This is a genomic window from Mycobacterium sp. GA-1199, assembly GCF_001500045.1.
In the GTDB taxonomy this organism is placed as follows: Bacteria; Actinomycetota; Actinomycetes; order Mycobacteriales; family Mycobacteriaceae; genus Mycobacterium.
Genome location: NZ_LQIX01000004.1, coordinates 57,672 through 114,797, shown reverse-complemented (window position 1 = coordinate 114,797; position 57,126 = coordinate 57,672). Strand labels below are relative to the sequence as shown.

At 67.8% G+C, this 57,126-nt stretch carries 56 protein-coding genes and 1 pseudogene (2 of these 57 running past the window's edge); 26 read left to right on the top strand and 31 right to left on the bottom strand.

Translation table 11 applies throughout. The features are described 5' to 3' along the window. From AU198_RS05000 to AU198_RS04960, 9 genes are all read right to left on the bottom strand, one after another. Positions 1-1,201, bottom strand: the 5' portion of a protein-coding gene (locus AU198_RS05000; RefSeq protein ID WP_064346393.1) for a substrate-binding domain-containing protein. The gene continues 833 nt to the left of window position 1, outside the view; the window shows 1,201 of its 2,034 coding nt (coding positions 1-1,201); it begins with the start codon at positions 1,199-1,201; the stop codon falls past the left edge of the window. Positions 1,202-1,238: 37 nt separating this feature from the next. Next, positions 1,239-3,446: a malate synthase G gene (locus AU198_RS04995; protein ID WP_064346425.1), complete on the bottom strand. Its 2,208-nt coding sequence runs from the start codon at positions 3,444-3,446 to the stop codon at positions 1,239-1,241. Between the two features lie 65 nt (positions 3,447-3,511). Next, the gene (locus AU198_RS04990; protein WP_082690870.1) at positions 3,512-4,408 is read right to left on the bottom strand and encodes a 3-methyladenine DNA glycosylase; all 897 of its coding nucleotides are present in this window, start codon (positions 4,406-4,408) and stop codon (positions 3,512-3,514) included. After that, entirely contained in the window at positions 4,401-5,453 is a 1,053-nt protein-coding gene (locus tag AU198_RS04985) for a hemolysin family protein (RefSeq protein ID WP_064346392.1), read from the bottom strand. The genes AU198_RS04990 and AU198_RS04985 overlap by 8 nt, the downstream gene beginning before the upstream one ends. Beyond that, a complete protein-coding gene (locus AU198_RS04980; RefSeq protein WP_064346391.1) occupies positions 5,446-6,816 on the bottom strand; it encodes a hemolysin family protein in 1,371 nt (456 codons plus the stop codon). The genes AU198_RS04985 and AU198_RS04980 overlap by 8 nt, the downstream gene beginning before the upstream one ends. Before the next feature lie 196 nt (positions 6,817-7,012). Then, positions 7,013-8,449 (bottom strand): GuaB1 family IMP dehydrogenase-related protein, encoded by a 1,437-nt coding sequence (locus AU198_RS04975; protein ID WP_064346390.1) that lies wholly within the window; start codon positions 8,447-8,449, stop codon positions 7,013-7,015. Between the two features lie 87 nt (positions 8,450-8,536). Next, complete coding sequence (gene gnd / locus AU198_RS04970) at positions 8,537-10,000, bottom strand: NADP-dependent phosphogluconate dehydrogenase (RefSeq protein ID WP_064346389.1); 1,464 nt, start codon at positions 9,998-10,000, stop codon at positions 8,537-8,539. Between the two features lie 56 nt (positions 10,001-10,056). After that, the gene (locus tag AU198_RS04965; RefSeq protein WP_064346388.1) at positions 10,057-10,998 is read right to left on the bottom strand and encodes a M56 family metallopeptidase; all 942 of its coding nucleotides are present in this window, start codon (positions 10,996-10,998) and stop codon (positions 10,057-10,059) included. 14 nt (positions 10,999-11,012) lie between these two features. After that, positions 11,013-11,429, bottom strand: coding sequence for a BlaI/MecI/CopY family transcriptional regulator (locus AU198_RS04960; protein ID WP_064346387.1), 417 nt, complete (start codon positions 11,427-11,429; stop codon positions 11,013-11,015). Positions 11,430-11,647: 218 nt separating this feature from the next. Between AU198_RS04960 and AU198_RS04955 the strand changes: the two genes are divergently transcribed. Then, positions 11,648-12,424, top strand: coding sequence for a hypothetical protein (locus AU198_RS04955; RefSeq protein WP_064346386.1), 777 nt, complete (start codon positions 11,648-11,650; stop codon positions 12,422-12,424). Between the two features lie 152 nt (positions 12,425-12,576). Here AU198_RS04955 and AU198_RS04950 read toward each other — a convergent pair whose 3' ends face one another. Next, positions 12,577-12,969: a rhodanese-like domain-containing protein gene (locus AU198_RS04950; RefSeq protein WP_064346385.1), complete on the bottom strand. Its 393-nt coding sequence runs from the start codon at positions 12,967-12,969 to the stop codon at positions 12,577-12,579. A 63-nt stretch (positions 12,970-13,032) separates the two neighbouring features. Here AU198_RS04950 and AU198_RS04945 point away from each other — a divergent pair, with 63 nt between their 5' ends. From AU198_RS04945 to AU198_RS04915, 7 genes are read left to right on the top strand one after another with little or no spacing between them, the layout of a single operon-like run. Then, positions 13,033-13,437, top strand: coding sequence for a PaaI family thioesterase (locus tag AU198_RS04945; protein ID WP_064346384.1), 405 nt, complete (start codon positions 13,033-13,035; stop codon positions 13,435-13,437). Between the two features lie 50 nt (positions 13,438-13,487). Continuing rightward, the gene (locus AU198_RS04940; protein ID WP_064346383.1) at positions 13,488-13,790 is read left to right on the top strand and encodes an urease subunit gamma; all 303 of its coding nucleotides are present in this window, start codon (positions 13,488-13,490) and stop codon (positions 13,788-13,790) included. Positions 13,791-13,798: 8 nt separating this feature from the next. Continuing rightward, complete coding sequence (locus AU198_RS04935; RefSeq protein ID WP_064346423.1) at positions 13,799-14,113, top strand: urease subunit beta; 315 nt, start codon at positions 13,799-13,801, stop codon at positions 14,111-14,113. A 28-nt stretch (positions 14,114-14,141) separates the two neighbouring features. Next, a complete protein-coding gene (locus tag AU198_RS04930; protein WP_064346382.1) occupies positions 14,142-15,875 on the top strand; it encodes an urease subunit alpha in 1,734 nt (577 codons plus the stop codon). Positions 15,876-15,880: 5 nt separating this feature from the next. Continuing rightward, a complete protein-coding gene (locus AU198_RS04925) occupies positions 15,881-16,516 on the top strand; it encodes an urease accessory protein UreF (RefSeq protein WP_064346381.1) in 636 nt (211 codons plus the stop codon). A 16-nt stretch (positions 16,517-16,532) separates the two neighbouring features. Then, positions 16,533-17,207, top strand: a complete 675-nt coding sequence (gene ureG / locus AU198_RS04920) for an urease accessory protein UreG (protein WP_064346380.1) — start codon at positions 16,533-16,535, stop codon at positions 17,205-17,207. Next, a complete protein-coding gene (locus tag AU198_RS04915; protein WP_064346379.1) occupies positions 17,207-17,833 on the top strand; it encodes an urease accessory protein UreD in 627 nt (208 codons plus the stop codon). Before ureG ends, AU198_RS04915 begins: the two co-directional genes overlap by 1 nt. On the opposite strand, the gene AU198_RS04910 is transcribed toward AU198_RS04915, so the two are convergent. From AU198_RS04910 to AU198_RS04900, 3 genes are all read right to left on the bottom strand, one after another. Beyond that, positions 17,830-19,203, bottom strand: a complete 1,374-nt coding sequence (locus AU198_RS04910) for an NAD(P)/FAD-dependent oxidoreductase (RefSeq protein ID WP_064346378.1) — start codon at positions 19,201-19,203, stop codon at positions 17,830-17,832. The two genes, AU198_RS04915 and AU198_RS04910, sit on opposite strands and share 4 nt — an antisense overlap. A 112-nt stretch (positions 19,204-19,315) precedes the next feature. Next, entirely contained in the window at positions 19,316-20,245 is a 930-nt protein-coding gene (locus AU198_RS04905; protein ID WP_064346377.1) for an LLM class F420-dependent oxidoreductase, read from the bottom strand. A gap of 65 nt (positions 20,246-20,310) precedes the next feature. Further along, positions 20,311-20,982 carry an SDR family oxidoreductase gene (locus tag AU198_RS04900; protein WP_064346376.1) on the bottom strand — a complete coding sequence of 224 codons (672 nt, stop codon included), beginning with the start codon at positions 20,980-20,982 and terminating at the stop codon, positions 20,311-20,313. A 137-nt stretch (positions 20,983-21,119) separates the two neighbouring features. Here AU198_RS04900 and AU198_RS04895 point away from each other — a divergent pair, with 137 nt between their 5' ends. The 4 genes and pseudogenes from AU198_RS04895 (at position 21,120) to AU198_RS04885 (ending at position 24,288) form a co-directional block, all read left to right on the top strand. Next, the gene (locus AU198_RS04895) at positions 21,120-21,923 is read left to right on the top strand and encodes an ABC transporter permease (RefSeq protein ID WP_064346375.1); all 804 of its coding nucleotides are present in this window, start codon (positions 21,120-21,122) and stop codon (positions 21,921-21,923) included. Continuing rightward, positions 21,920-22,369 (top strand): annotated as a pseudogene (locus tag AU198_RS26990) (ATP-binding cassette domain-containing protein); the annotation flags it as partial. The gene AU198_RS04895 and the pseudogene AU198_RS26990, both read left to right, overlap by 4 nt. Positions 22,370-22,408: 39 nt before the next feature. Then, positions 22,409-22,972 (top strand): TOBE domain-containing protein, encoded by a 564-nt coding sequence (locus AU198_RS26985; RefSeq protein WP_502689267.1) that lies wholly within the window; start codon positions 22,409-22,411, stop codon positions 22,970-22,972. A gap of 209 nt (positions 22,973-23,181) precedes the next feature. Then, positions 23,182-24,288, top strand: a complete 1,107-nt coding sequence (locus AU198_RS04885) for an APA family fibronectin-binding glycoprotein (protein WP_064346374.1) — start codon at positions 23,182-23,184, stop codon at positions 24,286-24,288. Positions 24,289-24,363: 75 nt separating this feature from the next. On the opposite strand, the gene AU198_RS04880 is transcribed toward AU198_RS04885, so the two are convergent. After that, positions 24,364-24,609 carry a CDGP domain-containing protein gene (locus AU198_RS04880; protein WP_064346373.1) on the bottom strand — a complete coding sequence of 82 codons (246 nt, stop codon included), beginning with the start codon at positions 24,607-24,609 and terminating at the stop codon, positions 24,364-24,366. A 272-nt stretch (positions 24,610-24,881) separates the two neighbouring features. Here AU198_RS04880 and AU198_RS04875 point away from each other — a divergent pair, with 272 nt between their 5' ends. Then, entirely contained in the window at positions 24,882-25,898 is a 1,017-nt protein-coding gene (locus AU198_RS04875) for a zinc-binding alcohol dehydrogenase family protein (RefSeq protein WP_064346421.1), read from the top strand. On the opposite strand, the gene AU198_RS04870 is transcribed toward AU198_RS04875, so the two are convergent. Continuing rightward, complete coding sequence (locus AU198_RS04870; RefSeq protein WP_156431490.1) at positions 25,895-26,368, bottom strand: hypothetical protein; 474 nt, start codon at positions 26,366-26,368, stop codon at positions 25,895-25,897. The two genes, AU198_RS04875 and AU198_RS04870, sit on opposite strands and share 4 nt — an antisense overlap. A 106-nt stretch (positions 26,369-26,474) precedes the next feature. On the opposite strand from AU198_RS04870, the gene AU198_RS04865 reads away from it, so the two are divergent. Further along, positions 26,475-27,053 (top strand): CGNR zinc finger domain-containing protein, encoded by a 579-nt coding sequence (locus tag AU198_RS04865; RefSeq protein WP_064346372.1) that lies wholly within the window; start codon positions 26,475-26,477, stop codon positions 27,051-27,053. Positions 27,054-27,055: 2 nt separating this feature from the next. On the opposite strand, the gene AU198_RS04860 is transcribed toward AU198_RS04865, so the two are convergent. Together AU198_RS04860 and AU198_RS04855 are read right to left on the bottom strand one after the other, a co-directional pair. Further along, positions 27,056-27,817, bottom strand: a complete 762-nt coding sequence (locus AU198_RS04860; protein WP_064346371.1) for a CPBP family intramembrane glutamic endopeptidase — start codon at positions 27,815-27,817, stop codon at positions 27,056-27,058. Positions 27,818-27,828: 11 nt separating this feature from the next. Beyond that, entirely contained in the window at positions 27,829-30,306 is a 2,478-nt protein-coding gene (locus AU198_RS04855) for a phosphoketolase family protein (protein WP_064346370.1), read from the bottom strand. An 82-nt stretch (positions 30,307-30,388) separates the two neighbouring features. On the opposite strand from AU198_RS04855, the gene AU198_RS04850 reads away from it, so the two are divergent. From AU198_RS04850 to AU198_RS04840, 3 genes are read left to right on the top strand one after another with little or no spacing between them, the layout of a single operon-like run. Then, positions 30,389-31,264 carry a TIGR03619 family F420-dependent LLM class oxidoreductase gene (locus tag AU198_RS04850; protein ID WP_064346419.1) on the top strand — a complete coding sequence of 292 codons (876 nt, stop codon included), beginning with the start codon at positions 30,389-30,391 and terminating at the stop codon, positions 31,262-31,264. After that, positions 31,261-33,564: a CoA transferase gene (locus AU198_RS04845; RefSeq protein WP_064346369.1), complete on the top strand. Its 2,304-nt coding sequence runs from the start codon at positions 31,261-31,263 to the stop codon at positions 33,562-33,564. Before AU198_RS04850 ends, AU198_RS04845 begins: the two co-directional genes overlap by 4 nt. Further along, on the top strand, positions 33,564-35,033 hold the full coding sequence (locus AU198_RS04840; RefSeq protein ID WP_064346368.1) for an acetyl-CoA acetyltransferase: 1,470 nt from the start codon (positions 33,564-33,566) through the stop codon (positions 35,031-35,033). Before AU198_RS04845 ends, AU198_RS04840 begins: the two co-directional genes overlap by 1 nt. A 23-nt stretch (positions 35,034-35,056) precedes the next feature. Here the strand turns inward: AU198_RS04840 and AU198_RS04835 are convergent, their stop codons facing one another. The 8 genes from AU198_RS04835 to AU198_RS04800 all read right to left on the bottom strand — a co-directional run bounded on the left by AU198_RS04835 (position 35,057) and on the right by AU198_RS04800 (position 43,246). Continuing rightward, positions 35,057-35,854: an SDR family NAD(P)-dependent oxidoreductase gene (locus AU198_RS04835; protein WP_064346367.1), complete on the bottom strand. Its 798-nt coding sequence runs from the start codon at positions 35,852-35,854 to the stop codon at positions 35,057-35,059. Between the two features lie 18 nt (positions 35,855-35,872). Beyond that, on the bottom strand, positions 35,873-36,439 hold the full coding sequence (locus tag AU198_RS04830) for a hypothetical protein (RefSeq protein WP_231744571.1): 567 nt from the start codon (positions 36,437-36,439) through the stop codon (positions 35,873-35,875). A 73-nt stretch (positions 36,440-36,512) separates the two neighbouring features. Further along, a complete protein-coding gene (locus AU198_RS04825) occupies positions 36,513-37,241 on the bottom strand; it encodes a DUF72 domain-containing protein (RefSeq protein WP_064346365.1) in 729 nt (242 codons plus the stop codon). A 4-nt stretch (positions 37,242-37,245) separates the two neighbouring features. Then, the gene (locus AU198_RS04820) at positions 37,246-37,893 is read right to left on the bottom strand and encodes a hypothetical protein (RefSeq protein WP_064346364.1); all 648 of its coding nucleotides are present in this window, start codon (positions 37,891-37,893) and stop codon (positions 37,246-37,248) included. Then, positions 37,874-38,245 (bottom strand): TfoX/Sxy family protein, encoded by a 372-nt coding sequence (locus AU198_RS04815; protein WP_064346418.1) that lies wholly within the window; start codon positions 38,243-38,245, stop codon positions 37,874-37,876. Before AU198_RS04815 ends, AU198_RS04820 begins: the two co-directional genes overlap by 20 nt. A 66-nt stretch (positions 38,246-38,311) precedes the next feature. Continuing rightward, the gene (lon, locus tag AU198_RS04810; RefSeq protein ID WP_064346363.1) at positions 38,312-40,633 is read right to left on the bottom strand and encodes an endopeptidase La; all 2,322 of its coding nucleotides are present in this window, start codon (positions 40,631-40,633) and stop codon (positions 38,312-38,314) included. Positions 40,634-40,792: 159 nt separating this feature from the next. Beyond that, a complete protein-coding gene (locus AU198_RS04805) occupies positions 40,793-41,797 on the bottom strand; it encodes an esterase family protein (protein ID WP_064346362.1) in 1,005 nt (334 codons plus the stop codon). 183 nt (positions 41,798-41,980) lie between these two features. After that, the gene (locus AU198_RS04800; protein ID WP_064346417.1) at positions 41,981-43,246 is read right to left on the bottom strand and encodes an alpha-hydroxy acid oxidase; all 1,266 of its coding nucleotides are present in this window, start codon (positions 43,244-43,246) and stop codon (positions 41,981-41,983) included. A 76-nt stretch (positions 43,247-43,322) separates the two neighbouring features. Here AU198_RS04800 and AU198_RS04795 point away from each other — a divergent pair, with 76 nt between their 5' ends. Then, a complete protein-coding gene (locus AU198_RS04795) occupies positions 43,323-43,784 on the top strand; it encodes a DUF1810 domain-containing protein (protein ID WP_064346361.1) in 462 nt (153 codons plus the stop codon). Here AU198_RS04795 and AU198_RS04790 read toward each other — a convergent pair. From AU198_RS04790 to AU198_RS04780, 3 genes are read right to left on the bottom strand one after another with little or no spacing between them, the layout of a single operon-like run. After that, entirely contained in the window at positions 43,768-45,072 is a 1,305-nt protein-coding gene (locus AU198_RS04790; RefSeq protein WP_064346360.1) for an alpha-amylase family protein, read from the bottom strand. The genes AU198_RS04795 and AU198_RS04790 overlap by 17 nt on opposite strands. Continuing rightward, positions 45,069-45,548, bottom strand: coding sequence for a nucleoside deaminase (locus AU198_RS04785; protein ID WP_064346359.1), 480 nt, complete (start codon positions 45,546-45,548; stop codon positions 45,069-45,071). The genes AU198_RS04790 and AU198_RS04785 overlap by 4 nt, the downstream gene beginning before the upstream one ends. A gap of 17 nt (positions 45,549-45,565) precedes the next feature. Next, positions 45,566-47,248: a tetratricopeptide repeat protein gene (locus AU198_RS04780; protein ID WP_064346416.1), complete on the bottom strand. Its 1,683-nt coding sequence runs from the start codon at positions 47,246-47,248 to the stop codon at positions 45,566-45,568. A 187-nt stretch (positions 47,249-47,435) separates the two neighbouring features. On the opposite strand from AU198_RS04780, the gene AU198_RS04775 reads away from it, so the two are divergent. Continuing rightward, a complete protein-coding gene (locus AU198_RS04775) occupies positions 47,436-48,062 on the top strand; it encodes a PaaI family thioesterase (protein WP_064346358.1) in 627 nt (208 codons plus the stop codon). On the opposite strand, the gene AU198_RS04770 is transcribed toward AU198_RS04775, so the two are convergent. After that, positions 48,034-49,980, bottom strand: coding sequence for an FUSC family protein (locus tag AU198_RS04770; protein ID WP_156431493.1), 1,947 nt, complete (start codon positions 49,978-49,980; stop codon positions 48,034-48,036). The two genes, AU198_RS04775 and AU198_RS04770, sit on opposite strands and share 29 nt — an antisense overlap. Positions 49,981-50,412: 432 nt before the next feature. Here AU198_RS04770 and AU198_RS04765 point away from each other — a divergent pair, with 432 nt between their 5' ends. The 5 genes from AU198_RS04765 to AU198_RS04745 all read left to right on the top strand — a co-directional run bounded on the left by AU198_RS04765 (position 50,413) and on the right by AU198_RS04745 (position 53,937). After that, a complete protein-coding gene (locus tag AU198_RS04765) occupies positions 50,413-51,249 on the top strand; it encodes an SH3-like domain-containing protein (RefSeq protein ID WP_064346414.1) in 837 nt (278 codons plus the stop codon). Then, positions 51,246-51,953, top strand: a complete 708-nt coding sequence (gene scnC / locus AU198_RS04760; protein ID WP_064346357.1) for a thiocyanate hydrolase subunit gamma — start codon at positions 51,246-51,248, stop codon at positions 51,951-51,953. The genes AU198_RS04765 and scnC overlap by 4 nt, the downstream gene beginning before the upstream one ends. Continuing rightward, a complete protein-coding gene (locus AU198_RS04755; protein WP_064346356.1) occupies positions 51,950-52,318 on the top strand; it encodes a hypothetical protein in 369 nt (122 codons plus the stop codon). The genes scnC and AU198_RS04755 overlap by 4 nt, the downstream gene beginning before the upstream one ends. Before the next feature lie 26 nt (positions 52,319-52,344). Next, entirely contained in the window at positions 52,345-53,070 is a 726-nt protein-coding gene (locus tag AU198_RS04750; protein WP_064346355.1) for an EthD domain-containing protein, read from the top strand. Positions 53,071-53,169: 99 nt separating this feature from the next. Beyond that, positions 53,170-53,937 carry an enoyl-CoA hydratase/isomerase family protein gene (locus tag AU198_RS04745; protein ID WP_064346354.1) on the top strand — a complete coding sequence of 256 codons (768 nt, stop codon included), beginning with the start codon at positions 53,170-53,172 and terminating at the stop codon, positions 53,935-53,937. 7 nt (positions 53,938-53,944) lie between these two features. On the opposite strand, the gene AU198_RS04740 is transcribed toward AU198_RS04745, so the two are convergent. Both AU198_RS04740 and AU198_RS04735 read right to left on the bottom strand, forming a co-directional pair. Further along, positions 53,945-54,142, bottom strand: coding sequence for a (2Fe-2S)-binding protein (locus AU198_RS04740; RefSeq protein ID WP_064346353.1), 198 nt, complete (start codon positions 54,140-54,142; stop codon positions 53,945-53,947). A gap of 9 nt (positions 54,143-54,151) precedes the next feature. Then, a complete protein-coding gene (locus tag AU198_RS04735; protein ID WP_064346352.1) occupies positions 54,152-54,784 on the bottom strand; it encodes a hypothetical protein in 633 nt (210 codons plus the stop codon). A 241-nt stretch (positions 54,785-55,025) separates the two neighbouring features. Here AU198_RS04735 and bfr point away from each other — a divergent pair, with 241 nt between their 5' ends. Continuing rightward, a complete protein-coding gene (bfr, locus tag AU198_RS04730) occupies positions 55,026-55,511 on the top strand; it encodes a bacterioferritin (RefSeq protein WP_064346351.1) in 486 nt (161 codons plus the stop codon). A gap of 188 nt (positions 55,512-55,699) precedes the next feature. Beyond that, positions 55,700-57,126, top strand: the 5' portion of a protein-coding gene (locus tag AU198_RS04725; RefSeq protein WP_064346350.1) for an MDR family MFS transporter. The gene runs 625 nt beyond the window's last position; the window shows 1,427 of its 2,052 coding nt (coding positions 1-1,427); it begins with the start codon at positions 55,700-55,702; its stop codon lies beyond the right edge, outside the window.

The following is a 57,126-nucleotide window of genomic DNA, read 5'->3' as shown; positions in this document are numbered from 1 at the left end:
TCGGCGCGGGGCCGGGCGGCAGCCATCCCGAGACCACACCGGCGGCATTCTGTAGACCGGTGCTGCGCTGATACAGCTGCTGTTCGGTGATCGCGACGGCATGCACGGGGGCCGCCGCCGGATCGGATGCATTGACCAACGCGTCGAACGCGGTAGAGGTCTTCTTGTCCGGCAGCTGCGGCTGGCCCGCCACCACCGTGTTCACCGCGCGGGTGCCGTCACTGGCCGGCGCGCCGGCCGGTACCGACGCGGCCGCAATCGCCTCCGCGGCCAGGTACGACGCATCGCTGTCGCCGCTCAGCGGCAGCACCAGCCGCAACGAGCCCCAACCGGGCAGATTCAGCCCGTCCAATGACGAGGGGTTGCTCTGCAGGGCCGGCAGGGTCGACCAGTTCTGTTGCGCCAGAGCGTTCTTCAACTCTGGTCGAACGGCCAGCACCACCGGTGACGTAGCCAGCGAGCGGCTGTCGATGATGGTTTGCGCTCCCGACGAGGCCTCGAGCCGGGCCGCCGACACCGAGCTGCCCGGAACCCACAGGGCGGGCCGATCGCCCAACCCCTGGGGCCAGGCCTCGGTGAAGCCGTTGACCACCTGGTCCGACTCGGCGGGTTTGACGCCGATCTTCACGCATTTGTCGGCCACCGGGGCAGCGGTCTCGTTGTACCGGTTGGCCAGCGACTGGATCGGCTCGGCGATGTTAGGGTCGGCCACCACCGCGACCGACAGCTCACCGTCGACGCACCGCGCGGCGGCTTGATCGGTGCGGTCGGACAACGCGTCACCGAAGAACCGCCACAGGATGACCGCGCCGACGAGCACCACGACCGCGACCAGGGCAGCGATGACTCCGACGCTGACGCCGCGCCTGCCCGGGGTCAGCGCTCGATGGCTACCCGTCCACTCGCCGCCCTCCCACTCGCCGCTGTGCTGCGGACCCGAGCGCGGCGGAGGAGCCGACCCACCGCTTCCGTGATCCGCGTAGTCGGCCTCGTGATCCGAGTAGCGCGGGCCTTCGGGACCATCCGCATAGCCGGAACGGTCGATATCGCCGTACTCGGAGCCGTAGCCCGCGTCCTGAGTTCCGGGCCCCGGTTCCGGACGGTCGCCGAGGTAGCCGAAGCGTTCGGTCTGCGACTCGTCGTGACGGTCGCCGAAATCGCCTGCCGAATCTTTGGGATCCGGTTTACTGTGCCTGCCCACTTCCGCCCTCTACTTGCGACGCCGACCGGTCACCGGATCACGCACCGCCGTGTGCGGCCTTGTATTCGCGGCGGCGCCGATGCAGGATCGGCTCGGTGTAGCCGTTCGGCTGTTCGGCTCCCGAGAGGATCAACTCCTGCGCGGCCTGGAACGCGATGTTGTGGTCCGGATCCGTTGCCATCGGCTTGAATTCGGGATCCTGCTCGTTCTGCTTGTCGACAATCGCGGCCATCCGCTTGAGGCTGGCCACCACATCGTCGGGTGTGATGACGCCGTGACGCAGCCAGTTCGCCAGCAGTTGGCTCGAAATGCGCAGCGTCGCACGGTCTTCCATCAGCGCAATGTTGTGGATGTCGGGCACCTTCGAGCAGCCGACACCAGCGTCGATCCAGCGCACCACGTACCCGAGGATCGACTGGCAGTTGTTGTCGACCTCTTCGCGGATCTCCTCGGGCGCCCACGCGAGCTCCTTGGCCAGCGGAACCGCCAGCAGCTGCTCGACGCTGGTGCGCTTTTCACCTTCGAGATCCTTGTGCACCGCGTACACATCGACCTCGTGGTAGTGCATGGCATGCAGCGTCGCCGCGGTCGGCGACGGCACCCACGCGGTGGTGGCACCGGCCTTGGGCTGGCCGATCTTCTGCTCGACCATGTCGGCCATCAAGTCGGTCATCGCCCACATGCCCTTGCCGATCTGGGCCTTGCCGGAGAAACCGGTGGCCAGACCGATGTCGACGTTCTGGTCCTCGTAGGCCTGGATCCACTGGGTGCTCTTCATCGCGCCCTTGCGGATCATCGGGCCGGCCTCCATCGAGGTGTGGATCTCGTCGCCGGTGCGGTCGAGGAAACCGGTGTTGATGAACACCACCCGGTCGGCGGCGGCCTTGACGCAGGCCTTCAGGTTGACAGTGGTGCGGCGCTCCTCGTCCATGATGCCGACCTTGAGGGTGTTGGCGGGCAACCCGAGCACATCCTCGACGCGGCTGAACAACTCGACCGTGTAGGCCACCTCGTCGGGGCCGTGCATCTTGGGCTTGACGATGTACACCGAACCGGTGCGGCTGTTGACCAAAGGACCGTTACCGTCGCCCGACTTGAGGCCGTGGATCGCGATGAGGCTGGTGAACAGCGCGTCCTGGATGCCCTCGAACACTTCGGCCTCTTCGCCGTTGCCGTCTGTCCTGACGATCGCATCGTTGGTCATCAGGTGGCCGACGTTGCGCACGAACAGCAGGCTGCGGCCGGGCAGGGTCAGCTCGCCTTCGCCGTCCGGGGTGGTGTAGGTGCGGTCCTCGTTGAGCTTGCGGGTGAAGGTCTCACCGCCCTTGGTCACCTCTTCGGTGAGGTCACCGCGGTTGAGGCCCAGCCAGTTCCGGTACCCGAGCACCTTGTCCTCGGCGTCGACGGCAGCGACCGAGTCCTCGAAGTCCATGATCGTGGTGACCGCGGATTCCAGGACGACGTCCTTGATGCCCGCGGCGTCGGTCGAACCGACGGGCGACTGCGGGTCGACGAGGATTTCGACATGTAATCCGTTGTTGCGCATCAGCACCGACCATTGCGGCGAGCCGAGCTCTCCGGTGTAACCGACGAACTGCTCGGGCGCGGCCAGCCCGACCGAGTTGCCGTCGCCGAGGTCGACGAGGAGCTGACGGTCGTCGATGCGTAGGCCGGTCGCCTCACTCCAGGAGCCGGACGCCAACGGTGCGGCGCCGTCGAGGAATCGGCGGGCGTAGGCGATGACCTTGTCGCCGCGAACCTTGTTGTAACTGCCGCCCTTCTCGGCGCCGTCGTCCTCGGAGATCACGTCGGTGCCGTAGAGCGCGTCGTAGAGTGAGCCCCAGCGGGCGTTCGCGGCGTTCAGCGCGAAGCGGGCGTTGAGGATCGGCACCACCAGCTGAGGTCCGGCGGTCGTGGTGATCTCGTCGTCGACGCCGGCAGTGGTGATCGTGAAGTCGTCGGGCTCGGGGAGCAGGTACCCGATCTCGGTGAGGAACGTCTTGTACGCGTCGTGGTCGAGCGGCTCGATGACCCGCTGCCGGTGCCACTTGTCGATGCGGGCCTGCAGGTCGTCGCGCCTGGCCAGCAGTTCTTCGTTCTTGGGCGTCAGATCGGCGACGACCTTGTCCACCCCGGACCAAAAGGTGTCGGGGTCGATGTCGGTGCCGGGCAACGCCTCGTTGTTGATGAAGTCGTACAGCACCCGGGCCACGCGCAGGTTCCCCACCGTCACGCGATCGGTCATCATTCCTCCTAGAACTGTCGTCCCAGCTTACCCAGCGGTAACCCGGCTTTTCCGCAACCGGCTGGTCAGCCGTCCCGGACAGCCGCGGTCAGGAGCCGTTCGCACTGATCGGCGAGGGCGGCCCGCAGCGGCGCCGCCCGCTCCGCGATGGTCTGCTGGATCCGCACGTATTCGGCGCGACCGGCCGGTGTCTCGATCGCGATCGGCTCGAATCCGTATTCGCGGAGATCATAGGGGCTGGCCCGCATGTCGAGTTCGCGGGCTTCGGCGGCCAGCTCGAGGCAGTCCATCACGAACTCGGAGTCGACGAGCGGGCCGAGCTTGAAAGACCACTTGTACAGATCCATCGCGGCGTGCAAACAGCCAGGTTGTTCCGTGGCGACCTGGCTCTGCCGGGTCAGCTGTTGGACGTTACGCGCGACGGCGGGTTCGGTGAAAAAGCGGAATGCGTCGAAGTGACTGCAGCGCAAAGGCATCGACTCGACGACCGCGTCGGTGCCCGCGGCGCCGAGCCGTAGCGGTACCCGGTCGTGGCGCACGGTCGGCGACCGGTAGACCATCGCCCACTCGTGCAGCCCGAAACAGTTCAGTCGGGCCGGGCGCGCCGCTGTCGCCCGCAACAGGCGGCCGACGAACCGGACGGTGTCGATGCGCGCCGACAGGTACTCGCGGCTCACCACCACACCGTCGGAGTCAGCGGCGTACCCCGTTCGGCCCAGGAAGCGCCGCGCGCCGCCGCCGGCCAGGGCGACCCCGAAGCCGGGGTGCCACACCCGCAGCCTGCCGGGTCGAAGGCTGTAGTAGGTGAACAGGAAGTCCCAGACCGGGTGGTTCTCACCACACCGGGCCCGGCGACGATGCGGTGAGCAGAACGCATCGACGCGGCGCTGATGCGCCCGCTCACGGGCGCTCCAGTCCGACTCGCCGAGCACGAGCACTGTGCGCACGGCGACGTCAGACACGGTGGGTCCCGTCGCGCACGGTGCCCACCAGGTCTTCGACGAGGTCCTCGAGCGCCACCATCGCTTCCACACTGCCGTCGGGTGCAGTCACCAGCGCCAGGTGGCTGTTGGTGCGCCGCAGCCGCGACAACGCGTCGGGCAACGGCAGCGACGCCGGCACCACCGGCAGTGGGCGCACCATCGAGAGGTCCAGCACGGCGTCGGGGTCGTTGACGAACGCCAGCACGTCCTTGATGTGCAGATAACCCAGGTAGGTCCCGGACGCGTCGGTGATGGGGAAGCGGGAGTAGCCCGTCTCGGCCAGCGCGTCTTCGACGGCACCCACCGTGGGTCCCGCCCCTTCGCGGGCCACGGACACCGTTCTGATGTCGCGCAGCGGGAATGCGACGTCCTTGACCGCGCGGTCACGGATCTGCAGGGCGCGGGTGAGCCTGCTGTGTTCCTCGGGATCGAGCAGCCCCTCGGACAGCGATTCGGCGATCATCTCCGACAACTCCACCGTCGATACCGTGACGTCGAGTTCGTCCTTGGGCTCCACCCGGAACATCCGCAGGACGATGTTGGCGCACCAGTTGTAGAACGCGATCAGGGGCCGCGCCATGCGGATCCACACCAGATAGGTCGGTATCAGCAACATGGCCGCCGACTCCGGGCCGGCGATCGCGATGTTCTTCGGCACCATCTCGCCGAGCAACACGTGCAGGATGACCACGATGGCCAGTGCGACGACGAAGGACACCGAGTGCAGCACAGCATCGGGTACGCCCACGGCGTCGAACGGCTTCTCCAGCAGATGCGCGACCGCGGGTTCACCGACGCGACCGAGCAGGATCGAGCAGATCGTGATGCCCAGCTGAGCGCCCGCGAGCATCAGCGAAAGGTGTTCACCGGCGCGGATCACGGTGACGGCGCTCTTCTTGCCCTGTTCGGCCAACGCCTCCAGTCGGTCGCGTCGCGCGGAGATCAACGCGAACTCCGACGCGACGAAGAACGCGTTGACGGCCAGCAGCAGCACCGTCAGCAGCACACCGAAGAGGTCACCCATCGGCGTTTCTCCCGTCGGACTCGCCGCTGCGGCCCAGTTCGGTCAGCTCCAGCAGGTCGATGCGGCGGCCGTCCATCCGCAGCACAGTGGCCAGCCAGCGGTTCGGGTTCTCGATCGGACCATCGGGGTCGAACGCTTCAAGCTCGACCGACTCACCCTCGTCGGGGATGTGGCCCAGCTTCTCGAGGACCAGGCCGCCGATCGTCTCGTAGTCACCCTCGGGGGCGCGGAACGCCGTGGCGCCTGCGACCTCGTCGATGCGCAGCAGGCCCGATATCTGCCAGCCGCGGCCCGCGGGCACCACGTCGGGCGCCTCGTCGTCGTGCTCATCGCGGACGTCGCCGACGATCTCCTCGATCAGGTCCTCCACCGTGACCATGCCCGCGGTCCCGCCGTATTCGTCGACCACCAGCGCGGTCTGCAGCCCGTTGGCGCGGATCTGGGTCATCACGGTGTCGCCGTCCAGGGTCGAGGGCACCTTGGCGACCGGTAGCGCCAGCGTGGCCAGCCGGGTGGTGGCGCGTTCGTCGGTCGGCACCTCGAAAACCTGCTTGACGTGCGCAATCCCGATCGTCTCGTCGAGGTCTCCGCGGACGATGGGGAACCGTGAGTATCCCGTCCTGATCGCGGCGGTGACCAACTCGGCGACCGTCGCGTCGGCGTCGAGGGCCTCGATCTTCTGCCTGGGTGTCATGAGCTCCTCGGCGGAGCGATCCCCGAACCGCAGCGACCGGTCGACCAACACCGCGGTGACGGGGTCCAGTGCGCCGCTGCGGGCCGAACTGCGCACCAGCGACACCAGTTCCTGTGGGGAGCGCGCCGAGCGCAGTTCCTCGGCGGGCTCGATGCCGAGGCGGCGCAGGATCATGTTGGCCGTTCCGTTGGTCAGCCGTATCAGCGGCGTGAACAGCGCGGAGAACAACAGCTGCGGTCCGGCCGACCAGCGCGCCGTCGGCACGGGCCGCGCGACGGCGAGGTTCTTCGGCACCAGCTCGCCGAACACCATAGAGATCGAGGTGGCGATCGCGATCGCCAGAACCAGCGCCAATCCGCCGGTGTAGCTCGGGGGTATTCCGATCGCGTCCAGGCCGGGGTGGATCAACCGCGCGACGACGGGTTCGGCCAGGTAGCCGGTCGCCAGCGTGGTGATCGAGATGCCCACCTGGGCGCCGGACAGCTGGAACGACAGCGTGCGGTGCGCCCGTTGGACCATCTTGTCGCGCCGGTGGCCGCTGCGTGCGTTGGCATCGACGGTGCTGCGCTCGAGCGCGGTCAGCGAGAACTCGGCGGCGACGAACACTGCGGTGCCCGCCGTCAGCAACACGATTGCCAGCAGCGACAGCAACGTCGAGGCGACGCTCATCGGGGTGTCCCCGCGCAGGTGCCGGGCCTGTTGCCCGGCCGTCTAGAGGAAGGCTCGGCGTCGGGAGGCTCGGGCCGCTCGGCCCGGTAGGCACCCTCCGTGACCCGGGCCTCGACGGGTGCCTGCGGCACGGGATCCCTTTCGCGTAGAGGACTGAAGGAGACCCATGGTAACGGGTGATCTTGCGGGGGAGGGATCACCAGCCCGTGGGCAGCGGGTGCCCCTCGGCGAAGCCCGCCGCCGACTGCACGCCGAGCACCACCTTCTCGTGCAGTTCGGCCAGACTCGCGGCGCCGACGTAGGTGCAGGTGCTGCGCAGACCGGACGTGATGTGGTCGAGCAGGTCCTCGACGCCTCCGCGGGACGGGTCCAGACCCATTCGCGACGTCGAAATGCCCTCTTCGAACAGCGCCTTGCGGGCCCGGTCGAACGACCCGTCACCGGCAGTGCGGGCGGCCACCGCGCGTTTGGACGCCATTCCGTAGCTCTCCTTGAACGGCCGGTTGTCACGATCGCGCATCAGGTCGCCGGGGGACTCATAGGTGCCCGCGAACCACGAGCCGATCATCACGTTGGACGCGCCCGCGGCCAATGCCAGTGCGACATCCCGCGGATGCCGGATGCCGCCGTCCGCCCACACGCGAGCGCCCAATTGCCTTGCCGCGGCAGCACATTCAACAACCGCGGAAAACTGGGGCCGCCCCACGCCTGTCATCATGCGCGTGGTACACATCGCGCCCGGTCCGACACCCACCTTCACGATCGTTGCGCCTGCGCTGAGCAGATCCCTGGTGCCCTCGGCGGAAACCACGTTGCCCGCGGCCAGCGGCAGCCCGAGGTCCAGCGACGAGACCGCCTTGATCGCGTCGAGCATCTTCACCTGGTGTCCGTGGGCGGTGTCGATCACCAGCAGGTCCACACCGACCTCGGCCAGGCTGCGCGCCTTGGCGCCGACGTCGCCGTTGATCCCGACCGCGGCCGCGATCCGTAGCCGGCCCCGGTCGTCGACCGCGGGTGTGTAGATGCCCGCCCGGACCGCGCCGGTCCGCGTCAGCACGCCTGCCAGCGTCCCGTCGCTCTCGGTGAGCACCGCCACGTCGACCGGCGCGTGCTCGAGCAGGTCGAACACCTTGCGGGGCTCGGTGCCCACCGGCGCGGTGACGAAGTCCGAGACGGCGACGTCCCGCACGCGGGTGAACCGGTCGACGCCCTCGCAGTTCGCCTCGGTGACCAGGCCGATCGGCCTGCCCTCGAAGACGACGACCGCGGCGCCGTGGGCCCGTTTGTGGATCAGGGCGGTCGCATCCGAGACCGAGTCGTCGGGGGAGAGCACCACGGGGGTGTCGACGACCAGATCGCGGCTCTTGACGAAATCGACGGTCTGTTTCACCGCCGAGATCGGCAGATCCTGCGGCAGCACGACGATGCCGCCGCGGCGGGCCACGGTCTCGGCCATCCTGCGGCCGGCGACGGCGGTCATGTTCGCGACCACGACGGGGATCGTGGTGCCCGAGCCGTCGGCGGTCGACAGGTCGACGTCCATCCGTGATTGGACATCGGAGCGTCCCGGGACGATGAAGACGTCGTTGTAGGTCAGGTCATATGCGGGTTTGTGCCCGTCGAGAAATCGCATGTCGGCTCAAGTCTAGTTGTCGCCGAGACCGCACAGAGGTAGCGATTGAGCCCGATATCGCGATCTGTGCGCAGTTTCGGGGAGGTCTCAGGCCTCGACTTCGCTGAGGTCCCCGCTCCACAACGTGTGGAATCGTTTGGCTGGGTCGGTGTCGATCCGCCCGTAGGTGTGCGCGCCGAAATAGTCACGCAGCCCCTGGGTGAGCGCGGCCGGCAGGCGCTCCTGACGCAACCCGTCGTAGTAGGACAGCGCCGAGGAGAAGCCGGGAATCGGAATGCCGAGTTCGGTGGCCTTGACAACGACGCGCCGCCAGCTGTCGATGGCGGTCTCGATCGCGTCGCGGAAGTAGGGGTCGACGATCAGCGTCGGCAGGTCGGGGTTGTTGTCGAAGGCGTCGGTGATCCGGTTGAGGAATTTGGCCCGGATGATGCAGCCGCCGCGCCAGATCCTGGCCATGTCGCCGGGGGTGATGTTCCAGTCGTACTCGGCGCTGCCGGCCTGGATCTGGTTGAAGCCCTGCGCGTAGGCGATGATCTTCGACGCGTACAGCGCCTGCCGGATGTCTTCGATGAATCGTGCTGCGTCGGCGGGCTTTTCGCCGAGTTCACCGGAGGCCAGGCCGGTCGTGGCCTTGCGCTGGGTCACCGATCCGGACAGTGCGCGGGCGAACACGGCCTCGGCGATCCCGGTCACCGGGACGCCGAGATCGAGCGCCGATTTCACCGTCCAGCGTCCGGTGCCCTTCTGCTCGGCCTCGTCGAGGATGACGTCGACGAGCGGTTTACCGGTCTTGGCGTCGGTCTGGCGTAACACCTTCGCGGTGATCTCGACCAGGAAGCTGTCCAGGTCGCCGGAGTTCCATTCGTCGAAGACGTCGGCGATCTCGCCCGCTGACTTGCCCAGCCCGTCGCGCAGCAGCTGGTAGGCCTCGCCGATCAACTGCATATCGGAGTACTCGATGCCGTTGTGGACCATCTTCACGAAGTGGCCCGCGCCGTCGGGACCGATGTGGGTGCAGCACGGGACGCCGTCGACATGCGCGGAGATCTCCTCGAGCAGCGGGCCCAGCGACTTGTAGGACTCGGCCGGGCCGCCGGGCATGATCGACGGACCGTTGAGCGCGCCCTCCTCGCCGCCCGAGATGCCGGCGCCGACGAAGTGCAGCCCGCGTTCGCGCATCGCCTTCTCGCGGCGAATCGTGTCGGTGTAGAGCGCGTTGCCGCCGTCGATGATGATGTCGCCTTCCTCCATCGCGTCGGCGAGTTCGTTGATCACCGCGTCGGTGGGGTCGCCGGCCTTGACCATGATCAGCACACGGCGCGGCTTCTCGAGCGCGTCGAGGAATTCGGCGATGGTCTCGCTGCGCACGAACTTTCCCTCGGAGCCGTGCTGCTGCAGCAGCGCGTCGGTCTTGGCGATCGAGCGGTTGTGCAGCGCGACCGTGTACCCGTGTCGGGCGAAGTTGCGCGCGATGTTCGATCCCATGACGGCAAGCCCGGTCACCCCGATCTGAGCGGTACCGGTGGTCGATGCGGAAGCGTCAGAGCTCATACGGGCAGCCTTTCGTTGTTTTGTTGTGTGAACGCCTTATTCGCGCGGGTTGTCCCTTAAGCGCTGAACAGCCGCTGCAGCTCGGTCAGCCACGGCAGCACCACCGCGACGGTCGGCACCACGAGCACCGTCGCCGCGGCCGCGTACGCACCTGCGGCCAGCGCCAGGCTGTTGGGCCGGCCCCCGAGCCGGCGCACCCGTAGCACGGTGGTCGGTCCACCCGCGGCCAGCGCCCCTGACGGCGTCCGGCCGGCCGCGCACGCGACGAGCGCGCGGGCCAGGGGAGTGGGACCCGCGGTGCGAACCGCCGCATCGTCGGCCAGCATCTCGACCAGCAGCCTCACGGCGTCCAGCGCGCTGCCGCTGCGGACGAACCGCGGGAACGCAGCATTCACCGCGGTGAACATCTCCAGCACGAGATCGTGCCGGGCACGCAGGTGCGCGCGTTCGTGGGTGAGGATCGCCCCGATCTCGTTGTCCGCCAACTTCGTCAGCGTGCCCTGGCTCACCACGACGCGGCTCCGCACCCCGGGCAGGCAGTACGCCAGCGGCTGGTCCACGTTGAGGATGCGAAGCCGGTCACCGGCGTGGGCGTGCGCCCATTTCTGCGACTTGCCCACGAGGTCGACGACCATCCGGTGGTGGGCGCGACGGCGTCGTGTGGCGATGGCCACCTGCAACACCGCCACGATCAACCGCGCACCGATCACCAGGGTCAGCGCGAAGACCACCACGTAGGCGATCCACACCGGCCAGCCCAGGACGGCGATCTCGCTGGTGATGGTGGCTGTCGGCCGACCGTCGGGACCTGGAGCGAACAGCCTGCTGGCGATGGCGATCCCGGCCGAGAACGCCGAGAGAACTGCGGCCAATGCGATGGCCTGCCACAGCACGATGGCCGCTCGCGGTGCGCGGAACGGCCACGACGCGCGCGCCAGGACGGCGGGCACCGGCCCCGACAGGACCAGCGCCAAGACGGTGAAGGCCAGCGCGGACACGCTGTCAGTCTCTCTCAGCCGGTGCCCGAATTACCAGCGGGCGGCGAGACGCGAACCTTGCCTTCCAGTTCGGCCAGTGCGCGACGCAATGCCGCGGCTTCGTCCGCGCCGACCCGCTCGACGAAATGCACCAGCGCGGCTTCGCGGCTCCCCGAGTCGGCGGCCTGGTCGAGCGCGTCGACCATCAGACCCGCAACGAGTTCGTCGCGGCCGTGGGTGGGTGCATAGCGGTGGGCGCGGTCATCGCGGTGCTGCACGACGAGGTTCTTTTTGGCCAGCCGCTGCAGCACGGTCATGATCGTGGTGTACGCCAAGTCGCGTTGGGCGGAGAGCGCCTCGTGAACTTGGCGCACCGTTTGGGGTTCGCGGGAGGACCACAGGTGATCCATCACCGCGCGTTCCAGGTCCCCTAGACGCGTCAACTTCGCCATGGTCCGTTCATCTCCTAGAGGCTATCGATCCAGCGTACTACGTCTTACTACCGTGCGTCGTATTTCGCCTGGTGGACAAGCCCCCACCGTCGCCGGCTCGAACCTCCGCCCGTGGTCACCGCCCATTCGAAGGGTGGTGTGAAAGCAGTCACAGGGCCTGGCCGTTGTGACGCGCCTAGTTATAGTAAGCCTTACCTAACTTGAATATGGGAGGCCCTATGACGGTATTGGTCGACGATCCACTCATCGCAAGCATGGCGATCCACCGGACGCTGCCGCTGCATGAGTCGAGTCGACGACTCCGTGAGCTCTACCCCGAGTGCCCACGGGTCTACGGCGTCGCGGTGATGCGGGACCTGTCCCGGCGGCGGTGGTGGCCGCTGGCCGATGCGCTGACCACGGACCGCTTGCAGACGATGTTCGCCCTGGCCGCCGAGGAGACCGACAGCCACGCGGCGGTCGCGCACCAGTTGGCGGCCACCCTCGCCCACGTGGTCGTCGGTCGCGTCGTACCGCTGGTCGTACTCGAAGGCCGCGCGTGGGACACCGGCCTGGAGAACCTGTGGGTGCACGTCGATTCCGAAGGTGCGATCGACTGGGTCGGCGTCGTCGACCCAACGCTGCGGGCCCTTCCCGACGATCCGTATTTCCACCACAGGCCCAATCGCGCCGGATGCTCGACGCGCGACGGCATCGTGGCGCTGCCCAGCGAGGCGGCGTTGACGACGTGGGTCGCGCACCGCAGCCACTGTGCGCTGGCGCCGCTGTTCGCCAAACTGGCCGACATCAGCGGGGGCGCGATGTCGGTCGCCTCGATGTGGCACGTCGTGGGCGGCGCGGTCGTCAGCGCCGCCACCCAGGTACCGCTCCTTGCCGGATCCAGCGAGTGGACGAGCATGCGGCGCGGCCAGGCCGTGCTCGATGCGCTCGTCGGCTTCGGGCTTCCCGTCCGGGGCACCTCGCGGTCAATCCCGGGAAAGGTCTTGCTGAATTAGGCAAGCCTTGCCTATGCTCTGACCAGAGAGCGACACGAACCACCGGACCGCGCCGGAGTCCTGAGGGCTGCAGAGACCCCCGGTCCACACGGAGGACGGGCCCCGCACCAATGGTGCGGGGCCCGTCCGCATGTGTGCCGAATTCCGGTACGTCAGGTGTTTTCGCTGCCGGACTGTTCGACGGCGCCACCGCTGTCGGCCCACTCGCCGAACGCTCCGAGGTTGTACACCTCCTGATACCCGAGCTCCTTGAGTGCCTGACCCGAGAGCGCCGAGCGCCCACCGGAGGCGCAGTACACGATCACCGGCTTGTCCTTGGAGAAGTTCTGGTCGTGGTACGGCGACTCCGGGTCGGCGCGGAACTCGAGCATGCCGCGGGGAACGTGGACTGCGCCCGCCACCTTGCCGCTCTTGTCCAGTTCAGGGGCGTCGCGGACGTCGACGACCAACGCGCCCTTGGCGATCAGATCCTTCGCCTCGTCGTGGGAGATCTTCGGCACCACGGCATTGGCGGCTTCAACGAGTTCTTTCGCGGTCTTGGCCATGGCTGACCCTAACTCCGCGCACCCGGCGCGGTCACGGTGTCGGACAGCGTGTAGACACGTTCCGTGACTTCCGACCTGCCTTCCGACCTGGGTAAGGGCTTCGACACCGAGCTCGGTCTGACCTATCTCGAACTCGGTCCCGACGGCGGCCGCGCACAGCTGACGGTCACGGACAAGCTGCTGCAGCCCTACGGCATCGTGCACGGCGGCGTGTACTGCTCGATCGTGGAGAGCCTGGCGAGCGTATCCGCAGCGGTCTGGCTCGCCGACAACGGTGGCGGGAACGTCGTCGGCGTCAACAACAACACCGACTTCCTGCGGGCCATCTCCTCGGGGACCGTCACCGCGGTGTCCACACCGATCCACCGCGGCCGGCGGCAGCAGCTGTGGCAGATCACCATCACCGACGACGACGACCGGCTCGTCGCGCGCGGACAGGTGCGGCTGCAGAACATGCCCGCGGAGTAACAGGTCGCGTGCGCTGCTGATCGCCGCGCTCCGTGGCAATATCGCCCACTATGCGTTTATCCCCGCATGAGCAGGACCGCCTGCTGATCTCCTACGCGGCCGAGCTCGCCCGACGCCGGCAGGGCCGTGGTCTGAAGCTCAACCACCCCGAAGCGGTCGCGCTGATCACCGACCACCTCCTCGAGGGCGCCCGCGACGGCCGCACGGTCGCCGAGCTCATGGCCAGTGGCCGCGAAGTTCTGCGCCGCGAGGACGTCATGGCGGGCGTGCCCGAAATGCTCGAGGACGTCCAGGTCGAGGCGACGTTCCCCGACGGCACCAAGCTCGTCACCGTCCACCATCCGATTCCGTGACCGGACCGATCGTGCCCGGCGAAATCCGGTACGGAGACGGCGAAATCGAGATCAACGCGGGCGCCGAGCGGCTCGCGATGGAGGTCGTCAACACCGGGGACCGGCCGGTGCAGGTCGGCAGCCACGTCCACCTGCCGCAGGCCAACGCCGCGCTGTCTTTCGACCGCGCGGCCGCGCACGGCCACCGGCTCGACATCCCGGCGGGCACCGCGGTGCGGTTCGAACCCGGTGTCGCCCAAACTGTCTCGCTCGTCCCGCTTGGAGGATCGCGCGAAGTGCACGGGTTGAACCTGGACCCGCCCGGGCGGCTGGACGAGAGATGAGCACGTCCGCCGAGAGCAGAGGAGCCTGATGACCCGGTTGCCACGCGCCAGGTACGGCGCCCTGTTCGGGCCGACCACCGGTGATCGGATCAGACTGGCCGACACCGACCTGTTCATCGAGATCACCGAGGACCGCAGCGGCGGACCTGAACTCGCCGGAGACGAGGCGGTTTTCGGCGGGGGCAAGGTGCTGCGCGAATCCATGGGGCAGGGACGTGCGACACGCGCCGACGGGGCTCCCGACACCGTCATCACCGGCGTGGTGATCCTGGACTACTGGGGAATCATCAAGGCCGACATCGGTATTCGTGATGGCCGCATCAGCGCGATCGGTAAGGCCGGCAACCCCGACATCATGTCGGGCGTCCATCCCGGCCTCGTGGTCGGGCCGTCGACGGAGGTCATCGGGGGCAACGGTCGCATCGTCACCGCGGGCGGCATCGACTGCCACGTGCACCTGATCTGCCCCCAGACGATGGCCGAAGCGCTCGGCGGCGGCATCACCACGATGATCGGGGGCGGTACCGGTCCGGCAGAGGGCAGCAAGGCCACCACCGTCACCCCCGGCGCATGGCATCTGGCCCGCATGCTGGAGTCGCTGGACTCCTGGCCGATGAACATCGCGCTGCTCGGCAAGGGCAACACGGTCAGCGCCGAGGCCATGTGGGAGCAACTGCGCGGGGGCGCTTCTGGCTTCAAACTGCACGAAGACTGGGGCAGCACGCCCGCCGCGATCGACGCGTGCCTCACGGTGGCCGACGCGTCGGGCGTACAGGTCGCCCTGCATTCGGACACCCTCAACGAGGCGGGCTTCGTGGAGGACACCGTCGGCGCGATCGCCGGCCGGTCGATCCACGCCTACCACACCGAGGGCGCCGGTGGCGGGCACGCTCCCGACATCATCACCGTCGCCGCACAACCGCACGTGCTGCCCAGTTCGACCAATCCGACGCGACCGCACACGGTCAACACGCTCGACGAGCACCTCGACATGCTGATGGTGTGCCACCACCTCAACCCCAGCGTCCCCGAGGATCTCGCCTTCGCCGAGAGCCGCATCCGGCCGTCGACCATTGCCGCCGAGGACCTGCTGCACGACATCGGTGCGATCTCGATGATCGGTAGCGACGCCCAGGCGATGGGCCGCATCGGCGAGGTCGTCATCCGCACCTGGCAGACCGCGCACGTCATGAAACGCAGACGCGGCGCGCTGGAGGGCGACACCACGGGCGCCAGGGCCGCCGACAACAACCGCGCGCGACGCTATGTCGCCAAATACACGATCTGCCCGGCGATCGCGCACGGCCTCGACGCCGAGATCGGATCGATCGAGGTGGGCAAGCTCGCCGATCTGGTGCTGTGGGAGCCCGCGTTCTTCGGTGTGCGCCCGCACGCGGTGCTCAAGGGCGGCATGATCGCCTGGGCCGCAATGGGAGACGCCAACGCGTCGATCCCGACCCCGCAACCGGTGCTGCCGCGCCCCATGTTCGGCGCGGCGCCCTCGGCGGCCGCCGCCACGTCGGTGCACTTCGTTTCTCGGCAAGCCGTCGACGACGGACTGGCCGACCGCATCGATGTGAAGCGGCGCCTCGTGCCGGTCAAGGATGTTCGCAACGTCGGTAAGGCCGATATGCCGCTCAATGACGCGCTGCCACGCATCGAAGTCGATCCCGACACCTTCACCGTTCGCATCGACGGAGACGTCTGGCAGGAGCAACCTGCGGCCGAATTGCCGATGGCACAACGATATTTCCTGTTCTGAACGCGATGACGAACTTGACCTCGCTTCTCGCACTGGCCGACTCGCGGTTGCCGACCGGCGGGCACGTGCACTCCGGTGGCGTCGAGGAGGCGGTCGCCAATGGGCTGGTCGCCGACGTGATCACGCTGCGCGCGTATCTGCGTCGGCGCATCCGAACTCAGGGTCTCGTGACCGCCTCATTGGCCGCCGCGGTGCACACCGGGACGCTCGGGCCCGCAGAGGCCGACCGCGAAACCGATGCCCGCACACCGGCGCCCGCCGCCCGTCAGGCGTCGCGCGCCCAGGGTCGAGGCCTCCTGAGGCTGGCCCGGCGGGTGTGGGCCGACGAAAACTGGGACGCGTTCGGTGCGACCCCGCACCTCGCGGTCGCGGCGGGATGGGTGGGCCGCGCGGCGGGGTTGACCACCGAGCAGACCGCGCTCTCCGTCGTCTACACCACGATGACGGGTTCGGCGACGGCCGCGCAGCGCCTGCTCGCCCTGGATCCCGGTGACGTCGCCGCGCTCACCTTCGAGCTGTCGACGCTGTGTGACCTCACCGCGGCCGAGGCGGCGAAAGAACTGGCCGACCTGTCCGACCCGCTGCTCGACGTGCTGGCCGAGCGCCATCACCGTCGCGAACGCCCGCTCTTCGTCTCATAGCCCCGAAAGGATCGTGATGCCTCCGCATTTCACCGACGGCGAGCCACACCGCCATCTCGAGCGACCCAAGCGTGCGCGACAGCCGGGGGAGCCGTTGCGCATCGGCGTCGGTGGTCCGGTGGGTTCGGGTAAGACCGCACTGGTCGCGGCGTTGTGTCGGCAGCTGCGCGACGAGGTGTCGCTGGCCGTGCTGACCAACGACATCTACACCACCGAGGACGCCGACTTCCTACGACGCCATGCCGTGCTGCCCGACGAGCGGATCGCCGCGGTGCAGACCGGCGGCTGCCCGCACACCGCGATCCGCGACGACATCACCGCCAACCTCGATGCCATCGACGACCTCATCGCCGGAAACGACCGGCTGGACCTCATCCTCGTCGAATCCGGGGGAGACAATCTGACCGCGACGTTCTCCTCAGGGCTGGTCGATGTCCAGATCTTCGTCGTCGATGTGGCCGGCGGCGACAAGGTTCCCCGCAAGGGCGGTCCCGGGGTGACCTACTCAGACCTGTTGGTGATCAACAAGACCGACCTCGCCCCGCTGGTCGGAGCCGACCTCGACGTGATGCGGCGCGACGCGTCGGCCGTGCGCGGTGAGCGCCCGTTCGTGATGATCTCACTGACAGAGGACCCCGCGGCCTCCGCGGTGCTGGACTGGGTGCGCGCCCAACTCCGGGTGCCCGTCTAGTGCGATCCGAGGTGCTGATCGTCGCGCGGCGGGACCGCCGGCCGCGCATCGAATGCGCGGGTGGTCTGGCCGCCCGGCTCACCGGACCCGACACCGTCCACCTGGTGTCGGCGGCGGCGACCCCATTGGGTGGTGACGTGCTCCATTTCCGAGTTGTCGTCGAACCGGACACTCGACTGCGGATACGCACCGCCGCTGCGACCATGGCTCTGCCCGGTGCGAAAACCCTTGATTCCCACGCGATCTGGGAGCTCGACGTTGCCGGCTGGCTGGACCTCGACCCGGAGCCCACGATCGTGGCCGCCGATTCGCGCCACCACAACTCGGTCCGCCTCGACCTCGGCGCACGGGGACGCGTCCGGATCCGCGAACGGGTGCAGATCGGCAGATCCGGTGAACGCCATGGGTTCTGGTCGGGATCGCTGCACGCCGACGTCGACGGCGCGCCACTGCTGCGGCACCGCATCGAGCTGGGCAGGGGATCGGTCACCGACGACGAGATCGGCGCGCCGATGGCCGCAATCAGCGAACTTAGCTACCCGGACGCCGACGTCGACACCGCGGGTGAACCGCTGGCGTTGGCCGCGGGCGGCTGCCTTGCGACGTGGCAGGGCGCGCGGCTCTAGCCGGCGACCTTCTCGGTGTCGCGTACGCCGGCCGCAATCTCCTCGAGCTCCTCGATTCGGGTGCGGGCGTAGGCCTGCTGCTCGGTGATCGTGAGGTTGCCGCGCTGCGTCGACAGGAACGTCACCGTCCACGACACCAGCGTGGTGAGCTTGCGCCGGAAGCCGACCAGATACACGAGGTGCAACACCAACCAGGCCAGCCACGCGATGAAGCCACCGAACTCCAGCGGGCCGATCTTCGCGACCGCGGAGAACCGCGAGACCGTGGCCATCGAACCCTTGTCGAAGTATTGGAACGGTTCGCGCTGCGTGGGATCGGCACCCTTGAGCTCGGCCCTGATCGCGTTGGCGGCATACCGCCCGCCCTGAATGGCGCCCTGCGCCTGCCCGGGTACGCCCTCGACATGGGCCATATCGCCCACCACGAACACGTTCGGATGGCCGGGCAGCGTCAGGTCCGGGTTCACCAGCACGCGCCCGGCCCGGTCGACCTCGCCCTCGGACTGCTCGGCGAGGTCCCGACCCAGCGGGCTGGCCTGCACACCGGCCGACCACACCTTCGTCGCGGACTCGATACGCCGGATCGTGCCGTCGGAGTCCTTGACGGTGATGCCGTTGCGGTCGACGTCGGTGACCATGGCGCCGAGCTGAATGTCGACGCCCATCTTCTCCAGTCGGGCCTGCGCCTTCTTGCCGAGCTTCTCGCCCATCGGGGGCAACACCGCGGGCGCGGCGTCGAGCAGGATCACCCGTGCGGTGGTCGAATCGATGTGGCGGAACGCACCTTTGAGGGTGTGATCGGCCAATTCAGCGATCTGTCCGGCCATTTCGACGCCCGTCGGACCCGCACCGACCACCGTGAACGTCAGCAGCTTCTCGCGTCGGGCCGGATCACTCGAACGCTCCGCCTGCTCGAACGCGCTGAGGATGCGCGCCCGCAGCTCCAGCGCGTCGTCGATGGACTTCATGCCCGGTGCCCACTCCGCGAAATGGTCGTTACCGAAGTAGGACTGGCCGGCTCCGGCCGCGACGATGAGCGTGTCGTACGGGGTGACGTAGGTGTGGCCCAGCAGCTCCGACTTGACCGTCTGGTTGGCCAGGTCGATGTGGGTGACGTCGCCGAGAAGAACCTGGCAGTTCTTCTGCTTGCGCAGGATCATCCGCGTCGGGGGAGCGATCTCGCCGGAGGGGATGATGCCGGTGGCCACCTGGTACAGCAGCGGCTGGAACAGATGATGGGTGGTCTTGGCGATCAACTTGACGTCGACGTCGGCTCTCTTCAGCCGTTTGGCAGCGGTCAGCCCGCCGAACCCTGACCCGATGATGACGACCTTGTGCCGATCAGATGCAGTGGCTCCGGGATGGCTCATGCTGGGCTCCTCGACGGTGCTTCCACGTGCAGTTCACTACCCGTAACGGTAGTCGCCTGAACACCCGATCAGTGAACGGGTTCGCTGTGTTATATCCCACCCGGTGCAGGGATCACCCGCCGAGCAGCGGTCGCAGCGCTTCGCCCACTGCGGTGACGCGGCCGGGATGGTACCCGTCGAGGCTCGTCACCGGGCTCAAGATCACCCCGTCGATACCGGCGTCGAGGACCTTGGTCTTGATCTGCTCGGCGATCTGGTCGGCACTGCCGAACACCGCCTGCTGTTTGAAGTCGTCGGGGATGACGTCGCCGGTGACGTTCTCGTCGATAATCGCGACGACGAGCATGCTGGTCTCCAGCGTCGCGGGGTCGCGGCCGATCTCCTCACAGCGCTCCTTGACCACCTGCACTTTGCGCGGCAGCTCGTCGAAGCCGGCGATGATGTTGAGGTGGTCGAAGTGCCGGGCCGCCAGCGGAATCGTCTTCTTCTCGCCGCTACCACCGATCATCAGCGGAATGTGGTCCCGGAACCGCGGTTCGGCCATGGCCTCTTTTGCGCGGTAATACTTGCCCTCGACCGTCGGGCGCTCGCCGCGCAGCATCGGCAGGATGATCTCCAACGCCTCGCCCAGCTTGTTGAAGCGGTCGGTGAAGGTCCCGAACTCGTATCCGAAGCTGTCGTGTTCAAGCTCGTACCAACCGGTGCCGATGCCGAGGATGGCCCGTCCCTGGCTCATCACGTCCAGCGTGGTGATCGCCTTGGCCAGCAGCGTCGGATTGCGGTAGGTATTGCCGGTCACGAGGGTCCCCAGCTGAAGCCGCTCGGTTGCCGTCGCCAGACCGCCCAGCGCCGTGTACGCCTCGAGCATGGGCTGGTCCGGCGTGCCGAGTCCGGGCAATTGATAGAAGTGGTCCATTACGAAGACCGAGTCGAAACCGGCCGCCTCGGCCTCCTGCGCCTGCGCGATGACAGTGGGGAAGATTTCGGCCACGCCCGTGCCGTAGGAGAAGTTGGGGATCTGGAGCCCGAGTCTGATGGTCATGAGAGCACGTAACCACACCTAAGCGGAGCGGTCCCCCCGTTTAGCTTCGGGCGAAAAGCGGAATATCAGCCGAAGTTTGCGAGCGCGCCTTTGCTGACATGCAGAACCTGGCCGGTGATGTGGCGCGCGGCCGGCGTGGTGAGGAACAAAGCGAGCCGCGCGATCTCGTCGGCGACCGGCGGAGGTGTGCGCGACAGGCCCTCATACCCGGGCTCGGCGCTTCGGCCCGAGGCCACCGCATTGACGGTGATGCCTCGCGTGCCGAAGTACTCGGCCTGACCGGCGGTCCAGTCCGCGAGCGCAGCCTTGACCGCCGCGTCCGCGGTGCCGACAGCCGGGTTCTCGGGGACCACATTGACGATCGAACCGCCCGATCGCAGATGGTCGCCGAGGATCTGCACCGTCAGCACGGCCGACACCACCGTCGAGTCCAGCGCCGCGCGCCACGCCCTGGCCAGGTCGGACAGCGAATAGGTACGGGGATCCCCGCCGTCCCACCCGGGGGCGGGCACATTGACGATCGTGTCGAGGTGGTGCGGGAAATGCTGTCGGGCCGCTTCCAGGTTGTCGGGATCGGTGTTGTCGAGCACGATCGCGTCGACGTCGAGTTCCTTGGCGGCGACCTCGAGTTCGTCGCGGCGGGCGCCCACGATCACGACGCGGTGACCGGCGTCGCGGAAGCCTTCGGCGATCGTGCGGCCCAGATCGGTGTCACCTGCGGTGACGAGCACCTCCATCGCGAGGACCTCCCTGTCGTGTTCGACGCTGAACGCAGCGATCCCCCAAATGTTACTGGACAGTAGCTACAGCACGAAACCGGCGCGCAGGCGCATGTCCCATAGGGTTTGGCCTGTGAGGTGCGAGGCGGGGCGGGTTGAGTAACCCGACTGGTCTTCCGCGCTGGCTGTACCTGCCCGCGGCGGTCGGCGCGCTGTTCGTCGCGGTGCCGCTTGTCGCGATCGCGGCCAGGGTCGACTGGCCGAACATCCTGCAGCTGATCAGCAGCGAGTCCTCAGTCAACGCGCTCCTGCTGAGCCTGCGTACGGCGACCGCGAGCACGGTGCTGTGTCTGATACTCGGCGTTCCGATGGCGCTGGTCCTCGCGCGCAGCGACAGCCGGGTGGTCCGGGCCGCGCGACCCCTGATCCTGTTGCCGCTCGTGCTGCCCCCGGTGGTCGGGGGGATCGCGCTGCTGTACGCATTCGGCCGCCTCGGCCTGATCGGCCAGTATCTGGACGCCGCGGGCGTGCAGATCGCGTTCACGACGACGGCGGTCGTGCTTGCGCAGACGTTCGTATCGCTGCCGTTCCTGGTGATCGCGCTCGAAGGGGCCGCGCGTACGGCCGGAACCGGCTACGAAACGGTGGCCGCCACTCTCGGTGCCCGCCCGTCCCGGGTGTGGTGGCGCGTCACGCTTCCGCTGCTGACGCCCGGCCTGGTCTCCGGCGCGGTGCTGGCGTTCGCCCGATCCCTCGGGGAGTTCGGCGCGACGCTCACGTTCGCCGGCTCCCGCGAGGGAGTCACCCGCACACTTCCGCTGGAGATCTACCTGCAGCGGGAGAGCGACCCCGACGCCGCAGTGGCGTTGTCGCTCCTGCTGGTGGTGGTGGCGGCGGTGGTGGTGTTGGGGCTGGGCACTCGACGGTTGCGCGGTGACAGCGCGTGGAGCGCGACATGACCGGCATCAACGTGCGCGCGGTCGTCGAACAGCGCGGCGTCGACGTCGCATTCGACGTCGGCGGTGGCGAGGTGCTGGCCGTGCTCGGCCCCAACGGTGCGGGCAAGTCGACGATTCTGCACGTCATCGCCGGGCTGGTACGGCCCGACGACGGTCTCGTGCGGGTGGGCCCCCGGGTGCTCTGCGACACCGAATCGGGTGTCCATGTGGCAACCCACGACCGCCGGGTCGGGCTTCTGATGCAGGATTCGCTGCTGTTTCCGCATCTCGACGTCGCCGCCAACGTCGCCTTTGCACCCGGAAGCAGGCGCCCCGAGCACTGGCTCGCACAGGTCGACGCGACCGGCCTGGCCGACCGCAGGCCCCGCCAGCTGTCCGGGGGACAGGCGCAACGGGTCGCGCTGGCCCGTGCGCTGGCGGCCGAACCCGACGTGCTGTTGCTCGACGAGCCGTTGGCCGGACTCGACGTCGCGGCCGCCGCCGCGATGCGCAAAGTGCTGCGCGACGTGCTCACGCGCGACGGTCGGTCCGCGGTGATGGTGACCCACGATGTGCTCGACGTGGTCACTCTCGCCGATCGGGTCCTGGTGCTCGAATCCGGTCGCATTGCCGAAATAGGTTCTGCAGCAACGGTGTTGGCTACCCCGCGGAGCGATTTCGGCGCCCGGCTGGCCGGGGTCAACCTTGTCCGCGGGACGGCGGACGGCCGCGGGGTCCTCACCACCCGGTGGGGCGCGGACTGGCATGCGAGCCCGGCGCCGCATACCGCGACCGCAGGGCCGGCGGTCGCCCTGTTCCACCCCACGGCGGTTGCGGTGTACCGGGACCGGCCGCACGGCAGCCCCCGTAACACCGTCGAAGTCACCGTCGCCGAACTCGACGGCCGCGGACCCGCTATTCGGGTCCGGGCCGAGGAGCAGCCCGACGGCAGCCCGGGGCTCGCGGCCGACATCACCGCGGATTCCGCAAGCGAGTTGAGGCTCGCCCCCGGGGAACGGGTTTTTTTCGCAGTGAAGGCACAAGAGGTGACGCTTCATTCGGCCCAGTAACGGTTACCCGAGCAGCTGCGAAAAACAGGCGAGCCACCGGCAGCAACAGCGGTTCGGCCAACCCGCGCCACGCGCGGGTACTCTGCTGTGTCAGCAAATCACAACGCGTCCGCTATCAGTGCTTATCTGTTTCTCAGCTATGTCTTATTTATCCTCATTTTCAGCAATTCACACTTGCGTCACGGCGGTAACACGGTAGTTTCATTCCCATGGATCAGCCGGACGCGTTTTCAGCCCCGCGCAGGGGGCTCTCCAGGACATTGGCGGTTGCGGCGGTGACCGGGGCAACCGCCATAGCGCTCGCGCTCCCGACGGTGGCCCAGGCGCAGCCCGAGCCGACGCCTCCGCCGCCCCCACCGCCGCCGACGGGGAACACCTTCCTGCAAGGTCCTCCGCCGCCTCCGGCACCAGGGGCTCCCGCGCCCGGCGCACCCGCTCCGGCACCAGGGGCTCCCGCGCCCGGCGCACCCGCTCCGGCACCAGGGGCTCCTGCGCCCGGCGCCCCGGCTCCCGCCCCTGGGGATCCGAACGCACCGGCGCCCGCACCCGGCGATCCGAACGCTCCGGCCCCGGCACCCGGCGACCCGGGCCGCGTGGACTCGGCAGCCGGTGGCCTCAGCTACGTCGTCCCCGCGGGATGGAAAGTCGCGGACTCGACGCAACTTTCCTATGGCCAGGTGTTGCTGACCAAGGACGCACCCGAAGGCGCCGAGCCGCCCAACGACACCAGCATCCTGCTCGGCCGGCTCGACCTGAAGCTCTTCGCGGGCGCCGAGACGGACAACACGAAGGCCGCTCAGCGGTTGTCCTCCGACATGGGCGAGTTCTTCATGCCGTTCCCCGGCACCCGGGTCAACCAGGAGACCGTCGAGCTCAACGCCGACGGCATGCCGGGCGTCGCGTCGTACTACGAGGTGAAGTTCACCGACACGAACAAGCCCAACGGCCAGATCTGGGCCGGCGTGGTGGGCAACCCGGTCGAACCCGGTACGCCGCGCGGTCAGCGCACACCGGAGCGTTGGTTCGTGGTCTGGCTCGGCACCGCGAACAACCCTGTGCCGAAGGAAGAAGCGGTGACGCTGGCGAATTCGATCCGGCCCTATACCCCGCCCGCGGCGCCTGCGGCCCCGCCCGCGGACCCCAACGCGCCGGCAGCCCCGCCCGCGGACCCCAACGCGCCGCCACCTCCGCCCGCGGACCCCAACGCGCCGCCACCTCCGCCCGCGGATCCCAACGCGCCTGCGCCGCGGCCCGCGGTCGGCGAGCCCGTCCCGGTCGCGCCGGAGAACGCGCCCGGAATGACGCCCCCGGCCTGACGTACAGCGAGGGCTTCCTCCACGGCATCAAGCCGTGGGAGGAAGCCCTCGAATCCGTCTGCGCTGCCGCGCCTGTCAGGGGCCGACCCGCGGCGGGTTGGCGTTCGAAACGTTCACGATGAAACAGTTCGTGCCGCCGAATCCCATGGCGCCGGCGGTTTGGCACCGCTCGAAGTTGCCGTCGGCGCCGACCGGTCCGTCGCAGATCGTGCCGCCGCCCCAGGGCGTCCATCCGCCCTGGCATCCGGCGTTGGCCGGAGCGGCGAAGGCGATGCCGCCGGCCGCCAACGCTCCAACCGCCAGTGCAACAAGTGTTTTCATCTCTTCCACCCTCTCCTTCGCTGTACCGGCCGTCGCGTCCGGTACTGAGTCCTCGCCGTAGCCGTACGACGGTTGTCGTTATCTCAAGGTTATGCCGTTGTTATCACCGAGGAATCAGGATTTCCCCTACAAGTGATCGGCCGGCGTATAAGGGGACGACGTGCCCACCCACCACCTCTGTCCGGTTCGCCGCCGCGGGCGTTAGCGTTGTTCGCTGTCAGTGAAGACGCCCAGGGGTGGTGCCGCGGTCACGGCGGCGCGACCATGTGGTGATGAACGTCTCCACCATGACCGCCTGGCAGGTGCGTCGCCCGGGTCCGATGTCAGCGCGGCCCATGGAACGCGTGCAGGTCGAGGTTCCGCGTCCGGGCACCGGCGAGCTTGCGGTGGCGGTGCGGGCATGTGGCGTGTGCCGCACCGATCTTCACGTCGCAGAAGGCGATCTTCCGGTGCATCGGCCCGGAGTCGTACCGGGCCACGAGGTGGTGGGTGAGGTCGTCGAGGTGGGGGAGGACGCGGGTACGGAGTTCTCGATCGGTGACCGCGTCGGCATCGCATGGCTGCGACATACGTGTGGGCGGTGCCGGTACTGCGTCAGGGGCGACGAGAACCTGTGCCCGGAATCGCGTTACACGGGATGGGATGCCGACGGCGGATACGCCGAATTCGCAACGGTTCCAGCGGCATACGCGCATCCGCTACCCGCGGGCTATTCCGACACCGAGCTGGCGCCGCTGTTGTGCGCCGGGATCATCGGTTATCGCGCGCTGCTGCGCGCGGACCTACCGCCGGGCGGCCGATTGGGCATATACGGTTTCGGCGGCAGCGCGCACCTGACGACCCAGGTGGCCGCCGCGCAGGGCGCCGAGGTTCACGTCATGACGCGCGGGGAGGCCGCGCGTGAGCTCGCAGTGAGCCTGGGGGCGGCGTCGGCCCAGGGAGCGGATGAGCGTCCGCCCGTCGACCTCGATGCCGCGATCCTGTTCGCACCCGTCGGAGAGCTCGTCCTGCCGGCACTCGAAGCGCTCGATCGCGGTGGCACGCTTGCGATCGCGGGCATTCACCTCTCCGACATCCCGACGCTGAACTACCAACGTCACCTCTTTCAAGAGCGTCAGGTCAGGTCGGTCACCGCCAACACTCGCGCCGACGCCCGAGCCTTCCTGGCTTTCGCAGGTGAACACCACATCGAGGTGACCAGCCCGCCATACCCGCTCGACCGGGCCGACGCCGCGCTGAGCGATCTGGCCTCCGGCCGGGTATCGGGGGCCGCCGTGTTGGTCGTCTAGAGCTCGGCCATCGCGGCGCGGAGTCGCCCCACGAGATCCCCGCGGCCGTACCGGTATACGGGTCCTGCGCCGTCCGCCAGCAGGATGCGAAGCCGCGCCATACCGCGTGCCCCGACCGGCCGGGGAGAGTGCAGTCGCAGCGTTATCTCGTCGATCACGTCCTCGGCGGCGGCGATGTTCGGGACGTGCAACGGCACCCGGGAGGACATCAGCGGGCCGCGCCCGCGGGCATCTCGCACGATCCGCCGCAGTGCCCTGGCCACCGCCTCGCGCTCGGCGGTAGACAGCAGCCGGGCGCAGTGCGCGGCATACGCACCGCTCTCGGGTGCGATGCCGCCGACGGCCGCCATCCGGTCGAACTTGTTCGCCCGTAGCCGCGCCACCATGCGCGCCCGCCGAGACGGGGCCCCGCGCCCGCTTCCTACGCCCACCGACGGCAGCAGGGTGTACGGCTTCGGGCTGTCCGGCATATCAATCCTCGATGAGCTGCGGGTGCGTGACTATCGAAAACTTTATAACGGTCATGCGTGACCGATCAAATTGAATCACTGGTCACTAGAACGCTAGGCTTTCTCTATGACTCGTACGCGGTGGCTCGGCGACCAGGAGACGAAGCCGGCGCCGCCGCGTCTCGCGCTGGTCCAGAACCTGGTCAACACGGCGGAGTTGCCGTCGGGCCCTGACCGTTTGGCCGACCCGGACGACGCGCAGCCTTGGCTGCAAGACAGGGGGCTACTGGCCCCCGGAGAGGGTGTCGAGGAGGCCGACCTCGAACTGCTGCGTGTCGTGCGCGAGGCCCTGCGCGCGATGCTGGTCCACAACGCCGGTGGTCCGCCGCCCAGCGCGGCGGCGTTGGCGCCGCTGCGGGCCGTAGCCGGTGGCCCCGCACGTGCCGAGGTCGACGACTCGGGGCGGATACGCCTGTCAGCAGTGGGAACCTCACTGCGCGACCGTCTGACCGGACTGCTCCTGGTGATCCACGACGCCCAGCGCGACGGCACCTGGTCACTGTTGAAGGCGTGCGCCAACGAGGAGTGCCTGTGGGCGTTCTACGACCGCTCCCGCAACCACGGCGGAACCTGGTGCAGCATGGCGACCTGCGGTAACAAGCTCAAGAATCGGGATTTTCGCGCCCGCAAGCGCGCCTCGCGCTGACGTCAGCTCAGGTGCCACACCAACGCGGCGGCCAGGGCGCCGAGCCCGTTCAGCGACCAGTGCAGAGCGATCGGCGCGATCAGGCTGCCGCTGCGGCGCCGCAACCAGGTGAAGACGAAGCCCGCAAAGCCGGTGGCGACCACCGCCAACGTCACGCCGGCAACGGTGCCCATCACACCGCCGCCGAAGATTCGGGTGAATCCGACGTTGCTTGCGGTCAGGCCCAGCGAGGTGGCGATGTGCCAGAGCCCGAACAACAACGAGCCGGCCGCGGCGACGCCACGCCATCCCCAGGCGCGGTCGAGCGCTCCGTGCAGCACCCCGCGGAAGGCCAGTTCTTCGGGGATCACGGTCTGTAAGGGAATGATGACCATCGACGCGATGAGGGCACCCGAGATCGTGGCGTAGTTGTTGTTCATGAACATCGGCCGCGTCCACGGCAGCAGAGCGCCGATCGCGATGACCGACACCACCAGCGCGACGGCGCCCAGCGCATAACCGGTCCCGGACTTCCAGTGCTCGCGACTCAGGCCGAGTTCGGCCCACCCCAGGCCGCGGGAGCGCACCAGCGCCACCAGCAGCAGTGCCGCCGCGGGGACCGTCGCCACACTGGCCCACGGCGTGGTGAAGTGCGCGATCAAGTTCGTCAGCGCCAACACCACCACGACCACCGCGATGTCGACGTACATACGGAAGTGGTGCAGCGCGGAGAGCTGTTCGACCAGCGGATGCGGGCGCTCGGCTAGGGCGGCTTGGTCGGACACGAAAATCCAGTTTAGCGGTCGTGTTCGCTGAGGGTGTCCTGCGACAGCGACGGCGCCTGGTAATCCGGGTCCCACGTCCACCCCGAGATCGCCGGATCGTCCTCGCCGTACTCCCGGGTGTAGCGCCGGGCCGCGAGCCGGGCATCGGCCATCTCCTGACGCAGCCCGGCCACGCTGCTGCCCAGCCCGTCGACGCGGTCGATCACGTCCATGACCAGATGGAACCGGTCCAGGTCGTTGAGCATCACCATGTCGAACGGGGTTGTCGTGGTACCGCGTTCCTTGAAGCCGCGCACATGTAGCTGGGCGTGGTTGGCGTGCCGGTAGGTCAGCCGGTGGATCAGCCAGGGATAGCCGTGGTAGGCGAAGATGATCGGCTTGTCCTTGGTGAAGATCGAGTCGAACTCGCGATCGGACAGGCCGTGCGGGTGCTCGGACTCCGGTTGTAGCCGCATGATGTCCACGACGTTGACCACCCGCACCTTCAGCTCGGGCAGCCGCCGACGCAGGATGTCGGCGGCCGCAAGCGTTTCCAGGGTCGGGATGTCGCCGGCGCACGCGAGCACGACATCCGGCTCCCCGGTCGTGTTGCTCGCCCACTCCCAGATCCCCAGACCTCGAGTGCAGTGCGCGATCGCCGAATCCATGTCCAGGTAGTTCAGCGCCGGCTGCTTACCGGCGACGATCACGTTGACGTAGTGACGGCTGCGCAGGCAGTGGTCGGCCACCGACAGCAGCGTGTTGGCGTCGGGCGGCAGGTACACCCGCACGACCTCCGGGCGCTTGTTGGCGACGTGGTCGATGAAACCGGGATCCTGGTGCGACGCGCCGTTGTGGTCTTGACGCCAAACATGAGATGTCAGAAGGTAATTCAGTGACGCGATCGGCGCCCGCCAGGACAACTCCCGACTGCTGTTGAGCCACTTGGCGTGCTGGTTGAGCATCGAGTCGACGATGTGGATGAACGCCTCGTAACAGTTGAACAGCCCGTGTCGGCCCGTCAACAGGTAACCCTCGAGCCAGCCCTGGCAGAGATGTTCGGACAACACCTCCATCACCCGGCCCTCCGGACCGAGGTTCTCGTCGTCGGGGGTGACCTCGGCGAGCCACGCCTTGTCGGTCACCTCCAGGGTCGCCGACAGCCGGTTGGATGCGGTCTCGTCGGGACCCATCAACCGGAACCGGTCGGCATTACGCACGATGACGTCGCGCAGAAAGGTTCCGAGCACCCGGGTCGCCTCCGTCGATTCGGAGGCGGGCTGGTCGACGGGCACCGCGTAGTCGGTGAACGGCGGCAGGTCCAGATCCCTGAGCAGCAGACCACCGTTGGCGTGCGGGTTGGCGCTCATCCGCCGCTGTCCGCGCGGGGCGAGCGCGCGCAGCTCGGGCCGTAACGCGCCGTCGTCGTCGAACAGTAACTCGGGTCGGTAGCTGCGCAGCCACTGCTCGAGCTGGGCGCGGTGCTCGGGGTTGGTGTGGGTGCCCGACAACGGAACCTGGTGGGACCGCCACGTGCCCTCGACCTTCTTGCCGTCGACCGTCCGGGGGCCGGTCCAGCCCTTCGGCGTCCTCAACACCAGCATCGGCCACACGGGCCGGAAGGTCTCACTCCTCAACGCGGCTCGTTCCTCGCCGCTTGATCGTCGCGCGACGGGCCCGCCCGGCTCACCGTCGAGGCGAGCGGCGCGCTGGATCGCGGCGATCTGGTCGAAGGCCTCGTCGAGGGCGGTCGCCAGTTGCTGATGCACGTTGGCCGGATCGTCCCCCGCCACCGTGATCGGCCGGTAGCCGTAGCCGAACATCAGCGACTCGAGCTCTTCCTGCGGAATCCGCGCGAGGACCGTGGGGTTGGCGATCTTGTAGCTGTTCAGGTGCAGGATGGGCAGCACCGCACCGTCGGTGACCGGGTTGAGGAACTTGTTCGAATGCCAACTCGCCGCCAGCGGGCCGGTTTCGGCCTCGCCGTCGCCGATGACACAGGCCACCACCAGGTCGGGGTTGTCGAACGCGGCGCCGTAGGCGTGCACCAGCGCGTACCCCAACTCGCCGCCCTCGTGGATCGAACCCGGGGTCTCGGCGGCGACGTGGCTGGGGATGCCCCCGGGAAAGGAGAACTGGCGGAACAGTTTTCGCATACCCTCGGTGTCTTCGGAGATGGCCGAGTACACCTCGCTGTAGGTGCCTTCGAGATACGCGTTGGCGACCAGGCCCGGCCCACCGTGGCCGGGGCCGGTGATGTAGATGACGTCGACGTCGCGGTCACGGATGACGCGGTTCAGGTGCGCGTAAACGAGGTTGAGCCCCGGTGTGGTGCCCCAGTGGCCGAGTAGTCGCGGCTTGACGTGCTCCGGCGCCAGCGGCTCGCTCAGCAGTGGATTGTCCAGTAGATAGATCTGCCCGACGGACAGATAGTTGGCGGCGCGCCAGTAGGCGTCGATCAGGTCGAGTTCATCGGCGGACAGCGTGGGGGACACGGCCTCGGCAGTCATCTGGCTCATCATCGTCGAAACGGGCGAAGGGGTGCCACTCCTGTACCCGGTGCGCGTGAAGCTACCCATTAGCCTGTCTGGCGTGTTGGGATTCGCAGTGCAACAGTTCGGGCCGTCCGCCCGGGCGGACCTCGCGCGCTACGCCGCCACCGCCGAAAACCTGGGCGCGGACAGTCTGTGGGTGGGAGACCGGCTGCTGACGGCGGTGCACCCCAGCGTCGGCTACGCGGGTCAAGACAGCATCCCCGAGCAGTTCCGCGCGGCACTGGATCCTTTCATCGCGCTGGCGGTGGTGGCCGCCGCGACGTCACGCGTCCGGTTGGGCAGCAGCGTGTTCGTCGCCCCGTGGTATCCGCCGGCGCAGCTGGGCCGGCAACTGACGGCCATCGATGTGGTCAGCGGGGGCAGGCTCGTTCCGGGGTTCGGCATCGGGTGGTCGCCAGAGGAGTTCTCGGCCGCCGGTGCCCCGTTTCGCGACCGCGGAGCCCAACTGGACGAGGTGCTCGATGCCCTCGAGCAGCTGTGGACGACGAATCCGGTGCAACACGACGGCAAGCGGTGGTCGATCCCGCTGTCGTGGGTGGACCTCAAACCGGTCCAGCAACCGCGCCCGCCGATCTATCTGGGCGGGTTCACTGGAGCGAGCCTGCGGCGCATCGGGACGCGCGGCGACGGATGGCTCCCGGCCGTACTGGTGCCCGGCGGTGTCAGTCCCGAGTTCCTGGCGATGCAGCGCCGCACCATCGACGACGCCGCCCGCGAGGCCGGCCGGGATCCGTCGGCCATCCACACCTACGTACGGATCAACGTCGCCGGGGGCACGCCGATCGACGCGGTCTCCGAGGCGGTGCGGACGCTGGCCGACGCCGGTTATCCCGATGTCTTCGTCGACCTGATGTATGTGGCCACCGACGCCGACGACCACCTGCGGTGGGTCGAGAGCCTCCTCGCGGCATGAGCGAACCACTGCTGGCCTCCGTGCGGGTGCTCGATCTCGGCGGCGCCGAATCCGACACAGTGAGCCGGCTGTACGCCGACCTCGGCGCCGATGTGCTCAAGATCGAGCCGCCCGGTGGGCGGTCCGACCGGCACGCGTTGCCGACTGTAGCCGGAGCGAGTATCCCGTTCCGGTTGAACAACGCGAACAAGCGGTGTGCGGTTCTCGACCCGGCCGACCCCGACGACCGTCGGGCGCTGTTAGACCTTGCGAGCACCGCCGATATCGTCATCGATAGCGGAAGATACGGCGGGACAGTCGAATTCGGGACATCGTGTTCTGCGCTAGTTCGACAGTTCAGTCACCTCGTGGTGCTGTCGGTCACGGACTTCGGCACCGACGGGCCGTATGCCTGCTGGCAAGCCACGGACCCCGTGCTGTACGCGTTGTCGACCGCGCTCTCTCGTACCGGGCCGACCGCGGGCACCCCGGTGTTGCCCCCGGCCGGGCTGGCATCAGGAACCGTTGCGGCACAGGCGGCATGGGCGGCGCTGGCCGCCTACTACCGCCGGTTACGCACCGGCACAGGCGAGTACATCGATTTCTCCCGGTTCGAAGCGGTGCTTCAGTCGCTGGATCCGCCGTTCGGATCGGAGGGTCAGGCGGCTGTCGGCATCAAGAAGACCACCGAAATCTGGCGCGGCAGGCCCCGTAACCAGAACATCTATCCGATCTTCGCCTGCAAAGACGGGCACGTACGGATCTGTCTGCTGTCTCCGCGTCAGTGGCGGGGCATGCGCGCCTGGCTCGGGGAACCCGAGCGATTCGCCGACCCCAAGTTCGACACGATCGCCGCGCGGTATGCGGCGTCTGGTGAACTCAACGCGCTGATCGGAAATTTCGTCGCGGCCCAGACCATGGACGCACTGGTCACCGAGGGACAAGCGCGGGGGGTGCCCATCGCCGCCGTGCTCACCCCCACGGAGACGTTGGCCTCCGAGCACTTCGGCGCGGTCGGTGCGCTGACGACCGCCCAGTTCGCTCCGGGAGCGGATGTCGTCACCCCGGTGGGGCCGTTCGTCGTCGACGGGCACCATCGCGGCCTAAAGCGGTTGGCCCCAGATTCCGGCGCCGACGAACCTGTCTGGGCCACACCGTCATCGGTGGTCTCGTCGCCGGACACCGCCGCATCGCAGCGCCCTTTCGACGGGATGCGCATCCTCGACCTCGGCGTCATCGTCGCCGGGGGCGAACTCGGCAGGTTGTTCGCCGACCTCGGTGCCGAGGTGATCAAGATCGAGAGCGCCGCATACCCCGACGGGCTGCGCCAGGCGCCGCCCGGTCAGGTGATGAGCAGGTCCTGGGCACTGACCCACCGCAACGAGGAGAGCCTGGGACTCGAGCTGCGGACTCGCGCGGGCGCCGACCTGTTCTCCCGACTGGTCACGGGCGCCGACGCGGTGTTCGCCAACTTCAAGCCGGGAACGCTTGCGTCGCTGGGGTTCTCCTACGACCGTCTGCGGGAACTGAATCCGCGCATCGTTCTCGCGGAGAGCAGCGCCTTCGGCGCAACCGGCCCGTGGAGCGGCCGCATGGGATACGGGCCACTGGTACGCGCGACCACCGGGGTCACCTCGCTGTGGGCGTCCGGCGACGGCGGCTTCTACGATGCGACGACGATCTTCCCGGACCACGTGTCGGCGCGGCTCACCGCGATCGCCGCACTGGCTGCGCTGATCCGGCGCGACCGCACTGGACATCCCGCACACGTCCACGTCTCGCAGGCCGAGGCCGCGATCAGCCAACTGGCGACCCGTTATGTCGCCGAATCCGCGCGGGCGGCAGGCCTGCCCGTCGCCGACGACACCTCGGCACACGGTGTGTATCCGTGCGCCGGCGACGACGAGTGGTGTGTGGTCTCGCTGCGCTCCGAGAACGACCACGCCGCGCTGAAATCGATCACCGGCGGCGACACCGTCGAATGGACCCGCGCCCGCGACAAGACCACGGTGGCGCGCACGCTGCAAGACGCGGGAATCGCCGCCGCACCGATGAACCGTGCCGTCGATGTGCCCGACGACCCACAGGTGCGTTTCCGAAAGCTGTACTCCGACATGGTGCATCCACTTTTCGATGCGCCCATGCTCACCGAAACGGGGCCGGCGTCGTACACGACTATTCCGCCCGCCCGGCTGAGGCCCGCGCCGATGCCGGGGGAGCAGACCCGTCGGATCTGCCGGCAGATCCTCGACATCTCCGCCGAGGAGACCGATCGGCTCATCGCCGAGGGCACACTCTTCGCATACCGAGAAAGGCCGTGATGGAACCCAGGACTCCGGTGTTGGTGGGCTACGGACAAGTCAACCAGCGCGACGAAAACCCCGACGTGTCGCCGATCGAACTGATGGTCGCCGCGGCACGCGAAGCGGCCGATCCCAGGGTCCTGGAGGCCGCGGACTCGGTTCGCGTGGTCAACCTTCTCTCCTGGCGGTTTCGCGATGCGGGATTGCTTCTCGCACAACGCCTCCACGCCGGCAACGCCGCGACCCGGTATACCGGGGTGGGCGGCAACACGCCGCAGTCACTGGTCAACGAGGCGTGCCGAGACATCCAGAACGGTCGGGCCGAGGTGGTCCTGATCGCAGGCGGTGAGACCTGGCGCACCCGGAGTCGGCTGCGCGCCAAGGGAGTCAAGCCGGACTGGCCGCGCCAGGACGAGTCCGTCCCGATGGCCCAGGGCGCCGACGAAGGCGTTCCCATGGCCGGACCCGCCGAAATCAAGATCCACCTGGACCGGCCGGCCTTCGTCTACCCGATGTTCGAACAAGCCGTGCGGATCGCCGCGGGCCGGTCCGACGAGGAGCACCGGCGCCGGATCGGTGAACTGTGGGCACAATTCAGCACGGTCGCGGCGAGCAACCCGCACGCGTGGGTCCGGGACGCGTTGCCGGCCGAGGAGATCTGGCAGGCCGGTCCGAGCAACCGGATGATCAGCTGGCCCTACCCGAAGTTGATGAACTCCAACAACATGGTCGACCAGGCCGCGGTGCTGGTACTCACCTCGGTCGAGAGGGCCACGCATCTGCAGATTCCCAGGGACCGCTGGGTGTTCCCGTACTCGGGTACCGACTCGCATGACACGTACGCGATCGGCGAGCGCGCGGAGTTCTACACGTCTCCCGCGATCCGGATCGGTGGGCGGCGAGCGCTGGAGCTGGCCGGGATCGGCGTCGACGATGTCGAACTCATCGACGTCTACTCGTGCTTCCCTTCGGCGGTTCAGGTGGCTGCCAACGAACTTGGCCTGCCGATCGGGGACCCCGGCAGGCCGCTGACGGTGACCGGCGGGCTCACCTTCGCGGGCGGCCCGTGGAACAACTACGTGACCCACTCGATCGCGACCATGGCCGAGCGACTCGTCGCCGCCCCAGGAGCACTCGGGCTGATCACCGCCAACGGCGGCTACCTCACCAAGCACAGCTTCGGGATCTACGGCGCCGAGCCGCCGCCACATGAGTTCCGTTGGGAGGATGTCCAATCCGAAGTCGACCGGGAACCGACTCGGACGGCGCTGGTCGACTGGACCGGGGTGGGCACCGTGGAGACGTGGACGACGCCGTTCGACCGCGAGGGCTCGCCGGAGAAGGCGTTCCTCGCGGTCCGCACGCCCGACGACTCCCGGGTTCTGGCGGTCATCCCCGATGCGGCCGCGGCGGCGGCGACGGTCGAGGAGGACATCGCGGGCGCCAAGATCCAGATCAACCCGGACGGTACGGCCGCAATACTGTAGACGGTACGGCCGCATTACCGTAGTCAGTCGAGTTCTGCCAGCAGCGCCTCGACACGCTGACGAGCGGCCGGCGCGGCGCCCGGTCCGACCACGGCATGTACCCGCCCTGCCTCCACGGCAGCGATCGCGGCGTCGGCCACCACGGCGGGGCTGATCGCACCGCGCATCGCGTCGTCGTCGCGGTCGTTGGGAACGCTGACCGCTCCCGGCGGGGTCAGGCTCGCCGAGTTGGGTCCGAGGGGCGTGTCGACCATGCCCGGGCACAGCACGGTGGCCCCCAGGTCGGTTGACACGGAACGCAGTTCGATGTCGAGCGTCTCGGTGAGCCCGACGACGGCGTGCATGGTGGCGTTGTACGGCGCGAGGTGGGGTAGCGGAATGAGCCCGCCGGCCGACGCGGTGTTGAGGAAGTGCCCGCAGCGTTGCGCGATGAACTGCGGAGTGAAGGCCTTCACCCCGTGTACGACACCCATCAGCTTGACGTCGATCAACCACCGCCACGTCTCGATGCTCTGCTCCCACGTCGGCGTCTGCTCGCACACCACTCCGGCGTTGTTGCACACCAGGTCGACGCGTCCGAATCGGTCCAGGGTGTGCGCGGCCAGCGCGTCGACCTCGGCCACGTCACGCACGTCGACGCGCAGCCCGGTCACCGTCCCGGGGTGAGAGGACAGCGCCTCGATCGCTGGGGGTATCGCGTTCTCGCGGATGTCGGCGATCACCACGTCGACGCCGCGACGCGCCAGATGCGCGGCGAGCGCGAACCCGATTCCGCTGGTTCCGCCGGTGACGACGGCGACCTTTCCGGCCTCGATCCTCATGCGGGCCTGCCTTTCTCGCTACGGTGCGTTGGCCGGCACCTCGGTGTATCGCGGCGCAAAACCGTCGGGGGCGAAGGTGAATCCGTTGCCGGTCGCCTCGCTCATGCACGAGACACCGGCCTCCTGCACATTGCAGCGGAACCCGGCGACAGCCAGAATCCGATTGAACTCCAGCACCTTCGCGTCATCGAGGGCGAACTCGGCCTGTTCCATTGCGACGAAGCGGGGTTCACCGTTGCGCTCGATGACGATCGCGTTCGGCGCGACCTGCTCACCGCCGTCGTTGTCCACTGTGTCCGGTTCACCGGTGATGTTCATGGGGGACTGCGGTGAGGTGGCCGATTGGCAGCCGGCCACCTCACGCGGCACGACGGCACACGCCCAGCGTCCGCTCGGGGTGGTGAAGTAGTACACGGCCGACCCGGCCGGATGAGCGACGTAGTCGAATGCGTCCACCAGGTGCTTGTTCGGCGGTGGAGGAGCCGGTTCGGAGGTCGTCGAGGTCGGTGACGCCACGAACGGTTCGTCGGTGGTGACGATCCGCTCGCCCGAGCAGCCCGCGACCAGGATCGCGACCGCCGACATCAGACAAAGGACACGCATCTCGAGTCCTAAGCGTGCCGGAACCGGTTTTCGTCCGCGCAGCGGGGTGGTGGATTCAGCCGGCCAGCATCGCCTTGAGCGTTTGCGCGTTCCACACGGCGTGCCCACCCAGATCGTTGTTGAAGTAGACCAGTACCCGCCTGCCTTCGCTCTCCCACACCAGGATCCGCTCAGCCCAGCGCCGCAACGCGTCGTCGGGGTAGGAGCCCGCGTACATCGAATCCTGGTCGGGTCCGTGCATCCGGATGTAGACGAGCTCGCTGGTCGCTCGCGGAACACAGCGCAAGCCCGCACCGCTCATCACCACGTAGGCGGCGCCGTGCCGCTCCAGCAGGGCGTAGACGGCTGGGTCGTCCCATGACGCATGCCGCAACTCCATCGCCACCGGGATCCGATCGGGCATGAGCTTGAGGAAGTGCTCCAGGCGGGCGTCGTCGCGCTCCAACTCCGGGTGCAGTTGCACGAGCAACGCTTCGCTGCGGTCACCGAGCAGCTCCCAGCATCGGTCGAAGCGCTCGATCCACGGCTCCGGTTCCCGCAGCCGGCGGTAGTGCGTCAGTCCGCGCTGGGCCTTGACCGACATCGTGAACCCGTCGGGCAGCCGCTCCCGCCAGCCCGCGAACGCACCGTCCTTGGGCCAGCGGTAGAAGCTGGCGTTCAGTTCGACGGTGTCGAACTCCTCGACGTAGCGGGCCAGCCGTTTGGCGCTCGGCAATCCCGCCGGATACAGCACGTCCTTCCAATGGTCATACGACCACCCGGATGTGCCGACCCGGATCACCATCGCGTCATCCCCGCGCCATAACGGCGTCGCGCAGGTCGTCGTCGAGCGACACCTTGACCAAGGCGGCCGCGAGCGTTGCACAGTTGCGTGGTGCCAACGCGGCGAGCTCATCACTGTCGCTTGGCAATCCGAGCTCGCGCGCGGCGCTGATGGCCCGCGCGTCGAAATACGGGCGAACCCATGTCCAGGCGTCCTGCACCTCGCGCAGGAAGATGCCGGCGCCGGTGTCGCCGATTCCCTTGAACCCCTTGAGAGAACGCGTCAGCGCGGTCGCGTCGTGATCCGTTGTCCCGTGGAGATTGCGGAGGTCCCCGCCATATTCGGCGTCGACGGTCGTTGCGATATCGGTGAGCCTGGTCGCCGAGCTCTCGTCGTAGCGGACATAGTGGGCACGGCCGAATGCACGAATCATCTCGGCGCGCTCGGCATCGAGGACGGCCTTGGGGGTGCGCAGTCCCGCGCGGAACAACTCCCGCGCGGCGTCGACCGCGATGGAGGCGTCGATCGGTTTGCTCGACAGCATGCACAGGGTCAGTAGCTGAAAGAGCGGCATCGGCTTGTCCGCCAACCGAATACCGGCGTCTTCGGCGTAGGTCGTACCCGCCTCCTCGAGGAGGCGTTCGACCTGCTTCTTACGTGCTGCGGCGTCCACGTCGGCTGGCGTACCCGCGCTCTTTGGGGGGCAAACTCCTGGCGAAATCGACACCGCGGGTGACCCACGGCCGCAGCTGCCGCGTGGTCCTCACACCGTCGGCGCCGATGAGCAGCCACCCGCGCATCACACGGTCTGCCATCGTCATCGGCTCGACGAACCGGCGCGACAGCAACGTCGGGTACTCGTCGAGCGGCACCCGGACCATCAGACCGCCGGTCCCGCTGACGGCCACCGCCATATGGCCGTCGACCAGGAAGGCCAGCCCGCCGAACATCCGCCTCTCGTCGATACCGGGTTCGGTGCCGAGCAGTTCGCGGATGCGGTGCGCGAGGTCCTCGTCGTAGGCCACGTCTTCGACGGTAGCGCTCAGGGTCGTGATCCGTTGCCAGACCACGACCCTGAGCGCATCTTGGGGTCAGGCAGCCGCGGTGGCCGCCACCTCTGCGGGCTGCAGAGCCTGCTCGACGATGTCGGCGACATCGGTCATCGGCTTGACCTCCAGCGCGTCGAGCACGTCGGCCGGGACGTCATCCAGGTCGGGCTCGTTGCGCTGCGGAACGAAAACCGTTGACAGCCCGGCCCGTTGCGCCGCCAGCAACTTCTGCTTGACGCCGCCGATGGGCAGCACCCGACCGTTCAACGTGACCTCGCCGGTCATCCCGACGTCGGCACGAACCTGCCGGCCGGTGGCCATCGACACCAGCGCGGTCACCATCGTCACGCCCGCCGACGGACCGTCCTTCGGCACGGCGCCCGCGGGCACGTGCACGTGGATCCGGCGGTCCAGCGCCTTGGGGTCGACGCCCAACTGCGCGGCGTGCGAGCGCACGTAGGACAGCGCGATCTGCGCCGACTCCTTCATGACCTCGCCCAGCTGGCCGGTCAGTTGCAGCCCGGGCTCACCGTCGGTCGCCCCCGCCTCGATGTAGAGCACATCGCCGCCGAGGCCGGTGACCGCCAACCCGGTGGCCACGCCCGGCACCGCCGTGCGCTCGGCCGATTCCGGCAGGAAGCGCGGACGACCCAGGTACTCAACGAGATCCGGCTCGTCGACGGTGAGGCCGGTGATGTCGTCGGAAGCCAGCTTCGTGGTCACCTTGCGCAGCGCCTTGGCCAGCAGCCGCTCGAACTGACGCACCCCCGGCTCGCGGGTGTAGTCGGCGGCGATCTTGCGCAGCGCCGCCTCGGTCACGACCACCTCGTCCTCGGTCAGCGCCGCCCGCTCGCGCTGCCGGGGCAGCAGGAAGTCACGGGCGATGGCGACCTTGTCGTCCTCGGTGTAGCCGTCGATCTGCACCAGTTCCATGCGGTCCAGCAGGGCCGAGGGAATGTTCTCGATGACGTTGGCCGTCGCCAGGAACACCACGTCCGACAGGTCCAGATCGAGATCCAGGTAGTGGTCGCGGAACGTGTGGTTCTGCGCGGGGTCCAAGACCTCCAGCAGCGCCGCCGCGGGGTCCCCCCGGAAGTCGGAGCCGACCTTGTCGATCTCGTCGAGCAGCACGACGGGGTTCATCGAACCCGCCTCACCGACGGCACGCACGATGCGGCCGGGCAGCGCGCCGACGTAGGTGCGCCGGTGGCCTCGGATCTCGGCCTCGTCACGCACGCCGCCGAGGGCGACGCGAACGAACTTGCGGCCCAACGCCCGAGCGACGCTCTCACCCAGCGAGGTCTTGCCGACGCCGGGCGGACCGGCCAACACCATCACCGCACCCGAACCGCGGCCGCCGACGACCTGCAGCCCGCGCTGGGCGCGGCGCGCCCGCACGGCCAAGTACTCGACGATGCGGTCCTTGACGTCCTCGAGACCGTGGTGGTCGGCGTCCAGGATCTCGCGCGCCGCGTTCAGATCGGTCGAGTCCTCGGTGTGGACGTTCCACGGCAGGTCGAGCACGGTGTCCAACCAGGTGCGGATCCAGCCGCTCTCGGGGCTCTGGTCGCTGGCCCGTTCGAGCTTGCCCACCTCGCGCAGCGCGGCCTCACGCACCTTCTCGGGCAGGTCGGCGGCCTCGATGCGGGCCCGATAATCGTCGGAACCGTCGGGTTCGTCCTCGCCGAGTTCCTTGCGGATGGCGTTGAGCTGCTGGCGCAGCAGGAATTCCTTCTGGGTCTTCTCCATGCCCTCGCGCACGTCTTCGGCGATCTTCTCGGTGACCTCGACCTCGGCCAGCTGAGCTCCCGTCCACTCGATCAGCGCGCGCAACCGCTCGGCCACGTCCGGTGTCTCGAGCAGCTTCCGCTTCTGGACCTGGGTCAGGTACGACGCATACCCCGCGGTGTCGGCCAGCGCCGACGGGTCCGACAGCTGGTTGACGAAGTCGATGATCTGCCAGGCCTCGCGCCGCTGCAGCATTGCCAGCAGCAGCTTCTTGTACTCGGCCGCGAGCTGGTATGTCTCCTCGGTGGACTGGGTTTCCTCGACCTCGGTCACCTCGACCCACAGCGCCGCGCCGGGTCCGGTGGCGCCGGCGCCGATGTGCGCCCGGCTCTCGCCCCGCACCACCGCGGCGGGTCCGCCGACCATGCGTCCGATCTGCACGATCGAGGCAAGCACCCCGTGCGAGGGATAACGATCCTCGAGACGGGGAGCGATCAGCAGTTGTCCGGACTCGCTGGCGCGGGCGGCGTCGACCGCGGCGCGCGCGGCCTCGTCGAGTTCGATCGGCACGACCATCCCGGGCAGCACGATCGACTCGCTCGAGAACAAGACCGGAACTGTCTTGGCTTCAGCCATCAATCCTCCAAAGTTTGAGTCTGTTGCGCTCAACCTTTGGATGGACTGTTTTGTTCCCCCACGCGTCGCGCGGTGTTCGCGGCTACCCCGAACGGCAGGAAGCCTGCCGTTCGGGGGAAACGGCAGGCTCCCTGTTGTGGGTGGATCTATGCGCTGCGGTCAGGCGCTGGCCTGTGCACCCAGCACCCGCTGGATGTCAGGCTTCATCATCTCCAGCTGCTGACCCCAGTAGCCCCAGCTGTGAGTCCCCTGTGGCGGGAAGTTGAACACACCGTTGGTGCCACCCGCAGCGACGTAGTTGTCCTTGAAGGTGACATTGGTCCGCAACGTGAACCCTTCGAGGAACTGGGCCGCCATCAGGTTCTGGCCGGCCGTGCCGCCATCGAGATCCGACGGCGTACCCGTGCCGCAGTAGATCCAGATCCGGGTGTTGTTCGCGACCAGCTGGTTGATGTTGACCATCGGGTCGTTGCGCTTCCACGCCGGATCCGACGACGGACCCCACATGCTCTCGGCGTTGTACCCGCCGGCATCTTGCATCGCGAGGCCGATCAGCATCGGCCACCAGCCCTCGGACGGATTGAGGAAGCCCGACAGCGAGGCCGCGTAGATGAACTTCTGCGGGTGGTAGATCGCGTACGTCAGCGCGGTGCTGCCGGCCATCGAAATACCCACCACGGCATTGCCGTTCTGCGACACGCCCCTGTTGGCTTCCAGCCACGCCGGGAGCTCTTGGGTCAGGAACGTCTCCCACTTGTATGTGTAGTCCTGGCCGTTACCCCGCGACGGCTGGTACCAGTCGGTGTAGAAGCTGGACTGCCCGCCGACCGGCATGACGACCGAGAGCCCCGACTGGTAGTACCACTCGAAGGCGGGGGTGTTGATGTCCCAGCCGTTGAAATCGTCCTGGGCGCGCAGACCGTCGAGCAGATACACCGCATGCGGTCCACCGCCCTGGAACTGAACCCGGATGTTGCGGTTCATCGCGGGGGAGAACACGTCCAGATACTCGACGGGCAACCCGGGCCGCGAGAAGGCCCCGGCGGTGCCCGAACCCCCGGCGATGCCGATCAGTCCGGGCAGCGCCGCCACGGCGAACGCCACCACCGCCATTCGGCGAAACAGTTTTGTACCGGTACCCCGGCACCTCTCCAAAATTCTCATAACGGCAACCAACCCACCTTTCATCGCTTCCACAAGCAATTGCCGTTTGCTGTGCGTGGGTAATGAAACACGTACTCCTAGCGGGACTGTCGCCCCGACATGCGGTTGCCACATCGCGGTTGGCTAACGATTGCGACTCAGCGAGGACTCACGGACCCCGGAAACACACTGTGACCTGTGTGGTCAGAGTGACTGAGGAGATGTCCGCGCCGGGCCCGCCACGCCGGGCCGCAGCCGGTGCAACTGTGTGACGTGTCGCGGGCCAAGCTCGCTCAGCGACGTCACTCCGAGAAGCTGCATTGTCCGCCTGACCTGCTGCGAAAGGATCTCGACGGCCCGGTCGACGCCCGCTTCGCCGCCGGCCATGAGCCCGTAGAGGTAGGCGCGGCCCACCAGTACGAAGCGAGCACCCAGCGCGACTGCCGCGACGACGTCCGCGCCGGACATCACCCCGGTGTCGAGCAGAATCTCGGTGGTATCGCCCAGTTCGGCGGCGACACTCGGCAGCAGATGGAACGGCACCGGCGCGCGGTCGAGTTGGCGGCCACCGTGATTGGACAGCACGATGCCGTCGACCCCGAGTCCGGCCACGGCCCTGGCATCCTCGAGTGTCTGAATTCCCTTGACGACCAACTTGTTCGGCCACTGTTCTTTGATCCACACCAGATCGTCGAAGTTCACCGTGGGGTCGAACATGGAGTCGAGATACTCGGCCACCGTGCCCGGCCATCGGTCCAGCGAGGCGAACGACAGCGGCTCGGTGGTGAGCAGGTCGAACCACCACCGCGGACGGGGAACGGCATCGAGCACCGTGCGCAGCGTCAGCGTCGGCGGGATCGACATGCCGTTGCGGGTGTCGCGGTGGCGGGCCCCTGCGACCGGCACGTCGACGGTGGCGAGCAGCGTGTCGTAACCCGCGGCGGCGGCTCGTTCGACGAGTGCCATCGAGCGGTCCCGGTCCTTCCACATGTACAGCTGAAACCAGTTGCGGCCGTCCGGGTTGGCCGCCTTGACGTCTTCGATCGAGGCGGTGCCCAGCGTCGAGAGCGCGAACGGGATGCCGGCTCGCGCGGCGGCGCGGGCACCCGCGATCTCGCCCTCGGTGTGCATCAGTCGGGTGAAGCCGGTCGGCGCGATGCCGAACGGTTGCGCGACAGGCCCACCGAGCACCGTTGCGCTGGTATCGACACTCGAAACGTCGCGCAAGATCGTGGGATGAAACTCGATGTCGCGGAACGCTTGTCGCGCACGGGCCAGCGACAGTTCCTCCTCGGCGGCACCTTCGGTGTAGTCGAATGCCGCCTTCGGGGTCCGCCGCTTGGCGATTCGGCGCAGGTCCTCGATCGTCAGCGCCGCCGCCAGCCTGCGCTGCGTCGCGTTCAGCTGCGGCTTCTTGAACTGCAGCAGCGGCGCCAGCTCCCGCGGACGCGGGATGCGGCGGCGTGTCACGTTTGCGTCCCTGTCGGACTGCCGCTGGTAGTCGTCATTGAATCGCACAGGTTAGCTTGTCAGACTGGCCGATGACATGGCTAAAGACAGATCGGCATCCGGCGACCCCTTCGACCTGCAGCGCTTCGTCGACGCCCAGGAACGCGTGTACGGCGCGGTGCTCGACGAACTGCGCGCCGGCCGTAAACGCAGCCACTGGATCTGGTTTGTGTTCCCCCAGCTGCGTGGGCTGGGGAGGAGCCCGACGGCGCAGCGGTACGGGATCGGTTCCCTCGCCGAAGCCCGGGCGTACCTGGCCCATGACGTGCTGGGAGCGCGCCTGCGGGAGTGTGCCGATCTGGTCGCCCGTAGTGAACAGCCTTCGGCCGATGACTTGTTCGGGTGGCCGGACAACCTCAAGGTGCGCTCGTCGATGACGTTGTTCAGCCACGCCGCCGACGACCCCGACGACGAGGCGCTCTTCGGCCGCGTGCTGACGAAGTACTACGACGGCGAGCCGGATCCGCTGACCGTCGAGCTACTCAGCGCACAGCGATGATCAGCCAGCCGTGGGGCCCGACCTCGTAGGTGCTGACGACCTCGGACGGCGGCGCGCCCGAGCCGGCCAGGACTTCACCCCGATCGAACCCCAGGCGGGGCAACGAGATCGCGAGCGGGCCCTCATCGATGTTGAGCGCGACGATCAGCGACTCGGATCCGGCACGGCTCTGATAGACGTACTGGCGGTTGGTCAGCAGCAGCGGCGACGTGCGTGCCGTGTGCAGCCACGCGTGGCGTCGGCGCAACCCGATCAGGAACTTGTGCAACCGGAACACATCGGCGCCGTGTTCGTCGACGTCGAGCGGGGGAGTCGCGAACGCGGGCCGCACCGCGTCGTCGCCGCCGAAGCGTTCCTCTTTGATACCCCGAAAGGCGAACTCGTCCCCGGCGTAGACGCTGGGCGTACCACCGGTCGTCATCTGCAACACCAAGGCATGCTCGAGGTGGCGGATGTCGTCGAGTCGGCTGGCGATTCTGGTGACATCGTGGTTGCCGAGGAAGGTCGTGGGCACGAAGGTGTCCAGAAATTCGTTGTGCCGCAGCAGCGCCCAATCCAGCTCGTGGAAGTTGCCGTCGTTGAGCGCGCTCCAGGTCGCCTTCCACAGTTCGTACTGGGTCACCGAGTCGAAGCCCGACGATCGCACTCGTTGCGCGTAATCGCCGTGGATGATCTCGGCAAGGAAGTACGCATCGGGAAACTGCTCGCGAACGCGCGGGAGGACCCGGGCCCAGAACCGGTCGGCGACCGCGTAGGCGGCGTCGAGGCGCCAGCCGTCAGCGCCGCGCCGCAGCCAGTGCGTCATCACGTCGACGACGTAGTCGGCCACCGCCGGGTTGTCATGGTCCAACGCCACAAGGTCACCGTGTCCCTCGAACACGTCGACGCGCTCGCCTCGAGTGCGGAGCCATTCGGTGCGGGCGAAATCCGTTCCGACATGGTTGAAGACGCCGTCGAGCAGAATCCGGAGCCCGCGCCGGCGCGCCTCGCCGATCAGCGTGTCGAAGTCGTCGTCGTCCCCGAGTCGCGGGTCGATGCGGAGATGGTCGGTGGTGTCGTATCCGTGGGTGCGTGAGGAGAAGACCGGCCCCAGCGCGAGTCCTGACGCCCCGAGTTCGATCGCGTGGTCGAGCCAGTCGACGATGCGCAGCAGCCGGTGCTCGTCCGGGCCCGGGGGCGGGTCGGCGGGATGCGCGCCGACGAAACCCAGCGGGTAGACGTGCCACCAGATGACGTGCTCGACCCAGCCCGGTTCGAAGACGGCCGCGGTGTGCGAGGAATCCGTCACGGCCGGAACTTCGCTTCGTAGAGGGTCTTCATCGCCTCGGTGAACTGCTCGGCGGGCCCGTCCACCTCGACACCCGGCGCGATGGTGGCGATCGGCAGCGACACCACCGGCGGGGGCGGCGCACCCCATTCGGTGAGCCATCGGGTCAACTGCTCGGACGACGCCGCGTACACGATGCGGCCGAGCCCCACCCAGGCGTGGGCGGCCGAACACATCGGGCAGTGCTCACCGGAGGTGTACACGGTCGCGGCGGCCCGCGCGTCGGGGGTCAGGTTAGCGGCCGCCCAGCGGGCGATCGCGAACTCCGGGTGGCGCGTGTGGTCCCCGTCCTTGACGCGGTTGCGGTCCTCGAACAGCGTGCGGCCCGCGTCGTCCACGAGAAGGGAGCCGAACGGCTCGTCACCGTCATCGAGCGCTTCTCGCGCCAGCTCTACGCAGCGGCCGAGGCGGGCGAGATCGTCATCGCTGATGGCCACATGTCGGAGTCTACGGATCAGTGGCAGCAGTCCGGGGGAACGTCCAGCCGGCAGGCACAGGAGGCGCGGACCGGGACGTCGGCGCGCGCCACAGCCAGGGTGAGCTGTTGACCGATGATCGACGCCTCGGCGTCACGGCCCAGCCGCTGCAGGCATTCGTGATAGCCGTGCAGGCTCCACACGTTGTTCGGATGCTGGCACGGCCGGGGCAGCGTGGGATCGAGCCCGAGGTCGGTGGCATAGACCGCGGCGGCCTCCTGGACGCGACCCTGTTCGAGCAGCAGGGCGCCGTAGGCGTGGCGAGTCGGCTGCATCCAGCCCCAGGGTTCGTCGTAGGGCAGCGCGTCGTCGAGTTCGATCGCTCGGAGCAGATGCGCAAAGGCAGTGTCGTAATCCTCTGCTCGGTAAGCGATCTCACCGTCGAGCATCTCGCGGGCGATGGCCAGGATGTCGATCACGGTGTTGTTGAACAGATATCGGCTCTCGGGTATGCGGCCGTAGGCTTCGGTGAACGCCGCGCGCTCGGCGCGGGCTTGTTCGAGGTTGCCGGTGGCGGCGTGCGCGACACCGCGCCCGTAGTGGATGGTCGCCACAGTGCTGCAGTACAACTGCCGATCATCGGGCAGGGGTTGGGATATCAGGTCGTCCCAGCGGCCGAACCTCACCATCACATGGGTGCGCAGCGGCACGAACGCCTCCAGCCAGTCGGCCATCGGCGGAGACTCGATCGCCAGCAGCTCGGGGCTCAGCTGGGCGGCCAGCTCATCGGCGGCGGCGAACGCGGCGCGTGAATTGCCTTCGAACATCGCTGAATACACCACAAAGTGCAGGTTGTGTGCCCGGTACAGGGAGTAGAAGTTCAGCGGACCCTGGCGTTCGACGAACCGGCGATCCACCTGTATGGCCACCTGATTGGCCACGACCGAGTCGCGGTAGTTGCCGCACAGCACGTCTATGTGGCTCGGCATGTGCTGCAGGTGCCCGGCGTCGGGCACCAGATCGCGCAGCAGGTCGGCAGCGGGCAGCGCATCCTGCGGGGACGCAGACATCTCCATCGTGTGCACGTAGAGGTGCAGGATCCCGGGATGCGCGCGGCCCGCCCCGGTCGCCAGTGCATCGTCGAGGATCCGTTTGGCCGCCACTACACGCGAGCCCGGTGCGGGTTCACCGGTTCTGGTGTCCCACAACGCCCATGCCGTCACATTCACCAGCGCATCGGCGGCAAGGGCCTGCACATCGACGTCGTCGGGATAGGCCTGCGCCAGCGCTGTCATCGTGTCGGCATAGTGTGCGCCACCGGCTTCGAGCGCCTCGGTGTCGTCCGGATCGTCGGTGGGAAAGCGGGTCTGCAGCGCTGCGATCAGGCCGCGCTCAACCGGTGATGCGCGATGGTCGGCGGCCAGTTGCAGCTCCATTTTGGCGCGTGCCAGCGATGCGGCCGCATCGACGGGATCGAAGGCGTCCCAACCCTTGTTGTAGTTCGGTCCGATCGCGTACGCAATGCCCCAACGTGCGATCCCCAATCCCGGATCCAGTTCCAGTGCCCGCTCGAAGCAGCGGATGGCCTCCTCGTGGTTGAACGCGTAACACCACACCATCCCGCGGTCGAACCACAGCTGCGCCTGGGGCGACGGGCTGTCGATCGGCCGGTGATACGACCCGAGGTCGTAGTAGGTCTCGTCGCCGAGCGAGATGCTCATGAACGGCACGATAATTCACCCGAACAGCGGCCGCGAGGGTTGCGAGCAGACTCCGCCGCGGCCTCGCGGGGACTCAGCGCACACCCTGGTACGGTTTGGGGCCCGCGATCCGTACCTGCTTGAGCGCTCGCGCCCAGGCGCGACGAGCGATTCGACAACCCGCGCTGGAACGTGTTCTAGTGCTTGCGTGGTGGAGTTCACCGACATCGGGGATATACCGGCAGCGGAGATCGACCGCATGCGCGCTGTCTACGGCCCGCTCGCCGCATCGGTCCGACAGCTGATCGATGCGACAATCCGCACCGAGGTGGACGCCGATACGGTGTCGGCGGTCCGCGAGCAGATCGACAACGCGACGGCGGTTCTGCGGTCACGACAGATCGACGGACCCTTCGGCGTGCGTTTCACCACCGGTGGCGACCGGCTGCCGTGGGGCAACCCGGTGATCGGACTCCGCAACCCGATCGCACCGCCGCTGACCATCGAGCACGGTTCCGACGGCAGGGTGTACACCGACTTCGAACTCGGCGCCGCCTACGAGGGGCCGCCGGGACATGTGCACGGTGGAATCTCGGCACTGATCCTGGACCACGTGCTCGGTGAGGTGGCCGCCAACTCGATCAATCCCCGCTTCACCGGAACCATCACGCTGCGGTATCTGCGACCGACCCGCCTCGGGCGGCTGCACGCCGAGGCGACGACCACGAGGTCCGAAGGCATCAAGTCCTATGCGACGGGTTTTCTCGCCGATGACGAGGGTGTGACGGTGGAAGCCGAGGGCGTGTTCATCGAGCCGAGGTGGGCTCGCGGATAGCGGCGATGCCCGACAAGCTGCGAGTGATCGCGCCGATCTCGGCGACCAGAACGCGGGCGGCGCCGTCGTCGCCGGAGAGCCCCTCGGCCTTCTCCCGCACCTGCTGATTGGCCGCGGTCAAGGCCGCGATGTCCACGGTCCACGGTGTTCCCGGATTCGGCGGGGCCCCGCGCAGCGCATCGACGAAATCGTCCACGGCGGCGATGAACTCGGTAGTCAACGTGGGCGGCGGCCGATTCGGCAGATTTGCCTCCAGCGCGGTGCACGAGATGGTGACGGCGTTCAACGCGGTGCGGTACGACCGCAACCACCGACGCAGCTCGCGGGATTCCATTCGGGTCGCACCCGATGCGGCTTCGAATCCGGCGCGAGCCCGATAGGCGTGTTGCCACGCCGATGACACGGCGTCGGCCGGACGGTCGAGGGGGTGGACATAGGCTCTGACTACCGTTGCGGCGTAATCGATCTCGGTCTTGAGAAGTTCGCCGGCGCGGTGATGCAACCGGGTCAGCGCGTGGTCGGGCAACGCGACGTGTGCCACGACCGCGAGTCCGCCACCGACCACGATCGAGAACAACCGGTCCTCGAGGGTGGCTCCGGAAGTGGCTGCGTCGATTTCGAGAAGGAACACCACCGATGCGGCCAGGGCCGCGCTGGTGGCGATGTAACCCGTCTTGGTCGCGGCGTATGTCGCCGCCAGTCCCAGCGTCGCAAGTGCGGCGGCGATCAGACCCGTGGGATGCGCCAGCATCACGATCACCGAAGCGACGACGACCCCCGTCCCGATGCCGGCGAGCCGACCGACGCAACGTGTGTAGGTGTGAGCGGTCTCCGGGCGCAACACCATGAGCACGGTCAGCGCGATCCAGTAACCGTGCGCGACAGGAGCGAGTCGGTCCGCACACGCGGCGAGCGCGACCGCCCCGGAGAGCCGGATGGCGTGCCGAAAAAGGGGTGACGTCAAGGTCATGTGGGAACGGACGGAGGTCAGCGCCCCACGCGCGGGGCTGATCAGGTCGGGCCGGTACAGATCGGGGAAACGCAATTCCGCCGCTTCGTGCAGTTGCTGCGAAAGCCGTTTCACGTCAGGACTTTCCGGCAGGTCCAGTGCGTCCGCCGCGGCATCCAACCGAACCAGGCCGTGCTCGGCGTTGCGCCGAGCGACGTGGGTGTGGTCGGCGATCGCGTCGAGCACTTCGGCCGCGGCCGCCAGCACCCGGGCGACATCGTCGCGGTCCCCGACCGGGGTGCCACGCAGCATCCGCAGTGTCGCCATGATCCGTTCGGGCAGTCGGTGTCCACCGCGGTACGCCTCGGGTCGGCGGCCCGCCTGGGTGTCGATGAACGCATCGCGCAACGACGGTTTCAGCGTCGCGCCGGCGGGCGTCTCCGCGTCGTGGGCGAGCTCACGCGCGTCCGAGGCCAGCGCCCCGTATGCGTCGGCGAGGGCCTCGCGTTGAGTGCGCCATCGCTGCGGCGGCCAGACCGCGATCAACCCCGCCTGCAGGGCACCGGCGACGATCGTCAGGGCGGTCGGGACCAGAACCGAGGACACCGACGGAGCCAGCGGCGGCGCGATCGCGAACAGGGCTCCTCCCGCGGCGGCCACCAGCCCCGCGTTGTTCCCGACAGCCCACTGCAATCCAGCCCCGAAACACCAGAGCGCCAGCACCACGATGAACGCGGCGTCCACCGAAGACAGCAGGGATCCGAGGAAGACGGCCAGGCTCATTTGCACCGCGACGACGAGCACCCGGGCGATCCGCCCGCCCGGGCTGTCCTGCAGGGCGACGGCGCCGGCGACCGCCCCCGCGCCTGCTACCCACACAGCGGTCGCGCCGGAGTCCCACAGCAGCGTGATCGAGGCGACCGCCAAAACCCCGAGCAGGCTCCTGACCACCGCCCACGGTTCGGGCATGGTGGGCCGGAGGGCGTCGATGACCCTGCTGCGGGTGCTCACGTACTCATTCTGACGGTTGGGCACGGCATCGCCGGCCCATCACACGCGTCAATTTTCCGATGTTGCGGGGATGTGACCGGCCACCGCCGGACTGCCGCGCACCGCGATCTCAAAGCTCATGTGCCACAGCACAAGCCCGCCACCCGTGTGAGCCGGTGGGGACCCTCGCTCGATTCGCCTGCACCGACTCGGGTCCGGCGTTAGAGTCAGCCGACGGGGTCGGCGGGTGACAGCATCGGAGGTGCCGGTGGCGGATATCGCTGTCGCGTGTGCATCGACAGCCGATGACAGTCCGCCGTTACGTATCACGAGCACCCCGTCCCATGGGAACCACCGAGTTGACCCGTGCACATCGACGGTGGCTCGGCCAGGGCAACGAAGGGAATCGTCATGAGCACGGCGGCCGAGCGAGCAGCGCAACTCGACCTGGTGGCCCGGTTGAAATCGGCTTATCCCGAACTGCCGGATGCGCCGACACCGGATCTACTCGATCACAACCGGATCACCGCATATCTCAAACCCGTCCACGACGTCGGCGGGGAACCGGATGCGCCGATCAAGTACGAGAACAAGCAGTACGAGCTCTGGGAGCACATGACGTATGTCATCTGCGAAGTGCTGGCCTGGCGCGGGATCTGGCTCTCCGAGGAACGCCGCCGCATCGGCAACGTCGATGTGGGCAGAGCCGAGTATCTGGGGCTGCCGTACTACGGCCGCTGGCTGTTGGCCGTCGCCCGCGTGCTGGTCGAAAAGCACCACATCGGCCTGACCGAGTTGAGTGAGCGAATGGCAGAGGTCAAGGCGCGCTACGAGGGTGGACTGGCCGGTAAGAAGCTGGAAGCCAAGCCGAAGTGCGAAGGCGACGGGGCGGACGTCAAGCGCAACGCCCACCACAAGCACGCGGTGGGCAAAGGCGACCCGCAGGTTTATGCCGGGCAGGCCGGTGAACCCAAGTTCAAAGCCGGCGATGCGGTGCTGGTGCGCGAGCTCCCGGTGATCTTCTACACCCGCACACCCGAATACGTGCGCGGGGCACGCGGCGAGATCGCGACCGTCGCCTATGAAAGCCCGGCGGCCGAGGACGAGACCTGGGACCGCCCGGCCAAACCGGAATGGTTCTACGTCGTGCGGTTCAACATGTCGGAGTTGTGGCACGGCTACACCGGCACCGGCGACGACGTCATACAGACCGAGATCCCCGAGCACTGGCTGGAGGCCGCCTCATGACAGACCACGATCACGATCACGATCGCACGGTGGCACCGATGGTCGACGAGATCACCGACTTCGAGGTGCTCGAGATCGCGTTGCGCGAACTGTGCATCGAGAAGGGCATCTTCACCGCCGAGGAGCATCGCCGCTTCACCGAGTTCGCCGAACAGATCGGGCCGATGCCCGCGGCCACGCTGGTCGCCAGGGCATGGCTGGATCCCGAGTTCAAGAAGCTCGCGCTCGCCGAACCCATGACCGCCAGCAAGGAGGTCGGCGTCGACTGGATGGAGCCGACCGGATTCGGAACCCCCAGTGATTTCACAGCTTTCGAGATTCTCGCCGACACACCCGACGTGCACAACGTGATCGTGTGCGCGCTGTGCTCCTGCTATCCGCGGCCCATCCTGGGCAACTCACCGGAGTGGTACCGCACGCCCAACTACCGCAGGCGAATGGTTCGGTGGCCGCGTCAGGTGCTGGCGGAGTTCGGCTTGTACCTGCCCGACGAGGTGACCGTTCGCGTCCAGGATTCCAACCAGAAGCACCGCTTCATGGTGATGCCCATGCGCCCCGAGGGCACCGAGGACTGGACCGAGGAGCAACTCGCCGAAATCGTCACGCGTGACTGTCTCATCGGCGTCGCCCTGCCCAAGCCGGGCGTCACCACCAACGTCATCACCGACACCCGTCCGGCCGTCCACCCCGCCTCGGAAGCATGAGCGGCACACCGGATCCCGGTATCGAACAGACCACGGTCGCCCCGCTCGAGGAGATCGTCGAGCGCAATCAGGTCTGGTCGCGCATGGCGGCGAAATACGGGGTGCAAAACCCTGTGCCGCCGTGGAAGACGAGCCTGGACGGACTGTGCGACGCCCTCGACCGGGCGACCTGCGAGGCCGGCGTCCCAAACTTCAAGGCGCGCCGCGACGAGGAGGACGTGTTGACGGCGACGCGCTACGCCCAGTTGCCCTACCCCGAGAGCCAACTGGTGGCGCTGGCGCACTCGCTGGTGGCCCGGGGCGTCATCGACGAGATCGAGCTGAGGCAGCGGCTGGCGCGCATCCGCGAGCGGTTGGAAGCCTGACCGCCGCGACGCGTTAGGTTCGCTTCGTGGAGAAAGTCGTCATCACGCTGCGGGGCGCCGACACCGACGACGCCTGGTGTGCGCGTCTGCACCAGCTGGTCGTCCCCGATCTGCTGAGCCTGGGCACTCCTGGTGTGACGGTCAACGTGCGCGACGGCGTGGTCCGCGACTCGCTGATGACGCTGACCACCCTGGACCCGCCTGTGGTCGGCTTCGTCAGCCTGTGGACCCAGCAGTCCTACGGCGTTCAGGTCACCGACGCCGTGGCACGGCTCCGGCAGGAGGCCGACGAGGTGGCCGCTTACCTGGTCACCGAATCGGTGCCGCTGGACCCACCGGATACCGCGCCGGGGGAGCGGACCGAGGGCTTCGCCAACGTCGCACTGCTGCGCAGGCCGGCCGACCTGGACGAGGCGACCTGGTTGACCCGCTGGCACATCGACCACACTCCCGTGGCCATCGAGACCCAGTCGACGTTCGGCTACACCCAGAACGCCGTCGTGCGTGCTCTCACGCCGGGCGCACCGCCGGTCGCGGCGATCGTCGAGGAACTCTTTCCCTCCACTGCGCTGTCCGATCTGCACGCGTTCTTCGCCGCGGCCGACGACGACGAGTTACGCAGGCGCATGGAGCGCATGGTGGCCAGCACGTCGGCATTCGGCGCGAATCGGGACGTCGACACGGTCCCGACCAGTCGCTACGTGTACCGGACTCCGTTCACCAATAGCGCAGTGACACAGGGCGAGTCATGACATCACTCGACGATGCCGTCACGGCTGGCCGTGGCCGAGCGCGCACGCTTGTCGCACCCACCCGGGTCTAGGGCAACGGGTAACGCTTAATCTGCTGCGGTGGCTGAAACGACCCTGCGGATCGACGACGACAACCGGATTCGCACGCTTACCCTGAACCGGCCCGAGGTGCTCAACGCGTTCAACGAGGAGTTGTACCTCGCGACCGGGACCGCGCTCAAGGATGCGGCCGCCGATGACGAGGTCGCCGTCGTGCTACTGACCGGCGAGGGGCGCGCGTTCAGCGCCGGCAACGACCTCAACGAGATGCACAGGCGCATCACCGATCCCGCGTTCAACGAACAGGGCAGCCACTTCACCACGATGATCGACGCGCTCGCCGATTTCCCCAAACCGTTGATCTGTGCGGTCAACGGGGTCGGCGTCGGCATCGGTGCAACGATTCTCGGCTACGCGGATCTGGTTTTCATGTCGGCCGACGCGCGGCTCAAGACCCCGTTCACCAGCCTTGGCGTGGCACCCGAGGCGGCCTCGTCGTATCTGTTGCCGCGGCTGATCGGTCGGCAGAACGCCGCATGGCTGCTGATGTCGTCGGAGTGGGTGGATGCGGCCGAGGCGCACCGGATGGGCCTGGCCTGGAAGGTGTGCTCACCCGAGGAGTTGTTGACCGAGGCGCGCCGGCACGCCGAAATCCTCGCGTCGCGGCCCATCGCGAGTCTGATGGCGGTCAAGCAGACGATGACGGCGCCGACCCGCGAGGGGATCAACGCCGCCACGGCACGGGAGAACGAACATTTTGCGGTGTTGATGGGCGCAGCGGCGAACGCGAGCGCGCTGGCCGACTTCACCGCCAAGCGCGACCAGTGACGCGACGCTAGCGGCTCACCGCTTTGGGCGCTGCGTCGTCGGCCTCGCAGTGCGCCGCGATGATCGCCCGCAGAGTGCGCCGGCACCGCCCGCAGTCGCCTCCGGCGCCGCAGGCCTCGGCGATCTGCTTGGAGGTGCGCGCCCCATTGGCAACGCATTCGCTCACATCGTGGCTGGTGATCCCCATACACAGACAGACGAACATGGCGCCCCGTCACCCCTGCCCGTCGATGCTCATCAAGTGGGCGAACCGACCGATGAAGTGGCTCGGATAGGGACCCAGTCCCACATTGGACATCCACTCCGCGGCCGCGTCCGGGTGATCGATCCACTGCCGGGCGGCGGCTTCGTCCTCGATCTCCTGCAGGATCATGACTTCCTGCCCGTCGTCGAGCGCACGGTAGACCCAGATCTTGCGCACTCCGCCGCGCTTGAAGCGTTCGACACCGTCGTGGACCTTCACCATCAGGGCCGACACGTCCTCCACCGACGACATGACGCCCACGATCACCCGGCCGACGTGGTCGGCGGGCGAAGGCGGGTAGAGGTCGATCTTCTCGACGACTTCGCCACCGAAGATCGGCGGGATGTCATCGACCCCGGCGGTGTCGAACCACTCGAAAACCGCCGATGACCGGAGAACGTCACGAATTGACCGCGCGTTGCGAATTCCAATTGTCACCAGGACGCGGTTCGGCTCCCAGATCGACTCATACACGACGACATGATGGGCGCCGATCGACTGCAAATTATCGCGCCGCTTTTTGAGCCATTGCCACATTCGTTCGACATCGGCGACGCGAAAGTCGCACGCCAAAATCAATGAGTGCAGATCGTACTGACCCATCGATTCTTCCCGTCTCGCCCGTGCCCTCGCCAATGGTTAGCGCAGTCTAACCTTACTTAGCCTAGGCAGTCCAGAGTAGGTCTCGGATCTGCGCCTCGAGTTGCCGGAGCGGTTGAGAATCCACGGGAAAACACGCCTCGCGCAGCTTTTAAAGCGCGCTTGCGCGCCGTAACTGCACTAGCGTGGGAGTTGCACGAGCGACAGCGATTCTTGACCAGCCCTCAAGTGCCTAGGAGCGATCATGCAAGGCGATCCGGATGTCCTCAAACTGCTCAATGAGCAATTGACGAGCGAACTGACGGCCATTAACCAGTATTTCCTGCATTCGAAGATGCAGGCGAATTGGGGCTTCACCGAACTCGCCGAATACACGCGCAAAGAGTCGTTCGAAGAAATGAATCACGCGGAGGACATAACCAACCGAATTCTCCTCCTCGACGGGCTGCCCAACTATCAGCGACTCTTCTCGCTGCGGATTGGCCAGACCCTGCGTGAGCAGTTCGAGGCCGACCTTGCGATCGAGTACGAGGTGCTCGAGCGTCTGCGCCCGGGCATCATCATGTGCCGCGAGAAGGGTGACGCGACCTCGGCCACACTGCTCGAGAAGATCCTCTACAACGAGGAGGAGCACATCGACTACCTCGAGACGCAGCTGCAACTGATGGACAAGCTGGGCGACGAGCTCTACTCGGCCCAGTGCGTATCGCGCCCGCCGACCTCGCTGTAGCGCCTCCCACCACACTCCCTGTTGGCGCGAACGTGCGCGTCTGCGCATGACACGCCGCACTCTTGCAGCGTTTCGCGCACGCTCGTAGCGCGTTTTGTGCACGCTCGCGAGGGCAACCCTCTCCCGGCGCGTAACTTTCATAGCCTTGCTAACGATATGGCTGAAGGGTTCGCATCGGAAGGGAAGCAGTGACGAGTCAGGCCACGACAGCGGCCGCCGATCCCGACGCCGGCGGCGCGGATATCGGCCCGAGGCGCCGCAACGCCATCTTCGTCGCGGTGTTGCTCGGGATGCTGCTGGCCGCGCTGGATCAGACGATCGTGGCGACCGCTCTGCCGACAGTGGTCGCCGACCTCGGCGGCGCGGGCCACCAGTCGTGGGTGGTGACGAGTTACCTGCTGGCGTCCACCATCGTCACGGCCATCGTCGGCAAGCTGGGTGACCTGTTCGGCCGCAAGACGGTGTTCGGCGCCGCGGTGCTGTTCTTCTTGGCCGGTTCGGTGCTGTGCGGTATGGCCGGTTCGATGACCATGCTCGTCGCCTCCCGGGCTCTGCAGGGCGTCGGCGGTGGCGCCATCATGGTCACCGCGATGGCGTTGATCGGCGAGGTCATCCCCCTGCGCGACCGCGGTCGCTACCAGGGAGCGCTCGGCGCGGTGTTCGGTGTCACGACCGTGATCGGGCCGCTGCTCGGCGGCTTCTTCACCGACCACCTCAGCTGGCGCTGGGCATTCTGGATCAACGTGCCCATCGCGCTGGTGGTGCTCGCCGTTGCGGCGGTGGCGATCCCGCCGCTGGCCAAATCCGGAAAGGCCGTCATCGACTACGCGGGCATCATCTTCGTCGGACTGGGCGCCTCCGGGCTGACATTGGCCACGAGTTGGGGGGGCAGCACGTACGCGTGGTCGTCGGCCCCCATCATCGCGTTGTTCGTGGGCTCGGTCGCGGCCCTGGCGGTGTTCGTGTGGGTGGAACTCCATACCGCCGAACCGATCCTGCCGATCCGGTTGTTCGCCAGCCCGGTGTTCACGGTGTGCTGCATCCTCGGGTTCATCGTGGGCTTCGCGATGCTGGGCGCCCTGACGTTCCTGCCGACCTTCATGCAGTTCGTCAATGGTGTCTCGGCGACGACATCGGGTCTGCGCACCCTGCCGATGGTCGCGGGCATGCTTATCACCTCCATCGGCAGCGGCCAGATCGTCGGCCGCACCGGCAGATACCGGGTCTTCCCGATCGCGGGCACCGCGACCATGGCGGTCGCGTTCCTGTTGTTGTCCGGTATGGACGCCGCGACGCCGACCTGGCAACAGTCGCTGTATCTGTTCATCCTCGGCACCGGGATCGGACTGTGCATGCAGGTGCTGGTGCTGGTCGTGCAGAACACCTCGAGCTTCAGCGACCTCGGCGTCGCCACATCGGGAGTCACCTTCTTCCGAACCATCGGAAGCTCCTTCGGCGCAGCGATTTTCGGCAGCCTGTTCGCCAACTTCCTCGCGAGCCGGATCGGACCCGCGCTGGCCGCCAGCGGTGCGCCGCCGCGCGCAGCGGAGTCGCCGCAGGCGCTTCACATGCTCAGTCCGCAGATGGCCGCACCGATCGTCGACGCCTACGCCGA

Coding starts and splice junctions, on each gene's coding strand:
- AU198_RS04940 (WP_064346383.1), top strand. CDS start 13,488: ATGCGTTTATCCCCGCATGAGCAGGACCGCCTGCTGATCTCCTACGCG.
- AU198_RS04985 (WP_064346392.1), bottom strand. CDS start 5,453: ATGGGTGACCTCTTCGGTGTGCTGCTGACGGTGCTGCTGCTGGCCGTC.
- AU198_RS04975 (WP_064346390.1), bottom strand. CDS start 8,449: ATGCGATTTCTCGACGGGCACAAACCCGCATATGACCTGACCTACAAC.
- AU198_RS04830 (WP_231744571.1), bottom strand. CDS start 36,439: ATGTCGGCGGTCGCGATCCTGGTCGCGGGCTGCTCGGGCGAGCGGATC.
- AU198_RS04735 (WP_064346352.1), bottom strand. CDS start 54,784: ATGGGTCAGTACGATCTGCACTCATTGATTTTGGCGTGCGACTTTCGC.
- AU198_RS04880 (WP_064346373.1), bottom strand. CDS start 24,609: ATGAAAACACTTGTTGCACTGGCGGTTGGAGCGTTGGCGGCCGGCGGC.
- AU198_RS04980 (WP_064346391.1), bottom strand. CDS start 6,816: ATGAGCGTCGCCTCGACGTTGCTGTCGCTGCTGGCAATCGTGTTGCTG.
- AU198_RS04740 (WP_064346353.1), bottom strand. CDS start 54,142: ATGTTCGTCTGTCTGTGTATGGGGATCACCAGCCACGATGTGAGCGAA.
- AU198_RS04885 (WP_064346374.1), top strand. CDS start 23,182: ATGGATCAGCCGGACGCGTTTTCAGCCCCGCGCAGGGGGCTCTCCAGG.
- AU198_RS04925 (WP_064346381.1), top strand. CDS start 15,881: ATGACGAACTTGACCTCGCTTCTCGCACTGGCCGACTCGCGGTTGCCG.
- gnd (WP_064346389.1), bottom strand. CDS start 10,000: ATGAGCTCTGACGCTTCCGCATCGACCACCGGTACCGCTCAGATCGGG.
- AU198_RS04755 (WP_064346356.1), top strand. CDS start 51,950: ATGAGCGGCACACCGGATCCCGGTATCGAACAGACCACGGTCGCCCCG.
- scnC (WP_064346357.1), top strand. CDS start 51,246: ATGACAGACCACGATCACGATCACGATCGCACGGTGGCACCGATGGTC.
- AU198_RS04805 (WP_064346362.1), bottom strand. CDS start 41,797: ATGAGAATTTTGGAGAGGTGCCGGGGTACCGGTACAAAACTGTTTCGC.
- AU198_RS04835 (WP_064346367.1), bottom strand. CDS start 35,854: ATGAGGATCGAGGCCGGAAAGGTCGCCGTCGTCACCGGCGGAACCAGC.
- AU198_RS04900 (WP_064346376.1), bottom strand. CDS start 20,982: ATGGAGGTGCTCGTCACCGCAGGTGACACCGATCTGGGCCGCACGATC.
- AU198_RS04910 (WP_064346378.1), bottom strand. CDS start 19,203: ATGAGCCATCCCGGAGCCACTGCATCTGATCGGCACAAGGTCGTCATC.
- AU198_RS04825 (WP_064346365.1), bottom strand. CDS start 37,241: ATGGTGATCCGGGTCGGCACATCCGGGTGGTCGTATGACCATTGGAAG.
- AU198_RS04930 (WP_064346382.1), top strand. CDS start 14,142: ATGACCCGGTTGCCACGCGCCAGGTACGGCGCCCTGTTCGGGCCGACC.
- AU198_RS04955 (WP_064346386.1), top strand. CDS start 11,648: ATGACGGTATTGGTCGACGATCCACTCATCGCAAGCATGGCGATCCAC.
- AU198_RS04870 (WP_156431490.1), bottom strand. CDS start 26,368: ATGCCGGACAGCCCGAAGCCGTACACCCTGCTGCCGTCGGTGGGCGTA.
- AU198_RS04905 (WP_064346377.1), bottom strand. CDS start 20,245: ATGACCATCAGACTCGGGCTCCAGATCCCCAACTTCTCCTACGGCACG.
- AU198_RS04875 (WP_064346421.1), top strand. CDS start 24,882: ATGAACGTCTCCACCATGACCGCCTGGCAGGTGCGTCGCCCGGGTCCG.
- AU198_RS04840 (WP_064346368.1), top strand. CDS start 33,564: ATGGAACCCAGGACTCCGGTGTTGGTGGGCTACGGACAAGTCAACCAG.
- ureG (WP_064346380.1), top strand. CDS start 16,533: ATGCCTCCGCATTTCACCGACGGCGAGCCACACCGCCATCTCGAGCGA.
- AU198_RS26985 (WP_502689267.1), top strand. CDS start 22,409: ATGCGCAAAGTGCTGCGCGACGTGCTCACGCGCGACGGTCGGTCCGCG.
- AU198_RS04950 (WP_064346385.1), bottom strand. CDS start 12,969: ATGGCCAAGACCGCGAAAGAACTCGTTGAAGCCGCCAATGCCGTGGTG.
- AU198_RS04765 (WP_064346414.1), top strand. CDS start 50,413: ATGAGCACGGCGGCCGAGCGAGCAGCGCAACTCGACCTGGTGGCCCGG.
- AU198_RS04960 (WP_064346387.1), bottom strand. CDS start 11,429: ATGGCGAAGTTGACGCGTCTAGGGGACCTGGAACGCGCGGTGATGGAT.
- lon (WP_064346363.1), bottom strand. CDS start 40,633: ATGGCTGAAGCCAAGACAGTTCCGGTCTTGTTCTCGAGCGAGTCGATC.
- AU198_RS04995 (WP_064346425.1), bottom strand. CDS start 3,446: ATGACCGATCGCGTGACGGTGGGGAACCTGCGCGTGGCCCGGGTGCTG.
- AU198_RS04865 (WP_064346372.1), top strand. CDS start 26,475: ATGACTCGTACGCGGTGGCTCGGCGACCAGGAGACGAAGCCGGCGCCG.
- AU198_RS04845 (WP_064346369.1), top strand. CDS start 31,261: ATGAGCGAACCACTGCTGGCCTCCGTGCGGGTGCTCGATCTCGGCGGC.
- AU198_RS04780 (WP_064346416.1), bottom strand. CDS start 47,248: ATGAGCATCTCGCTCGGCGACGAGACCTACTACGACCTCGGGTCGTAT.
- AU198_RS04855 (WP_064346370.1), bottom strand. CDS start 30,306: ATGACTGCCGAGGCCGTGTCCCCCACGCTGTCCGCCGATGAACTCGAC.
- AU198_RS04795 (WP_064346361.1), top strand. CDS start 43,323: ATGGCTAAAGACAGATCGGCATCCGGCGACCCCTTCGACCTGCAGCGC.
- AU198_RS04770 (WP_156431493.1), bottom strand. CDS start 49,980: ATGCCCGAACCGTGGGCGGTGGTCAGGAGCCTGCTCGGGGTTTTGGCG.
- bfr (WP_064346351.1), top strand. CDS start 55,026: ATGCAAGGCGATCCGGATGTCCTCAAACTGCTCAATGAGCAATTGACG.